33 protein-coding genes and 5 pseudogenes are annotated in these 47,100 nt (G+C 58.3%); 4 read left to right on the top strand and 34 right to left on the bottom strand.

Annotated features, from left to right (window positions below):
• Positions 1-132: pseudogene (locus EN786_RS34310) on the top strand (IS481 family transposase); the annotation flags it as partial.
• A gap of 175 nt (positions 133-307) precedes the next feature.
• Here the strand turns inward: EN786_RS34310 and EN786_RS34305 are convergent.
• The 14 genes from EN786_RS34305 to EN786_RS34245 all read right to left on the bottom strand — a co-directional run bounded on the left by EN786_RS34305 (position 308) and on the right by EN786_RS34245 (position 16,553).
• On the bottom strand, positions 308-1,045 hold the full coding sequence (locus EN786_RS34305; RefSeq protein ID WP_082826574.1) for a LuxR family transcriptional regulator: 738 nt from the start codon (positions 1,043-1,045) through the stop codon (positions 308-310).
• 870 nt (positions 1,046-1,915) lie between these two features.
• Positions 1,916-3,322: an aminotransferase gene (locus EN786_RS34300; protein WP_063169303.1), complete on the bottom strand. Its 1,407-nt coding sequence runs from the start codon at positions 3,320-3,322 to the stop codon at positions 1,916-1,918.
• A gap of 239 nt (positions 3,323-3,561) precedes the next feature.
• Positions 3,562-3,738 (bottom strand): hypothetical protein, encoded by a 177-nt coding sequence (locus EN786_RS38035; RefSeq protein WP_164781893.1) that lies wholly within the window; start codon positions 3,736-3,738, stop codon positions 3,562-3,564.
• Between the two features lie 676 nt (positions 3,739-4,414).
• Positions 4,415-4,921: a TIR domain-containing protein gene (locus tag EN786_RS34295; RefSeq protein WP_126080675.1), complete on the bottom strand. Its 507-nt coding sequence runs from the start codon at positions 4,919-4,921 to the stop codon at positions 4,415-4,417.
• Positions 4,922-4,930: 9 nt separating this feature from the next.
• A complete protein-coding gene (locus EN786_RS34290) occupies positions 4,931-5,791 on the bottom strand; it encodes a DUF4231 domain-containing protein (protein WP_126087045.1) in 861 nt (286 codons plus the stop codon).
• Between the two features lie 17 nt (positions 5,792-5,808).
• Complete coding sequence (locus EN786_RS34285; protein WP_167508689.1) at positions 5,809-6,396, bottom strand: toll-Interleukin receptor; 588 nt, start codon at positions 6,394-6,396, stop codon at positions 5,809-5,811.
• A gap of 808 nt (positions 6,397-7,204) precedes the next feature.
• The gene (locus tag EN786_RS34280; RefSeq protein WP_126080672.1) at positions 7,205-7,702 is read right to left on the bottom strand and encodes an Lrp/AsnC family transcriptional regulator; all 498 of its coding nucleotides are present in this window, start codon (positions 7,700-7,702) and stop codon (positions 7,205-7,207) included.
• A 502-nt stretch (positions 7,703-8,204) separates the two neighbouring features.
• Positions 8,205-9,749 (bottom strand): fumarate hydratase, encoded by a 1,545-nt coding sequence (locus tag EN786_RS34275; RefSeq protein ID WP_126080671.1) that lies wholly within the window; start codon positions 9,747-9,749, stop codon positions 8,205-8,207.
• Between the two features lie 6 nt (positions 9,750-9,755).
• Positions 9,756-11,189 carry an NAD-dependent succinate-semialdehyde dehydrogenase gene (locus tag EN786_RS34270; protein ID WP_135909749.1) on the bottom strand — a complete coding sequence of 478 codons (1,434 nt, stop codon included), beginning with the start codon at positions 11,187-11,189 and terminating at the stop codon, positions 9,756-9,758.
• Between the two features lie 195 nt (positions 11,190-11,384).
• On the bottom strand, positions 11,385-12,311 hold the full coding sequence (locus tag EN786_RS34265) for a LysR family transcriptional regulator (protein ID WP_126080670.1): 927 nt from the start codon (positions 12,309-12,311) through the stop codon (positions 11,385-11,387).
• 133 nt (positions 12,312-12,444) lie between these two features.
• Positions 12,445-13,356: a CoA ester lyase gene (locus tag EN786_RS34260; RefSeq protein ID WP_126080669.1), complete on the bottom strand. Its 912-nt coding sequence runs from the start codon at positions 13,354-13,356 to the stop codon at positions 12,445-12,447.
• A gap of 136 nt (positions 13,357-13,492) precedes the next feature.
• Complete coding sequence (locus tag EN786_RS34255) at positions 13,493-14,644, bottom strand: CaiB/BaiF CoA-transferase family protein (RefSeq protein WP_126080668.1); 1,152 nt, start codon at positions 14,642-14,644, stop codon at positions 13,493-13,495.
• A 15-nt stretch (positions 14,645-14,659) separates the two neighbouring features.
• A complete protein-coding gene (locus EN786_RS34250) occupies positions 14,660-15,913 on the bottom strand; it encodes a methylaspartate ammonia-lyase (RefSeq protein WP_126080667.1) in 1,254 nt (417 codons plus the stop codon).
• Between the two features lie 223 nt (positions 15,914-16,136).
• Entirely contained in the window at positions 16,137-16,553 is a 417-nt protein-coding gene (locus EN786_RS34245) for a GNAT family N-acetyltransferase (protein WP_126080666.1), read from the bottom strand.
• Between the two features lie 377 nt (positions 16,554-16,930).
• Here EN786_RS34245 and alr point away from each other — a divergent pair, with 377 nt between their 5' ends.
• Positions 16,931-18,100, top strand: a complete 1,170-nt coding sequence (alr, locus tag EN786_RS34240; protein ID WP_126080665.1) for an alanine racemase — start codon at positions 16,931-16,933, stop codon at positions 18,098-18,100.
• 102 nt (positions 18,101-18,202) lie between these two features.
• Here alr and EN786_RS34235 read toward each other — a convergent pair.
• From EN786_RS34235 to EN786_RS34205, 7 genes and pseudogenes are all read right to left on the bottom strand, one after another.
• Positions 18,203-18,939: pseudogene (locus tag EN786_RS34235) on the bottom strand (IS5 family transposase).
• A 99-nt stretch (positions 18,940-19,038) separates the two neighbouring features.
• A complete protein-coding gene (locus tag EN786_RS34230; protein WP_126080664.1) occupies positions 19,039-21,135 on the bottom strand; it encodes a S9 family peptidase in 2,097 nt (698 codons plus the stop codon).
• A gap of 187 nt (positions 21,136-21,322) precedes the next feature.
• Positions 21,323-22,384 (bottom strand): ABC transporter ATP-binding protein, encoded by a 1,062-nt coding sequence (locus EN786_RS34225; protein ID WP_126080663.1) that lies wholly within the window; start codon positions 22,382-22,384, stop codon positions 21,323-21,325.
• Entirely contained in the window at positions 22,377-23,384 is a 1,008-nt protein-coding gene (locus EN786_RS34220; protein ID WP_126080662.1) for an ABC transporter ATP-binding protein, read from the bottom strand. Before EN786_RS34220 ends, EN786_RS34225 begins: the two co-directional genes overlap by 8 nt.
• On the bottom strand, positions 23,381-24,313 hold the full coding sequence (locus EN786_RS34215; RefSeq protein ID WP_126080661.1) for an ABC transporter permease: 933 nt from the start codon (positions 24,311-24,313) through the stop codon (positions 23,381-23,383). The genes EN786_RS34220 and EN786_RS34215 overlap by 4 nt, the downstream gene beginning before the upstream one ends.
• Entirely contained in the window at positions 24,310-25,308 is a 999-nt protein-coding gene (locus EN786_RS34210) for an ABC transporter permease (protein ID WP_281013029.1), read from the bottom strand. The genes EN786_RS34215 and EN786_RS34210 overlap by 4 nt, the downstream gene beginning before the upstream one ends.
• A 1-nt stretch (position 25,309) precedes the next feature.
• On the bottom strand, positions 25,310-26,962 hold the full coding sequence (locus tag EN786_RS34205) for an ABC transporter substrate-binding protein (protein WP_246688813.1): 1,653 nt from the start codon (positions 26,960-26,962) through the stop codon (positions 25,310-25,312).
• A 391-nt stretch (positions 26,963-27,353) separates the two neighbouring features.
• Between EN786_RS34205 and EN786_RS39060 the strand changes: the two are divergent.
• Positions 27,354-27,474, top strand: a pseudogene (locus EN786_RS39060) (IS256 family transposase); the annotation flags it as partial.
• A gap of 402 nt (positions 27,475-27,876) precedes the next feature.
• Here EN786_RS39060 and EN786_RS34200 read toward each other — a convergent pair.
• Positions 27,877-28,350, bottom strand: a complete 474-nt coding sequence (locus EN786_RS34200; RefSeq protein WP_126080660.1) for a hypothetical protein — start codon at positions 28,348-28,350, stop codon at positions 27,877-27,879.
• A gap of 252 nt (positions 28,351-28,602) precedes the next feature.
• Here EN786_RS34200 and EN786_RS34195 point away from each other — a divergent pair, with 252 nt between their 5' ends.
• Positions 28,603-29,610, top strand: a complete 1,008-nt coding sequence (locus tag EN786_RS34195) for a hypothetical protein (protein ID WP_126080659.1) — start codon at positions 28,603-28,605, stop codon at positions 29,608-29,610.
• A 780-nt stretch (positions 29,611-30,390) separates the two neighbouring features.
• Here the strand turns inward: EN786_RS34195 and EN786_RS34190 are convergent.
• The 12 genes and pseudogenes from EN786_RS34190 to EN786_RS34135 all read right to left on the bottom strand — a co-directional run.
• Positions 30,391-31,290, bottom strand: a complete 900-nt coding sequence (locus tag EN786_RS34190; RefSeq protein WP_245466449.1) for a hypothetical protein — start codon at positions 31,288-31,290, stop codon at positions 30,391-30,393.
• A 565-nt stretch (positions 31,291-31,855) separates the two neighbouring features.
• Positions 31,856-33,297 (bottom strand): annotated as a pseudogene (locus EN786_RS34185) (NAD-dependent succinate-semialdehyde dehydrogenase); the annotation flags it as partial.
• 64 nt (positions 33,298-33,361) lie between these two features.
• Positions 33,362-34,147, bottom strand: coding sequence for an SDR family NAD(P)-dependent oxidoreductase (locus tag EN786_RS34180; RefSeq protein ID WP_126080658.1), 786 nt, complete (start codon positions 34,145-34,147; stop codon positions 33,362-33,364).
• Positions 34,148-34,159: 12 nt separating this feature from the next.
• Positions 34,160-35,176 carry a cyclase family protein gene (locus tag EN786_RS34175; RefSeq protein WP_126080657.1) on the bottom strand — a complete coding sequence of 339 codons (1,017 nt, stop codon included), beginning with the start codon at positions 35,174-35,176 and terminating at the stop codon, positions 34,160-34,162.
• A gap of 15 nt (positions 35,177-35,191) precedes the next feature.
• Positions 35,192-36,898 (bottom strand): acetolactate synthase catalytic subunit, encoded by a 1,707-nt coding sequence (locus tag EN786_RS34170; RefSeq protein WP_126080656.1) that lies wholly within the window; start codon positions 36,896-36,898, stop codon positions 35,192-35,194.
• A 122-nt stretch (positions 36,899-37,020) separates the two neighbouring features.
• Positions 37,021-38,793 carry an ABC transporter permease subunit gene (locus tag EN786_RS34165; RefSeq protein WP_126080655.1) on the bottom strand — a complete coding sequence of 591 codons (1,773 nt, stop codon included), beginning with the start codon at positions 38,791-38,793 and terminating at the stop codon, positions 37,021-37,023.
• A gap of 17 nt (positions 38,794-38,810) precedes the next feature.
• Complete coding sequence (locus EN786_RS34160) at positions 38,811-39,908, bottom strand: ABC transporter ATP-binding protein (RefSeq protein ID WP_126080654.1); 1,098 nt, start codon at positions 39,906-39,908, stop codon at positions 38,811-38,813.
• Between the two features lie 85 nt (positions 39,909-39,993).
• Positions 39,994-41,109 carry an ABC transporter substrate-binding protein gene (locus tag EN786_RS34155; RefSeq protein ID WP_126080653.1) on the bottom strand — a complete coding sequence of 372 codons (1,116 nt, stop codon included), beginning with the start codon at positions 41,107-41,109 and terminating at the stop codon, positions 39,994-39,996.
• A gap of 190 nt (positions 41,110-41,299) precedes the next feature.
• Positions 41,300-42,463 carry a M20 aminoacylase family protein gene (locus tag EN786_RS34150; RefSeq protein WP_126080652.1) on the bottom strand — a complete coding sequence of 388 codons (1,164 nt, stop codon included), beginning with the start codon at positions 42,461-42,463 and terminating at the stop codon, positions 41,300-41,302.
• Between the two features lie 1,197 nt (positions 42,464-43,660).
• Positions 43,661-44,030: pseudogene (locus EN786_RS39055) on the bottom strand (transposase); the annotation flags it as partial.
• Positions 44,031-44,543: 513 nt separating this feature from the next.
• Positions 44,544-45,713, bottom strand: a complete 1,170-nt coding sequence (locus EN786_RS34140) for a Xaa-Pro peptidase family protein (protein ID WP_126080651.1) — start codon at positions 45,711-45,713, stop codon at positions 44,544-44,546.
• A gap of 493 nt (positions 45,714-46,206) precedes the next feature.
• On the bottom strand, positions 46,207-47,100 hold an 894-nt coding region (locus EN786_RS34135), incomplete at its 5' end, for an ATP-grasp domain-containing protein (protein WP_127302982.1).

Here is a 47,100-nt window from a genome sequence, read left to right as displayed (position 1 = left end):
CACCGCGCCGCAGAGTTGCCGGTCTGGCTGCACAGATACAATTGGCACCGTCCCCACGGGAGCCTAAAGTCCAAAACACCTATCAGTCGCCTCGCTCTAACCGAGGACAACCTGTTGAGGCTCCACAACTAGCTCGTCAGCGACGACACACCCGCTCGAGCACCCATAGACTATGATCACCGGCGCGGACTGGAAGAATACGGCTGCATCGCCCGAGCCGGCGGAACAGAAGATCTCGGCATCCAGTCAACGCTCGATACAAAGCGCGCGATCGAATGGCCCGAGCACAAGGGGATCAAAAAGCTTCTCAGACAATTGAGGACCCTTCGGACCCCAAAAGGGCTATAGCCTGATTTTGGGTTCGCACGCCTAGCTTCTTCTTGGCATTGTCCAAATGAAAAGCGATCGTGCGTGGCTTGATACCCAAGATGCGGCCGGTCACCCAGGCTGAATTACCCCGCGCTGCCCACCTCAGGCACTCATATTCGCGGGATGTCAGCGAAACCCCATCCACTGTTCGATCGCTCGGCAATTTGCGGCGAACGCAACGATGAAAGCAGGCCGCCATCAGTTGAAGAGCTTGTTCGTACCGCTCAGCGACCCGAAGAAATACTGGACGAGGCTCATCGGCGGCAAAAGTAACCGCAGCGATGCGGCCGCGGAGATCGACAATTGGGATCGTCAAACCGCAGCAGATGCTGAATTGAGCCGCCTCATCGAATAGCTGCTGTTGAGCCGGCGACATTTTATCGCCTCCCAAATTCGATCCCCAGTGAAACGGGCAGCCGCCATTTCGAGCACGCAAGACCACAGGATCGAGTTTCTCATACTGATTTTCCAGATACTGTCTGGTCCAGCGGGGTGGATAGTTTGAAATTAACCTCGGTTTGCCGGAAGGCCGTGCTGGCAAGGAGAGGTAGGCAAAGAAGATTAGGTCAAGTCGTCCGGCCGCCTCAGCCATGGCATCCCGGAAATCTGCCTCATCGATACTCTGTGACAGTCTTTCAAGGAATGTCTCGAAAACAAGTGGCATGTGCCTCGTCATCGTCGCGCTCGATTCTTCCTCTTTCTGCACGCCTTCCGGCTGCGTCGTGTATGTCCCGACAAACGTGATTGAATTCGCGGGCGTCGCTGGGCTGACCGGGCTCCAGAATGCTGCCACACTTTCGATCTTCGTCGGTCATCCCAATCATGCTGGGCTCACCCGATGGGCGTCTGGCAGACGCCTCATGATCTCAACAGCTCAATCAGAGAATCTCCATGCATTAAATCATGACCGCCCCTGCACCGACCAAATCAGGAGAAATCATCCTGCGCTGACCAAAAGCCATCATTGACCCCAGCTTTTGCAGGAATTTGGGTCGGCATTAGCATAACAATTCGGATAGCCGCTCATCCCCCACCCGGGGCGCCGTGATCCGCAAAGAAGTGTTGCGATGCTTTCTTTTCTTTGATAGGCAAATCGTCTCAACAATATTAAAATGCCTTTCCTTGTGAACGGGGTGGCGTGTGAGTATCGTCCTTCTATATACCTGACGTGATAAAATTCACCGCAATGATTATGGCCCGCTGCAATGATGTAAAGGGCACGTCTAAGCTCAATCTGCATCGGAACGTGCAGATGACCTTTACCAGACCCTCGATCCCGCACGGGCCATAATGATACTGATTACGTGGGTCAAAAAGGGCGCCCTGCCGGCGGGGAGGTACACCCGCAGGGCGCGCCGCACAGAGGTCCTGGTCGTTGGGCAACAGGACAGCGGCGGCAGAACTGATTCGGTTACAAATCGTGACTGAAATAGCCCGGAGCATGCTCAAGATCAGATATCTGGAATTCAACAGTTTTGGGTCTGCTCGGCGCAGTAGCGCGCAGGGACATGCCTGCCTCCGGACTCGCTCCTTCGCGATCGCAAAATCATACGGCACCCTCGGCCTTCAGCGCGCGATAGGTGGTATCGACCGACTTTACCGTCGCGTCGACAATGATGTCGATCTCTTTTCGGGTAATGATCAGGGGGGGGGCATAACCGAGGATGTCGCCATGCGGCATGGCCCGTCCGATGACGCCATTCTCAAACAGAGCAGCTGCAGTGCGCACCCCGACCTGAAGGTCGGGTTCGAATGGTATCCTTTGTTTTGGGTCCCGCATCATCTCCACGGCCGACAGGATACCCACTCCGCGAACTTCACCAACGATGGGATGTCCCGCCAGCTCGGCCTTCATCCGGTCTTGCCAATACGGTCCAACATCGCGGACATGCTCCAGAATATTTTTTTCTTTAAGCAGTCGAATATTGGCGAGCGCGGCTGCGGCACAAAGCGTGTGCCCCGAATATGTCCAGCCGTGGCCGAGTGCGCCGTGCTTCTCAGTTCCTTGTTCCAAAACCGACCAGACACGGTCGCCAATGATTGACCCGGAGATGGGGAGGTAGGCGGAACTCAAACCCTTTGCGATGGTCACGAAATCCGGACGCATGTTATACAGGTGGGAACCGAACTTCTCGCCGGTTCGCGCGAAGCCACAGACCACTTCATCCGCGATTAGAAGGATATCGTATTTGTCGAGCACCGCTTGAATGGACGTCCAGTACCCTTTGGGGGGCGGCACAATACCTCCTGTCCCAAGTACCGGCTCTCCGATAAAAGCTGCAACCGTTTCCGGTCCTTCGGCCAGGATCAAGGCTTCAAGCTCATCGGCACAGCGCCGGGAGAACGCTTCCTCGCTCTCCTCGACACGCGCCTGGCGGTAATAGTGCGGCGTGGTTGTATGGCGCACCAAATCCAGAGGCAGGTCGAAGAAATTGTGAAAGAAGGGAAGGCCAGTTAGGCTACCCGTGACCAATCCAGACCCGTGATAGCCGCGATTTCGCGAGATGATCTTTTTCTTTTCGGGCCGGCCAAGAATGTTATTATAGTACCAGACCAGCTTGATGTTGGTTTCGTTGGCATCGGAACCGGAGAGGCCGAAATAGACCCTTCGCATGTTCTGACCGAAATACTCGACCACGGCCTCTGCCAACAGGGCGACCGGCTCCGTACCTTGGCTGGCATAGACGTGTGCGAACGGCAATTCGTGTGCTTGCCTGGCAATGGCCTCGGCGATCTCCGTGCATCCATATCCCATGTTGACGCAGTAGAGTCCTCCGAAACCGTCGAGGCTCCTTCGGCCTTCGGTGTCCCAGATATAGACGCCTTCCGCACCGGCCATAATCCTATTTGGCGTTTCGCCTCGGCTGTGCTTGGCCAAATGCGTAGAAGGATGGAAGACGAAGCTTCTATCCTTCTCCCGGAGTTGCTCGGTTCCCAGATTGCTCAAGCGCATGTCCCTCTCCTCGCGATAAATTGGCGGAGGGCACTCGGCCAGCCACCTGTTTAGCAAATAGCATACCGGAAACGTCCCTTGAGTTTCTCGGGAATGCAGGTTATTCGCCGTGAAATTCGCGGGATCGGCCCGAATTGCCGTGAAAACTAAGGCGTCACGTTCGCCTTAGCCGAGGGTCGGGGGCGCGTCATGCAAACACGAACAGCTTACGACGCGCATGCGCCCAGCATAGTGCCCGATTAGCGGGCGATATTGACGGATGAATAGCGCTCGGGACGCTGTTCCCGCCGGCCGCGCGAGGCACGATAGAGCGCCGGCGGCCATGTTCCGCCGAACTGCCGGTCATCCCTTACATTCTGACGGTCCGGATCGGTCTTGCCGTTCCCAAGGGTGGTAATGCAGGTGATCAGGGGCAAAGCACATTCGCCTCGATCAGCAGGCAGCGGGTTCCGTGCCGCGGCACAGGCTCCAACCTGGTTGGCCAGCGCTGAGAGGCTGAGGTCGTGCCCTCGCGCATATTGATCGCTTTGGCGGTGCGGCGGCTGGTGCTCGGCAGACTTCTCGAAGGAGCATAGCCAGAAGGTTCGGCCCGGCAAAGACGCGCGGCGAGAGCTCCTTGCCATTGACATCTTGATTCGCAGCCGACCAGCGCCGCCAAGTTCTATCGTGAGCGTGTTGCCTTTCTTGCGATCGCAAATTCGTGGTTGCTGCGCAGGGCGAGCCGAGCTGCGGCTCGCAGGAGGGGGCGAGCCGACAGAATTGCGCGGCCTGAAAAGCTGCCTCCATCAATGCTGGCCGCTCGTGCAGTCTCGAAACGCTGGATCAAGCCTCAAACATCGAACAGCCGCTCCTTTTCCTCGCGAAACCAGCGCCCTCGCGCGACATGATCTTGTCTGACGATCCGACGCTTCGAGCGGGGCTCCTCTAATAGGTTGCACATGACCTGCAGCTTTCAGCCAAACTCAGCAAATCGGACGTCTCTTCTTATCATCGCTCGGCAAGCTCGGAACACGCTGGGGGACGTTGCTAAGGCTAGTCGCCGCCAGCGGATGGCGAGGATGTTTTGGCGGCTAAGTGCTTTTAGGTGGGCGATTATAAGCCGAGATCGCGATAGGTGCTTTCGCCATAGCTCCTGGCGCCATCGCCACGCTGAGCGTTTGAAAGCCGATGAAATTCGCTGGGCCAATTGGCTAGCGCGTGCTTGATGGCCTTCATCTTGAACGGCACGTGCACAACACATTTGTCCCTGATGATAGGCGGACAGCTCGCATCTTGTTGCCGCGAGCCGTTAAGGTTTGCTGCGATTATCGGCAGACCTAGATCAAGGGCCAATTCCATTTCCCAGCGCACGAAGCGAAAAAGGTTTTTCGTTTTCTCACCGATCAGGACAAGTACCTGGCTCGATCCATTCATTCTGTTGCGAAGATTGCGTTTAACATAATCTTCGTCCTGTGCTCGGCTCGTCATATTGTCCAGATCGTGAGCGTTCGCGAATTCAAAACTCACATTCTCGCTGGCATTCCACCCTTTCATAAAGCGGTATGCCCAAGCGTCTTCATCGCCGTCAAATATTACATAGGTCGGATCGCTGTATGCCATTGTTGTCTCTTAGTTGTTTTGACGAGCAACCCACTGGGTGTGCTCCCGTGAGAAAGCCAGTTCGGCTTCGTTCACCGCGGCGGAGAATGCCTCATCCGAGTTGGCGTCCGTAATAAGGTCGGCAGTCAAGCCGATCTCGTGAGCTGTCAACGTGTAAGCCGATGCCAATTCGTTAAATTTCTTGATCTGGGTCCACCCGATAAGCGAGGCGGCGATGACAATTAGCGGCTCGGTCGGCCAGCCAGGCATCGCGGGGTCAGCGATGCGTACTACGATGAACGAGAATCCCAGAGCGTATGCAAAAATACCAAGGCCCATCCAGACTTTCGCGGACCTCTTGTTCGAGCGCGCCTTCTTCTCGTACCACTTCCGCTGGTCGCAGATTCGTCTCTGCAGATATATGTCTTTTCTTTCTTTTAGCGGGGAGTCCCTTATCGACATCATCTGGTCGGTTGTTTGGGGGGATGCTGAATCGGTGCCGCTCAACGCGCTACCAAGGTGACGATTGCTATCAAGGATACCTTCCATGAGCTTTCGAAAATCAGCTCTGGCGTCAGCGGCGCGCGCGTCATCGAACGGCTGTGCTCGCATCGCGAAGCGCCAAGTCAATGTCTTCACCGACTCTGCAAGAGCTCGAGCCTGATACCAGACCTGCTCGGGCTTTGTGACCGACCGGAAAATGAGGACTCCCATTGAGCAAAGAAATACCGCAGCATAGACACCGAAATAGGCTTTTGATGGCGACAAGTCCAAAGAGAGCACCGACGCTAAAAAAAGAAGAACGTACTCTGCCCGGATCAGGCGGAGAAACGTCGCCTGCTGCTCGTTGGATGCCACGTCGGCGCTATTATAGAGTCCAGGATATTTCATTTTTGAAGCACACCAGTCTATTTTGTGGCGGTAAATTCTTTAAGCCAGGATTTGGCAAACGTGAGGTTAGCAGTCGAGCTTACAGAGCCTATTCTTGAGCGAGGCGCGGTCCCTCTGTTCATAAACAGGAATGCAGGTCCTGTCCCATCAATGTAAGGGTATAGGCCCAAAAATTCTTGCCCGGAGAATGTTTCCGAAGAATTTTTTGCCACGGGCAGAACCGCTACCGCGGTCCGAAACCCATCGAAAAAGCCAAGCTCCCAAGGCATCCATCTGGATTCTGGAGAATTGTTTGAATGCACATAGATTAGCGTCTTTGACTGCCTCATACGGGTCCGCAGCAACTCGGCGGTGGCCGAGGAGACCTTTGTGCGGTCCAGTTGTGAATCTTCGACCCAATCTACGTAAGCAGTGAACCCAAGCTCCTCGAAAATTCGCTTCACACCGAGAATGATCTCTGCGTCCTTGAAAGAATGTGACAGAAAAACGTCGAATGAAGATCTGGCTGTAGCTGCGGCCGTCTCTTCCTTTAGAACGATCGATGCGGCTCTATGTCCTCGACTGGCATTCGCAACTCTTTTCAGCTCTGCCTCGGTCAGTAGCACTATTCAAATCCCCCATGATCTGTTCGCAATCTATGAACTTGACGCCCATTCGATTAAGCGACCCTTGTCTTGTGAAAACTGGCACCATGCTCTCCAGCCGGTAGCGCAACCTCCACCTTCTCAAAGACCACGTCGGCTGGCAGGAGTGACCGGCCTTGTCACCCACCTACGCGACCCCGGCACAGCCATGCTCCTCGCTTAGAAGGCTGCGAGACCAGCGATGTCAAACAGGACAGACGATCTCCTAATCTCGATCAGCAACGAACTTACGACGTAAAAACGCGATGGAGCGATCTCCGAATGTCCGCAGGCGTCGAGGGCCGGGTTGGTCGCCAGGGCCGAGCGGGCCAGCTTGCACTCCCGCTACCCGTCGGCTTGCCAAACCCTCGCTGTAGATTTCGCCCCCCCCACACGGATGCGCTGACCGCGACTAAGCTCAATCGCCACTGATCGCCAATCCAGGGCGAAAGTTCCCCCCTTGAAGTAGCGGTAGAGGCATTTTTTCGGCACTTCGCATCTTAGATATGGACGCCTCCTCAACCAGGCACGATCCGGTTTGGCTTCTCGCCGTAACCGTGCTGGCCAAGTGCGTCCGATGGCTGCTTCGATCCGTCTCCTGGAATGATCGGTTCCAGATTGCTCAAGCGCATCGTCCTTCCTCGCCATCAACTGGCGGATAGCGCTCGGCCACCTTTTTCCAGCAATTAGTATACCGCAAATGTCCCTTGAGTTTCGTCGGAATGGGCGCCTTTTGCCGACGAATCTACGGGATCCGTGCCAAACGCCGTTGAAACTTAAACTTTCGCTTTCACCGTTGCCTCAGGGCGGACAAAGGTATCGGTGAATTGGACTTCACTGGTTTCGTGACGACAAGGCTATAGTATTGATCAATCCCCAAGCCTGCCTGCAGCAGTCCCTCCATGAAATCCTGATAGGCGGCCATAGAACGAGATGCGACCCGCATCAAATAATCCACGCGCCCCCCAATTGCCCAGCAGTCCAGGATTTCCGGAATCTCTTGGATTGCAGTTTCGAAGACTCGTTGGTCCTCAAGACGATGGCGATCCAGCACGACTTCTACCATCACAAAGATCATGCCGCCGACGAGTGCAGGACTCAGTCGCGCATAAAATCCCTCAATAATTCCTGCGGCCTTGAGTGCTCGGAGCCGCTCCGAACAGGCCGACGCCGAAAGATGAACTCGTTTTGCAAGCTCACTTTTTGAAATCCGACCGTCTGCCTGAATCTCGGAGAGAATCCGGACGTCCCAACTGTCGAGTTGCACGGGATCGGGTTTCGACTTCATAACCTGTTGCTCTCAAGCAGCGATCGACAGCGCGCCGTGTGCCGATCAATTCTATTATCATTGAAACGACCGAATGTAGCAGTGGAAGGCATCCGTTCCAGGCCCGAGATGTGCTAGAATGGGTATGAAAATCAGCTAAGGAGAGCGATCCGCTGAGAAAAGCTGCAGAAGTAATTTGGCTATCGCCCCAGCGCCTAACGGGCAATGGTGCAGCTGGAGAGGAAGTCGGCGGCGGCAGAGACCTTCTGATAAATAAAATAGATAACCCATTTTCTTGAATCCCCGCTACCGTACTTGATAGACGCGCGACTGCATTCGAGCCTCGATCGCGTGGACGGCATACTCAATGCAGTATTCAGTGGCACATTCAGCTATTGGGGTGAATTGAAGGCCTTGCTCGTCCGGCTCGCCGAGGCGCAAGGCACCGCAAATGCCGCTCGTCGTACGGCGTGCCCAACAATTTGACGCTGGTGTCTGGCCGAAATCGCCTAACTGGGAAGATTCAAACGCCGATGTTGCGTGCGATGCTGTCGGCCGCCATACGCCTACGCCACTCGAGAGGCCCGGAATTGTGAATGGAGTTTCCCTCAACATCGACGGCCATGATAACAGGCATGTCCTGCACATCGAATTCATAGATGGCTTCCATGCCCAGGTCTTCAAAGGCAACGATCCGCGCCTTCTTAATCGATTTTGAAATCAGGTACGCAGCGCCACCCACTGCAGCAAGATAGGGCGTTTTGTGTCTTATAATCGACTCGATGGCCGCCGGTCCCCTTTCCGCTTTGCCGATCATCGCAAAAAGGCCGGTTTCGGCGAGCACCTTGTCCGTAAAATCGTCCAAGCGGCTGGAGGTTGTTGGACCGGCGGGTCCAACGACCTCATTCCTCACTGCCCGGACGGGACCGACATAGTAGATCACGCGTCCCGTCAGATCGACCGGAAGCGGCTTGCCGGCATCGATCAGCTCGACCATTCGTTTGTGGGCAGCGTCACGGCCCGTCAGCATCTTTCCAGACAGCAGGAGCGTTTCACCGCAGCGCCACGATGCCGTCTCTTCCTTCGTCAGCGTATCTAAATTGACCCGCCGGACGCCGGCTGGGTTCAATTCGTCGGCTCCGATGTCGGGCCATTCGCGCAAATCGGGCGGCTGGAGCCTGATGGGTCCAGAGCCGTCCAAAGTAAACTTCAGGTGCCGGTTGGCGGCGCATTGCGGGATGAGCGCCACAGGCTTGGACGCCGCATGAGTAGGATAGGTCGCAACCTTGACGTCAACGACTGTCGTCAGACCACCAAGCCCTTGGGCGCCGATGCCAAGCGCGTTGATCCGCTCATAAAGCTCAATCCGCAGTCCCTCTTCCGGGCTTGACGCCCCCCTTGCGATTAGTTCCGCCATATCGATGGGCTCGTTCATGGCTTCCTTGGCCAGCAGCATCGCCTTTTCAGCGCTACCACCGATACCAACAGAGATCAGCCCAGGCGGACACCATCCGCTGCCCAGGGTCGAAACGGTATTGACCACCCAGTCGGAAACGGAGGCGCTGGGATTAAGGGTGGTAAAACGTGCCTTGTTCTCGGACCCGCCGCCTTTTGCGGCGATAGTGATCTCAATCTGGTCACCTTGCACCAAGTTGACATGGACAACTGCCGGCGTGTTGTCGCGGGTGTTGACCCGTCTAGCGAGGGGATCCGCAACGATCGATGCCCGAAGGGGATTGTCCGGATCGAGATAGGCTTGACGTACGCCCTCATTCACAAGATCAGCGAAACTGGCTGTTGACTTAATGCGGGCATCCATGCCGACCTTTGCGAAGACAACCACAAGTCCGGTGTCCTGACAGATCGGGCGCCGCCCAAAGGCCGCCATGCGGGAGTTCAGCAGAATCTGACCTATGGCATTCTTCGCCGACGGGCTCTGTTCTCGCGTGTATGCGTGAGAAAGAGACCGGATATAATCTGGAGGATGATAGTACGAGATGTACTGAAGGGCGTCGGCGACGCTCCTTGTGATGTCGCGACCTGCGATGGTCCGTGTTCTGTTTCCCACCGGATTTTATCCAAACGAACCGAGGCCATTGACCATTTTCAAAATCTGGAAGCTTCGCACCCCCTGCTCGCCGCCTTCATATCCATAGCCGCTTTGCTTGACGCCCCCATAAGGCGCATCCGCGGAAACCCCTTTCAGGTAATTCACACTAACTGCGCCCGCAGAGAGACGATTGATAAGCTTCTGTTGCGTATCGGCCGCGCCAGTAAACAAGTAGGCGGCCAGACCGTACTCGGTGGCGTTGGCTTCCTCGATCGCCTCTTCGATCGTATCGAAAGGCGCCACGGTGAGAATCGGTCCGAACGGCTCTTCATGAAGCACTCTCGCTTGCTTCGGTACGCCCGTCAGGATGGTTGGCGGCCAGTAAAACCCCGGTCGGTCAAGGGGGATGCCACCGGTCTCGATGCGGGCGCCGCCTTCTACCGCATCCTTGGTCAGGCGCTGCATGGCCTCTATTCGCCGCGCGTTTGCCATTGGCCCCATTTGCGTTGCAGGGTCATCCGGTGGTCCGATCCTGATTCTTCGGACCGCCTCCGTCATCCGGAACAGGAGTTCCTCATAGCGGGACCGGGCGACAAGAATCCTGCTGGGCGCATTACAGCTCTGGCCCGCGCACTCGAATTTGTATTCCGAAATAGCCGGTATCGCCCTTGCCAGATCCGCATCTTCGCACACAATAACCGGGGAATGTCCACCGAGCTCAAGGATGCAACGCTGCAGATTATTCGCGGCCAGCGTGGCTAGCTGTTTTCCAACAGCCGTCGACCCCGTGAACGTCAAGACTTTCACAATTGGCGAACTGAGCAGATGCCGCGATATATGCACAGGAACACCGAACACCAGGTTGACCACGCCTTCTGGTATCCCTGCTTGACGCAAAGATTCCACGATATGGACAGCCACACTTGGCGTCTCCTCGGCCCCTTTGAGGATCACCGGGCAGCCTGCCGCCAGCGCGGGGGCGAGCTTGCGGGCGATAAGAACGGCCGGATAGTTCCATGGCGTAAATGCAGCGACGACACCGAGCGGCTCGGGGGCTATCATCCTGTTCGAGCCCAACGGAATCGGGGCCGACAACTCATCGGCATGCCGGCCATTCCATTCCAGCGTTTCGACTGCGCGCGCGTATTCTCCTGTCGCTTCGGCAATCGTCTTTCCCTGTTCGGACGACAGGTCCCTGGCTGCGGCGCCAGCTTTCTCTGCCAGAATGCTGGCGGCAGAGACGAGGATCTCGCCACGCTCTTTGGCGGGTCGTGAGGACCACGCCTTGCGGCTGCGTTCTGCCGAGGCAAGAGCTTCATCCAAGTCTGAAACCGTAGCCGAGGCCACTGAGGCAAATACCTTCTCCGTCGCCGGGTTGATCACCGGCAAAGTGGCTCGGCTACCACCGGCTCGCCATTTGCCATTAATGAAGAGCTCGTAGCTCTTGGCGTCGGACATCACGGGCTCCACTTGACTGAATTCTTGCATACGAGCGCAGTTTCGATATCGAAACTGCTGAACTCGCTTGAGCCAGTTTCATCGCGATGGTCGCGGCGGGTCAAATATCGAATATTGCCGAAATCCATCTGGAATCCAGATCGGGCTGGTCCTTATGGCCGCAAAAGATCATGCCCAGCTTTACAGGTTAGTTTGTCAGGTCGCCTCAGGCGCCACCGCCGCCCAGTCCCGGATTTCAATCAATTTTCTGGCGACCTTCGGAATGAGCTTGCAGACCGCAGAAACGGCCGCAGAACGCTCATCTTTGGGATTTACAGCGAGCACCACGGACCGAGTAATCACCGGATCGACGATCTTGACAGTCCGGACCAGCCCTTGGGAGGCTTCTTTCTGAACCGCAGACGGGGCGAGAATAGAATGCGCTTTTCCCTCTACGACCATGTTGATGATCGTTGAGAGGGAGTCCACTTCAAACCTGACGTCCAGCGCGCAACCGTGTTGTGCGACGACATCAGCCACCGAACGCCTGACATTGTTGTTGCGCATGGGAACCGCCAGGGGGAATTCATGCAGGTCGACCAGCGATATCGCATCTTCAAACGGTGGCTCGCCGGACGGAACCACCAGACAAAGGTCTTCGCGCGCTAGCACCGTCATTCGCCCCACACTGTCTGCTGTGCGGTACAGAACCGCCAGATTGAAGCGTCCAGCCGCCATCCATTCCTCTAGCGGTCCCGTCATACCCTCGACCATCTTGAGGGACACCTTGGGCAGTTCGTGTCTCACCGCCTCAAGCAGCGGACCGCTCAGGACGCGAGCAGCTCCAGACGGAATCCCAATAGTCACCTCCCCGGCAGGGGAAGCGGCTGTGTTGGTCAATTCCACCTCGGTAAGTCGAATTTCTTTGAGAATTGCCCGCGCCCGCTCGAGCAGTTTGGCTCCTGACGCCGTCACGCTCACGCCGGTTCTGTCGCGTATCAGCAGCTGAGTGCCGAAGCCTTCCTCCAATTGGCGTACATGCAGACTCAGCGCACTCTGGGCGACATTCAGAAAGCCAGCGGCCTTCGTGAAACTGCCTGCTTCGACCACGCCGACGAAGTATCTTAACTGCCTGATTTCCACGGGTACTCTTCCGAGGGCGGACTGCAATTGACGCAATCTATCTTAAAATGTGATGGCACGACAGCAATAATTGTGCCGAGCTGCTGACGCTTGCTGTCGTCGTCCCAGTCTTGTTGATCAACCCGCTGAGGACTCAAACGGCCAACTCGGCGCCCGGATCCGTCGCGATGATTTCTCGGGCCCTTCGAATAACCGGTGGATCGACCATCTTTCCGTCCAATGCGAACGCGCCTCTGCCTTGCGCCGTCGCATCTTTTTCCGCCGCGAGGACACGACGGGCCCACTCGAGTTCCTGTGGGCTTGGTGAGAAAGCCTCATTGAATATGGCAACCTGATTTGGATGGATCGCCAAAGCCCCGGTAAAGCCAAGCCGCCGCGCATGGGCCGCGGCCTCACGAAGTCTATCATTGTCTGAGAACTCGCTGATACTTCCTATGAAACCAAGCGGTAGCAAGCCAGCGGCGCGAGCGGCAAACAGAACAGAAAGGTTCGGTGTCAAAAGAAGGTCGAGTTCCGGGGCACCGCCAACGGAGGCACTGAAGTCTTCAGGACCCAGCGCCATTGCAACCATCCTGGGATGGGCCGACGCAATGGCTGAGAGACTTTGTAATGCTGCCGGGGTCTCGATCAAGGCAAGGAACCGGATTCGACCCACCGCAAGATTTCTTTCTCGTTCAAGTTCCGATACCGCATTTGCGATCTCTATTACCCACGCTGCCGAATCCGTCTTCGGAAGGACAAGTGCATCAACACCCGCTACTACGGCTGCATCGAGATCGGCCGCCAAGGCACGCAAACCGCGATTCACGCGAACTAAAACATAAGCGCCCCTGCGGCCCACCTTTGCCACGGATGCAGAAAGCTGGCGCCGTGACTCACCTTTTTGATCCTGGGGAACGGAGTCCTCAAGGTCGAGTATGACGCCATCTGCCCCGCGCTCATGAGCCGCCTCCACAAAGCGCGGAACATGAGCGGGAACAAAGAGCAGAGATCTCCAGCGGGGAACAGACATCGGGCTTTCAACGGCCTGAACGGCGTCATTCATGAAGTCGCCTCTGCGGTCGATTCTAGCGTGGGCGCTGTCAGTGAGTTTGCTGGGCGGCCGTGGCACCCAGAGGGGCCAGGACTAGGCATGCACTCTGTGAATCGCGATCGCGCTTCCTTCCCGACAACAGGCACGCTCATGCTGACGCGGCTCTTGCGCGCAAACCTGCTCGAACCTCCTCGCGGACAGCCTCCGTATGCGCACCAAGGCCCGGAACTGGGCGCAGCGAGGGGCGCTCAGAGTTGAAGATCGCCGCCGGGGCGATCGTCTCTACTGTTCCTTCAGGTGTGCCAATCTCAACCCTGCGAACGTGTGGATGCTTTGAAATGTCCGCCACTTCGTTCAGTCGCCCATATGCCAAACCGGCCGCCTCAAGCTCCTGCATCGCTTCGTGGCAGGACAGCTCGGAAAACCGCAGCTCAATTATCTCATCAAGTTGAGGACGGTGGCCGAGGCGCTCCATGTTGTCGGCGAAACCAAGTGCACGCGTGAGCTCAGGCCGCTTCAGGAATTTCTCGCAGAAATTCACCCATTCCCGGTCATTCTGCACGGAAAAGATGACGTCCTTGCCATCGGCGCAGCGATAGGCGCCATAAGGCGCCAGCGAGGGGTGTTTCACGCCCGCGCGTACCGTGTGGTAGCTGCTGTAGTCGTGTTGCAGGACCGGCACGTTCATCCAATCGGCGACGGCATCGAACAGGGACACCTGAATGCTAGCCCCTTCGCCAGTGACCTCGCGATGATACAGCGCCTGAAGTATGGCGCTATGTGCCGTCATGCCTGCCGAGATGTCGCAAACCGACACACCCACACGGGCGGGTCCCTGTTGCGTCCCGGTGATCGCACACAGACCGGTTTCGGCTTGGACGATGAGATCATAGGCCTTGAGGTGAGAAAATGGCCCCCCCTCCCCAAATCCCGAAATGTCGCAGGTGATTAGCCGCGGAAAACGGCGACGCAGATCCGCAGATCCGAAGCCGAGTTTTTCGATGCTGCCTGGCTTCAGATTCTGGATAAAGACGTCAGCAGCAGCAACAAGCGTGTCCAGCACAGCACGGTCCGCCTCCAACCTCAAATCCAAGCATACTGACTCCTTACCCCGGTTGAGCCAAACGAAATAGGCGCTTTGCCCCCGCACCAACTTATCGTATTTCCGGGCAAAGTCTCCCTCAGGCCTCTCAACCTTGATCACCCGGGCGCCTGCATCGGCAAGACGAGACGATGCATACGGTGCAGCAACGGCCTGCTCCACAGCTACGACAGTGATCCCCTCAAGAGAGTTCTGCATGCAACACCGCGCTCTTCATCCAACATTTTCGTTTTGAGCCCGACGACGATTCAGCATCGCAAGCAACCGATTCTGTTCATTGCCCACGATCGAGAATGCCTCGTCGACTCCCATTCCAGGCTTCGCAAGCATCATGTCTGCCTGGGTCGCCATCGATATGTGGACGGAAGCCTGGGCAGAGAGATCTGTCTCGGTACAGCTTCCTCCAACGTACGCGCCTACCTTGTTCTCCTTACACAGGAGCACTGCACGTGCCGTGTCAGCCAATGAGCCGACATCAGGCGTCTTGATTTGAATGAGATGCGCGGCCTTCGCTTCGGCAAAGAGCCGAATATCCTCGAGCGTGTTGCACCTTTCGTCCACGACAATGCGAGCGGTGGAACCCCGGTTGTCCAAAATTGATACGATCTTGGCGTAGTTCTCAATTTGAGCTTGCGTCGAACCAAAATCCGCCGGGGACTCGACATTGAGGGTGAAACCCGGAACAGCGTCGGCGACCCTGCAGATAAAGTCGGCGATGAGTTGCGGCTCCAGGCTGATTTCCTGGCCGATCCAGCCATACACATCGAAATGCAGCACCGGATGATACCCCGGGCGGCCAATTTCGCGCGTCCGCGCCGCAACCCACTTCACGAACTCCATGAAGGCCTGGCCCTCGACGCCGAATTTCTGCCGTGAGTTGATCAGGCCGTGGGGAAGTATATCTACCGCTTTCAAGATCATTTTGTCGACGTTGATTTCGCGAGCATCGCCGCTTTGGCAGTAGATCGGAACCCTGCGAATTGGCAGCGGCAGGTTAAATTCACTGCAAACGACTTCCGCCATCGTGGTACTTTGAAGATGGGCCGAGGCGCGAAGGAGCGCCTGGCTAACGCCATACTCAATCGCGAGAGGTAACCGCTGGTGCTGGAGAGGCTCAAAAACCTTTGCACAGGCATCGAGATAACGAGATACGTCGACATTGAGAAGCCGGGGCACGACTATACGCGAGGTTAACTCCGAGATTTGAGCACTCTCAAACAAAGGATCTCGTCCTCCAGCACCAGAATATTGAACGCTCATCATGTCACCCCAAACCACGGCCCCGTCGGTGAGAGCAAGCCCGATGCTGAGCGAAGATGCCGGAACGCGGATGGACGTGAACCCAATCGCTGTCGCCTCGCCGCTATAGACGAAACCGTCCTGGGGCGCGCCGGCCCTGATGGCACCCTGATCGTCATAGAAAAAAGCGCCATTGCCAGGCGCAAGGAGGACGTCTTTGATCTGCATTTCACTTCGCTCGATTTTCGGACATCGTTGATGGCAGTTGGATTTGCTGCGCCGACTATGCACCACTTGATCTTGAGTTCGCCAACATAATGTCCCGGACGGTCCCATCGCGTTTTCAGATGGCCGGCGTCAGACACATGCACCCCGTATTCCGGCAAGCATTCGACGAACGTCGAATTATTGTATAGGTGGACATTGCAACGTCGTACTCACCTCATTTGGGTTAGCATTCGCGCATTAACCAGAATGCGTCTGAAATGCGCGTCAATCCAATCCCTTCATAGAAGCCGACAGAGTTGGGTGTAGAGATCAAAGCTATGGCCACAGCAGGCCCGAGTTGCCGGCGGGCTTCATACAGGAGGCCCTTGCCGATGCCGAGGCCTTGCGCCGACGCCGATACGGCAAGCTCGGAGACGTAGCAGATCCAGGAAAAGTCAGTAACGCATCGAAGTACTCCGACCAGCTTCCGCCCCGGCCGATGGAGCCGGGCCGTCAGCACCAAGTCGGCTTGGCGGAGCATCGCATGCAGCCGAAGCTCGCCATGGGTCGCCCCGAAGCCGGATTCGGCCAACACGCGGCAGAATTCGGCCGGGTCAAGGTTCGGCTCACTAACGTAAAGGATCTCAGATTGTTCGCTCATGCCAACCCCTTAACAAAAATTGATTGATCTAAGCTTACGCAATACCTTGTATTCGCAGCCGGTGCCGAGATTTTCGCCCTGACTGCGTGAAACCAGCAGTAGCTTGTGGCGGATTTTGGCACGAAGAGCTGCGCAGCAACTGCCCTATCCAGAACACAGCTTACTAGTCAGTTGAACGACTATGCTTTGTCATCTGCGTGCAAGTGCCCTGCCGAAGCGACTGCTTGCGTCTCAGTCCGCTTTAACCAGTGTCTAATCCGTGCTTCGACGGCGCCCCTTTTTAAACGGCAATCTCAGCTCGCGCGCCTACCTAGGATAGTAGGCTGCATCGCGGGGCGGCGAGGTTTATAAAAAACGGGACTGTTGGAGAGCAAAAGATGTTGCCGTTAGTTCGCCCCAGAAATGCTATATTTGAAATCAATCTTGGGGCTATTCAGGCGAACTTCCGGGCCATCACGGCCCTCGTTGGGTTAGGCGTAAGGGTCGCCGCTGTCGTCAAGAGCGACGCCTATGGACTTGGTGTTGTAGAGATTGCAAGGGCGCTTATTCATGTCGGCTGCGATCTGCTCTTCGTCGGCAATCTTGAGGAAGCGCTGCTTCTAAGATCGTCCCATGTAGACGAGGCAATCGCGGTTTTTTGCGATGATTTCGCGAAATTTGGTAGATTCTACCAATCCAATAACCTCATACCGGTTGTGAACAATTGCGCCGAATTGGAAGCCGTTATTGCAACAGGAACGAAGACATATTTTCTTAACGTGGAAACGGGATTTTCCCGCTTTGGGCTCGCCATTGCGGACGTGCGTCGCGCGTATTTTTCTGGTACGTTCGACATGTATCCCCCTTCGGTCGTACTCAGCCATCTAGCGTGCAGCGAAACCGTTGCGGACCCAACTAATGTGTTGCAACGGAACCGCTTCCGGGCGATCTACGATCTGATTAAGCCCACCTGCGGCAGTCTCGCAGCGTCCGCCGGTATCTGGCTAGGTAAATCCTATCATTTCGACATGGTACGGGTGGGCTCAGCCCTGTACGGGCTCAACGATGCTGGCATTCGACCAAATCCGCTGCAAGCGGTTGCAAGGCTCCGAGCGAAAATACTCGACGTGCGCAATGTCGCTAGGCGGGAGGCTGTTGGCTACGGTGCGACATTTCGTACGGGTCGAGCTACCCGCGTAGCGACCGTCGGGATCGGCTACACACATGGCCTTCCATGGGCCTGCGCGAACAAGATATCAGCTCGGTTCGCAGGTTATTCGGCCCCTCTAATCGGAACAATATGCATGGAGAACATGACAATTGATATAACAGATGTTCCAGAAGCGCTTTGTGGGCCAGGTAACTTTGTGGAATTACTGGGAAATGATTTTACCTTAGATGACCTTGCAGAAGCTGTGGGCCTCAGCCCACACGAAGTCTTAACCCGCCTAGGTGCTGGTTGCACAAGACGGTATCTGAATTCTTCCTTGTTACCTACGACCCCTAGGAATAAGGCGTTAGACTTTGATGGCAGCAGCGAGATGAATGATGGCAAGGCACGCCTTTGATTTCGTTATGGCGCTCCCATGGAGAACTTGGTCCATAGGGCATCCTTTGATTCGAAAGATAAGGATGCCCCATCAAAGCCCCGGATCAAACATGTAGCTAGGTCAGGACTCATTGATCCAGAAGATGAAGGCTGCAGCGAAGGCGATAGCCGACAGGAAGGTGTGAGCACATCGGTCGTATCTGGTGTGGATGCGTCGCCAGTCTTTGAGGCGTGCGAACATGTTCTCGATCCTGTGACGTTGCCGGTATCGGACAGGATCATAGCTGTGCTGAACACGATGCTTGGCATGGGGTGGGATGCATGGCCTGATACCGCGCTCGACGAGCGCCTGGCGGAAGGCCGCTGAACTGTAGGCCCGATCGGCCAGCAGGGCGTTGGCGGCGGGCAAATCCTCGATCACGGCCGCAGCAGTCTTGTGATCATTGGTCTGCCCTTCGCTCAGATGCAGCAGCCGCGGACGTCCCTTGGTGGTCAGTCCGCCTCGGCTGCGTCCGATACATCGGGATAGAGTTTTTTAAGGAGGCTGGCGGCAGTGCGGTGCGCTTTGAGATGGGTGGCATCGATCATCAGATTGTCCGTTTCGCCGCCCTGCGCGGCCAGTTCCGCTAGGATGCGGTTGAACACACCCAGCCGACTCCAGCGGATGAAGCGGTTGTAGATGGTCTTGTACGGACCGTAGTCGGAAGGGACATCTCGCCAGCGAAGGCCATTTCGGATCACGAACAGGATGCCGCTCAGCACCCGGCGGTCATCCACACGCGGAACACCATGCGACAAAGGAAAATAGGACTCGATCCGGCGCATCTGCTCCGGCGTCAACATCAGCAAATCACTCAAGGCAGCACCTCCTGCCACCCTGAATCACCAAACAGATATCAACTCAATAGATTATGGGTCCTGACCCTAGCTTTGATTCCGATTGTAACATAGAAATGCCTAATTGCCCGAGCATCGGACCTGGTCTAGAATCCAAGCCATACGAAGTGCTGCTTCTTCGGCTACACTAGGCCCATGTGAAGCGCCGCCGTGGCCACCGACCATACGCATGTGGAAAACAAGACCTGGGTCTCGACCGGCCGTAAAGGAACGTCGCTGGGCAACGTACCGAGCAGGCTGGTAGTAGAGCACCTGGCTGTCGTCGAGCGCGGCGTCGACGTAAGTTGGCGGGCGCGGGCGATCGGCACTGAGGTTGTAGTAAGGATCGTAGCTGCGCAGGTGCCGATATTCGTCGGCTATGTGGGGATCGCCGTACTCCGCTATTTCCGGCAGCGCGTACGGCATCGTGAAGTCCAGCTCGGTATCTATGATGTCGGCGAGCGGAACCTCGGCGAGTACGGCGCGGAACAAGTCGGGCCGCAAGTCGGCCGTGGCAAGCACGGTACCCCCGCCAGCGCTCGCTCCCTCAATGACGATGCCGTCGCCGGTGGCGACCCCCTGCCTAACAAGCGCCTCGACAGCGACGATCAGATCTGTGTGGGTGATACGTTTTCGATCGCGGGTAGCCGCCTCGTGCCACGGACGTCCAAGCTCCCCGCCTCCCCGTACGTGCACGATGCCGAAAGCAACTCCGCGATCGAGCAGGCTCAAACGTTTGGTCATGGATGAGGGCCAAGTGAAAAACGAGGGCCATCTCGGTTTTCCATAACAGCCGTAGACATTCAATAACACCGGCCCTGGGGTGGTTCGATCGCGCCGCGCGACGAGCGAAATTGGTATATCCACCCCGTCTTCCGCCTGCGCCATGACGACCGTCGCCACGTATTGAGCCGGGTCATATCCGGGAACGCGGGCCTGGTACAGGACTGCCGATCGGTCGTCGGCGAGATCATGCTCTACAAACGTGTCGGGCGTCACGAATGAGCTAACCGAGTAGACCAACTTCGAGCTTCGGAACGGATGCCGTGCGACCGAATAGCTACCCCCTGCAGACAAGCCGACCTTAAGAGTGCAGCTCGGCTCGTCGGGAACGATCGTGGCGGCGACCCCCCCGCTTCGGTTATGCGAGACGAGGCGAGGACGAAGGCCCTCTCGTTCCAGGACAACCAGGTGCTGGTCGAGCACGTGGACCTCCTCAAGCGTCACGCCCGCTCGATGCGGGATGACCTCCTCCCAGCACGATGGTGACGGGTCACCTATCGGCGCACACACGAGCCGCCAGTAGGGTCCAGCGTCGTTTACCCGAAACAAGAACCTGTCGCCCCAGTGCTCGGCAAAGACATGGTGGCCAAGATCACGCGCCACAATCCGGCGCCACCCAACGCCCGGCTGGTCGGCAGGAAGGCACCACACCTCCACCGCCCCGGCGTTGTCCATAACGTCCAAAAGCAGCCAGGCGCCGCTATCAGAGCGCCAAATCCGCAAGTTCAGTCGCTCGTCCGCCTCCTCGAACACTACCTCAGAGTGCGAATCGTTGACGTCCAGGCGTATAAGCTCATGGCGTTGCCGCCGCCGGTCCGCCCGCTCCCGCGTGAAAAAGAGCGTGTTGCCGTCCGCGGTCCAAGTAACCATCCCAGCCCGCCTCGAGCCCGTCCAGACGTCATGGCCGGTCTCTATGTCCCGCACCCTAAGCTCGAAGTTCTCGTCCCCGATGACATCGAAGCTGAACGCCACGTAACGCCCGTCGTCACTCGGCTCGAAGACACCGAGCGAATAGAAGATCTCGGCCCCCGGGATCGCGTTCGGGTCGAGAACAAGCTCGGCCGAGCCTCCGGTCACCGGCCGGCGCCACCACGCAGGATGAGACAGGCCCCGCCCGTGTCTTTCGAAGTACTCGAAAGGCCCAACCTGGAAGGTTGGTGGGGCGCCCTCGCAGGTGTGACGCCCTTCGATCTCGGCGATAAGTTCCGCCTTGAGCCCTTCCAGGTGGGCTGTCGCTTGCTGCGCGTAGCTGTTCTCGGCTTCAAGATACGCGCGGACGTCGGGATTCTCCCAGTCCCTGAGCCAGCCATACGAGTCTATCGTGACGTCGCCATGAAGGACCCGGATCCGTGCCTCGGAACGAGGAAGCGGTGGCTGCAGGTGCTTGTCTACCATCACAAGGCCCTCAGGAAAAAAGAGCAAGGAATTGGCGCGGCAGTCCGCGAGCAGACAGTTTGTGCATCAATGTTGCTCCTAGGCGATATAGTGTAAACCGTTTAACGAGCCACGGTGCGTTATTACCAACATCCGTTAATTCCGTTCTGGCAGAATAGCGCTTCGAGTGCCCTATTATTACTTACTGTCAGACGGAACCATGGTCGGCACTTTTCAGGTTGGGTGTCGACAATTCTGCTTTCGCACCTGACGTCGGCAGCCAGCATGCGGACATATGCTGCGGCCCGACTTCGATGGCCGGCGGCTCCTCCTCCTTGCACCGGTCGAAAGCAAGCGGGCAGCGAGGATGGAAACGACAGCCCTTCGGCACGCGTGCGGCGCTTGGAACCTCTCCTTGCAACGCCGGCAGCTCGAAGCGACTTGCGTCGCTGCGAATCTGCGGCGTGGCGTTGCGCAACGCGACCGTATAGGGATGCCGGGGGTTGAATGTGATGTCATCGGCGCTGCCGATCTCGACCAATCTCCCAAGATATAAGACTGCAATCCGGTCGGCGATCAGCCAGGCGAGCGGCAGGTCGTGGGTGATGAACAGTAGCGCCATGTTGTGCTTGGCGCGCAGGTCAACCAGGACCTGAAGAATTTGTGCGCGTATCGATACATCGAGCATCGACACGGGCTCGTCGGCAACGATGAGCTCCGGCTTCACGGCAAGCGCTCCGGCAATCACGACGCGCTGGCGCTGGCCGCCGGAGAGTTCGTGTGGGAAGCGGGCGAAGAAATCACCGGGAGGATTGAGCCCGGCCGCCGAAAGCGCTTCGCTGACCCTTTCTGTGAGTTGAGCATGGTTCTTGACCAGCCGCAGGGAGCGCAACGGCTCTGCCACACTGTCGAACACGGTGTGTCGCGGGTTGAGCGCCTGATAAGCATCCTGAAAGATCATTTGCACGCGTCGCCGGTAGGGACGCAGAGCCGAGAAGCCCTTTGCAGACGTCATATCGCGGCCCTCAAACAGCAACCTGCCTCCTGTGGGCTGGGCTAGCTTGGTGATGACGCGGCCCACTGTCGTCTTGCCGCTTCCGGATTCTCCAACCAGGGCGACGATTTCACCTCGTCCAATGTTGAGGTCGACTCCATCCGCCGCACGCACCGCCCCGGCAGATCGCCCCAGGACCCGGTCGAACAGTCCGCCCTGGATAGGAAAATGGACCTTCAGGCTCTCGAGACTCAGGATGTCGGAGGTGTCAGGCATGAACTGCAACCCTGCCTTCTTGCGAGGAACGGTGAAGGTGACAGGCGACGCGTCCCCACCCGAACTTTTCGAGGCTGGGAACTTCGGTCGTGCAGACCCCCGTTGCTGACGGGCAACGTGGATGGAAGGCGCAGCCTGACGGTCGATTCATTAAGTTGGGAGGATCACCGGGGATAGGGCGAATTATCCGTATGCCGCTCGCCGGGTTGGGGATCGATTCGATCAGCAGGCGAGTGTAGGGATGTTTGGGCTTAGCGAAGATCTCCGCGACGGTTCCATCCTCGACTATCCGGCCGGCGTACATGATCATCACGCGATCACACGACTCAGCGACGACAGACAGGTCGTGGGTGATTAAAATGAGCGCTAGGTTAAGCTGCGATCGCAACTTCCCCAACAGCTTGAGGATCTGAGCCTGTGTGATGACGTCGAGCGCCGTGGTCGGCTCGTCACCGATGATGATCGAGGGGCGACATGCGAGCGCCATGGCAATCATCACTCTTTGACGCATACCGCCCGACAACTCGTGGGGATAGGCAGTGCCGCGATCCGTCGGAATGCCGACGAGTTCTAGAACCTCCCGTGCCCGCGCGGTCGCCTCGGCACGCGACATGCCGAGCTTCAGGATGCATGGCTCGGCGATTTGCTTGATAATGCGGTGAACGGGATTGAGCGCATTCATCGCGCCCTGGAAAACGACGGACGTCTCGGTCCAGCGATGTGGCCGCATCGCCGCATCATTGTCGATCGACAGCAGGTTACCACGATAGCGCACTTGGCCGCCGCTGACCCGTGCATTGGGCGATAGTAGACCAGCGATCGCCATGGCGGTGGTAGTCTTGCCACTGCCCGATTCACCGACGAGGCCAACGGCCTCTCCAGCCTGGAGCGCGAAGCTCACGCGGTCGATCGCTCGCAATGAAACGCCCTTGAGCCGATACTCAACAGAAAGCCCGTCGACTTCCAAAAGCGATGCCTTGTCTTGGGAGAGGTTTGTCATGGGATCACCCTCTGCCGTGGATTGAACGTGTCGTCGAGGGCATTGCCGACCAGGACGAAGCTAAGGGAAACCGCGAGGGCGCACAGCCCGGGGGCGCCGAGGTACCACCAAGCTCCGGTACTGGCCGCACCGGCGCGCTGAGCGAGCGAAAGCAAAGTGCCCCATGAAGGCTGCAATGGGTCGCCAAGCCCGAGGAACGAGAGCGACGTCTCGACATAGATTGCGCCAGCGACGACCAGCGCACCATTCGCTGCGATTTGCGGAACGAGATTGGGGAGGATATGCCGCACCATGATGCTCAAATTGCTGCTGCCCACAACTCGTGCGCGATCAATGAATGTTCGCTCCTTAAGCGATAGTGTCTGACTGCGAACGATACGGGCGACAAACGCCCAGCTTGTTATGCCGATGACGACAAGGATCACGAAGAGGGAAGGACGGAAGCCGAGGATTTCTCTGCCCCGCCCCATTACTTCGAGCACCACGGGTGTGATGACCAGCGCAAGGACGAAGGACGGCATGACGAAAAAGAAATCCGTCAGCCGCATCAGCCAGACGTCAACTCTGCCACCGTAGTAGCCAGCAATGATACCAACCGTAGTGCCGACGACGAGGCTGATGACGGTCGCCAGCAGCGCGATCGTGAGCGATATCCGGGCACCATGGACGACCAGATTGAGCACGTCACGCCCCACCTCATCGGTCCCCAGCAGATGCTGGCTTGATGGTGGAACGAGGAAATCACCAGTTGCGGTGGCTACGGTCTCAAGTGGACCTACGAGGATATTGGGCACAGCAGAGAGGACAAGGAAAAACACCAGACACAACAGGCCGAGCTGAGCCCCGGCGTGACCAAGAAGATTGGATAGAAAGCTCTTGATCGCTCTCGCCCGGCTACGCGAGGAATATCGCACGATACTTTCACTCATTGCCGGATTCGCGGATCAAGAATGCCGTAGGCAAGATCGGCTAGGAGGTTCGCGACAACGATCGATACACCAAGCAACAGGAATATCCCTTGAAGAACTGGGTAGTCCCGCGCGTTGAGCGCTTCGACCGTGAGACCACCAATTCCCGGCCAGGCGAAGACGGCTTCGACGGTGATCGCACCAGCGACCACGTAGCCAAGATTGAGAGTAATCAAGGTCACGAGCGGCAGCATTGCGTTACGAAATGCATGGCGCATCAGCATCTGACCGTTGGTAAGTCCCTTGGCGCGTGCGGTCACCATGTAGTCCTCAGTAACGACGTCACTCATCGCTGCACGCGCGACCACAACGTATTGCCCGATCAGCCCAAGGGCTACCGCGGCGACCGGAAGTGCGAGATGTCGCAAGTAGTCTAGGATCTTATCAGTTGAACCTATGCTAGCGCCGGGTGAATAGATGCCATAACCCGGAAACCACCCCAATGCCGTGCTAAAAATGACTACTAGTACCATAGCAAGCCAGAAAGACGGCGTAGAATAGAGCGCTAGAGATGCTCCCATGGCGATACGGTCGACAGCTCCTCCTCTGCGCCAACCCGCATAGAGCCCAAGCATGACACCGCATAGCATGGCGATTAATTGGGCCAAGCCAACCAGGGCGATGGTGGCCGGCAAGCGCTCCCAAATAAGGTCAGAGACAAGTCTACCCCTGAACTTGAAGCTGTAGCCGAGATCGCCATGTAGAGTTGCCGACAGGTAGTCAAGTATCTGGTCCGGGAAAAGCGGCCGGTCGAGTCCCCAGTTCTGGCGCTGCGCCTCGATCCGTTCAGCGGACACGCTCATCCGAGCACCGCCAAGCAGAAGCGCTGCAGGGTCACCGGGAATGACCCTGAACAGGACGAAGTTCAGTGTGGCCACCATCGAAAGAGTTATGGCCGCCCTGATCAGGACATTCCCAATGCGGCTTGTTCGCCCTTCCTGTGCGTTGCCAGCCACGTTAGATCGGCCTCAACCGATCGAACGGGAAATAGCTCCAATCCGATATCGCGTCCTCCGGTCCCCAGCCCTGGAAGCAGTCCTTACGATAGGCACCGAGCGTTAAGGGGTGACTCAGAATGATATACGGCGCCTCAGCATAGATGAGGCGCGCTGCCTGATCGACCAGCTCCTGGCTCCTCTTCAGGTCGACGGTACGGTCGACCTCAGTCAGGAGCGCGTCGAACTTCTCATTTGTCCAGTACGATCTGTTAGTGAGGCCGATGGACTTGCTACTGCCCAAGACGAGCAGGTCGTGAGGCGAGGAAGACAGCCAGTTGCTGGCGATTAGCAGATCCCAGCTTCCGCCGCCGTCCGTCGGCGCTGTCGTGCGGGCTGTGAGCGCACCGGAATCGAGCTGGGTCACCGACACGGGAATGCCAATTTGTCCCAGCCAGCCCGCAACAAGCTGCACGGCTGCAATCGGAATCTCGCTCACACCCGAAGCCTTTCCTGTGATTAGCTCAAGCTGTAAGCTCTTTCCCTCCTTGTCCTCCCGGACACCATCGCCGTTCGTGTCCCGATATCCGGCCGCGTCTAGCCGACGACCCGCCTCGGCTAGATCGAAGCGGCGCCTGATGTCGCTTAGGTCTGAGTAATAGTCGGCGGCTACCGGCATCACAATTCCGACACCAGGGTCTGCGTGCCCGCGGTAGGCGCGATCCACGATCGCTTTCTGATCGATCGCATAGCCGATCGCGTCGCGAAACGCTGGATCCTGCAGGGCCTTGGTGCTGCCCGCCCCCTTCCCGGAGGCCGTATTAAATGCCAGATAGTCCCGCTGCTCCACGCGAGATTCATAGACCCCGATATCGCTCTCCTTCGAGAAGGCAGCCCACTGTGCGGTTGTCACGCCCCCACAATCGAAGCTCCCACTCTTCAGACCCTGGGCAATTGGATCCTGCGTGGTGAAGAAGTGGATAATCATCCCGGCCGTCTTCGGCTGCTCAGTGCGAAAATACGCGTTTGGCGTAAGGCGCACAAATTGGCCTTGCTGAAACTCCGCAACGATCATAGGCCCAGTTCCCACCAGCGGCGGGTCGTTGCGAAAAGTGCTGCGCGCATCCGCGTAGCCGATGTCCTTCCAAACGTGCTCAGGGACCATTAGAACGAAGTTGTCAATTGGCCAGCGCGTAGGAGCCTTGGTCACGATCCGCAGAGTTTCGTCATCAATGGCCGTAACGGATGCGACTTGTTCCATGCCGTCTGTGCTGTTTTGGCCAATATTCAGCTCGTCTGGCTTGCCCACGGAGCCAAGCAGATAATTATAGGTGAACGCGGCGTCTCTGGCGGTGGCGGGTTGGCCGTCCGACCACTTCATGCCGGGCCATACCTTGATTGTCCAAGTGAGCCCGTCATCAGCAACGGCCCACGCCTTCGCAAACCCCCTCCGGTCAGGGTGTCGCTGGGCGTCAACGCCGACCAGCGAATCGTAGGACAAGACAAGCGGCCAGAACGAACTCCAGGTGGCGAATGGATTCATGGAATCGGGAGCACCCATCGAGCCGACACGCACAATATGGTCGCTACAAGACGAAGCGAACGCCCTTGAGTTAATGACCCACGGGGCAACCGATCCCACCAGCATTGCTTTGACGACCGCACGGCGATTCATAGACCACATCATTCTGGTCCTCCTTTAAGCCTCGCCACGCCGCATTCCCGCACCTCGTCGCGCCCATTTGGAACTGATGGCCAGCGCGTGCACAAGGTAATTGGTGTGGCGGTTCCCCTTTATAGTCTTAAGTTAGATTTCTTCGACAGCTGCTGAATTGGCAAATAGAGACTCGATATAATCGCCATCTAATAAGTAGATGGCTAACGACTCTCCCCGCCCAGATGGACGCTTTCTGTCGACGGTGCAGCTCTGAAAATCGCACCTGTTGATTCCCCGGTAATCGACCAGCGCTGCCGCCAAAGACATTCTGCTTCCAGCCCCGCAGGTCCGCACGAAGTGATCCGTGCGGATGCAGGAGGTGCTCGAGGCCGAGATGGACGAGGGCGGCCTCAACGAGGAAATCCGCCGGCGCACCTGTGTCGTGCTCATCTTTCCAAAACATAGAGATGCCGCCCCCGTCAGGACATTGGCTGTCGAAACCAACGAAAACGGATGGCGCCAACCGCTAGATCAACATGGACGATCTGCGTGAGCACAAGAAACATGCTCTGCGCCAAGCCGCGCGACCAGCACCATGGCTGTCCCATTTTACTGATGGGGTGGATGCCAGCCTTCTCCGACGGCATCGCAATGTGCCAAGTTGGTGGTGTTAGCGCCACGCAAAGGAGAGGCAGGCATCGATGGAAAAGTTACTATCATTGGGGTCGATCTGGGAAAGAACGGCATTCAGCTGCAGGGGGCGGCAGCTGATGGATCGGTTGTATTCCGCAAGAAGCTGTCGCGCCTGCAGTTTTGCAAGTTCATGGCGAGTCAACCGGCATGTGTCGTGGCAATGGAAGCGTGCGGCAGCTCCCACTACAGACCTGTCAGATGGCTCGGCTTGGCCATGAGCCAAGACTGATTGTCCCGGCCTATGTCCCAAACCGTCCGTCAAGCGGCAGAAGAACGACGTCGCCGAAGCGGAGGCGATCGTCGAAGCAGCGCAACGACCGACAACGCGCTTTGTCGAACCGAAGACCAAGGAGTAGCAGTCCCGGGCTATCGTGTTTCGCACCAGAGAGCAGTTCGTGAATCAGAGAACCGAATGGGTGAATGCGTTGCGCGCGCACCTCTAGGAGTTCGGTTATGTTGTTCCGCAAGGCATCGGCCACCTGCCACGTCTGGCAGAGATCGTCGAGGACGAGAGTGCAGACCTGCCGGATCTGGTCCGCGACATCTGCAGCGCTCTTGACCAAATCAAACAGTTGAGCAGCCGTTTCGCGGCATTGAAGAAGACGATCGACATGCTGTCCAAGCAAGCTGCAACATCTCGGCGCTTGCAAACCATGCCCGGTGTCGGCCCTATTGCTGCCCTTGGCATTTTCGCCACCGATGGAACCCTTCAAGTGCGGTCGCGATTTCGCCGCCTGGCTCGGGCTGGGTCCCTCGGCAGAAGTCAAGCGGCGGCATAGGCACAAGTGTCCCGCGCGGGCGCGCCGCGAGACACATAGCGCTTGCCCCTTTATTCGCACCGTCTCTTGGTGGCACGCGGATTGCATAGGACTCCGTGAAGGCGAGCGCGGATAAAGCGGGCTGTTCCCTCGAGAAAACAAATCCGAGCGAATGAAGTGCAGAACCGAACCATCAAGGAGTACGTCATGCGAGTAGCCGTCGTCCGGAATCGTGATTTTACAGGCGTGATCAACCGATTCGGTCAGCCTTATCCACAGCCCCCGCAGCCTTGGCCGCCCGGCGAGACAGTCGAAAGGGCGGTGGCGGCACTGCAAGATGGCGGCCATGAAACGCTTTTGTGTGAAGGCGACAAAGGACTGCTCAATACGCTCGAGCGCTTCATGCCACCCGATCCGCAAGCCCGCCCTTCAGGATTTGTTTTCAACCTGGCGGAGGGGATTCAAGGAGATTACCGTTTCACGCACGTTCCGGGCATGCTTGAGATGGCCGGCGTTCCATACACCGGATCGAGCCCACTCGGGCATGGACTGACGGACGACAAAGTTATCAGCAAGACGCTCATGCGCAGTTGCGGCGTGCCGACGCCGAACTTTCGCATCATGCGCTGCGGCACCGACAGCACCGGCGATTTGCGATTCCCACTTGTGGTGAAGCCGCGCCGTGAAGACAACAGCTTCGGTTTGCAACTCGTGCATGAGCCCTCTCAGCTGGCGCAAGCCGTCGAAATGATCATTGGGCAATATGGGCAGGATGCGCTAGTGGAAGAATACATCGATGGGCGGGAAATCCATGTCGCGCTGCTGGGAAACGGAAAACCCGAGGTGTTGCCCTTCGCAGAGATCGACTTCGGCGAACGCGAAATTGGCCTTTTGACTTGGGAAGCGAAGTACCTGCCTGCCGAGCAGGCGTCGACGATTTGCCCGGCGCGAGTCGGGAGCAGTCTTGCGACTTTGCTGCGGGATATTTCGATTGCAACCTTCCGTGCCTGCGAGTGCCGGGACTATGCACGCCTCGACGTCCGGATCGACCGCTCCGGCCAACCCTTTGTGCTGGAGATCAACACGATGCCTGGGCTCAGTATGCAATCCGAATATGTCCTAGCCGCAATCGCCGCTGGGCACAGCTATTCGAGCTTGATCAATCGCATCCTTGATGTGGCCCACAAGCGGTATTTCGGGATCGGCATCCCGTAGCCGGTCACGCGTCGAGTCGGCGCCCACTCGGTGCCCCATCAGCGTGGCAGCCGAGACGTCGCCAACCGATTTCGGTGCTGCGCCGAGTGCGAGGCGGCGGTGATGACGGCGGTCGACATGAGATGTTGGTCGCAATGCTCGACTGCAGAAACTGACCGCGATCTGGAGTGCGCTCTAGGGTTACACCGATCGGGCTGCGGTTTTGCTCGTCTGCCGGATGTGTTAATCCTCGATCGTTGCGGGCCGGGAGCCGCTGGACGCGGCCTGGCGGCGGCTTTCTGCGCTCGATTGCGGCGCAACGGCGACCGTCGGGGGGCATCGATCGCGCGGGCGATGGCGTAGCCGACGATCATGCGCGACCAGACGTCGAGAATGACGGCGACGTAGACGAAGCGGGCCGGTAGCGCGGCATAGGTGATATCGCCGACCTAGAGTTGGTTGGCAGGTCGGGACAATGTCCTTTTGCCAGATTGGAGTAGATCGGACTGCTATGAATGCTGTCGGTCGCGGCGACGAACCGGCGTCTGACCTTCGGTTGCAGGCCGTGATCGCCCTAGAAATTCCAGCTCCTGAGCCTGCTTGCCGATCAGCTGCGGCGATTCGCGCCTCATTTCCGTGATCAGAGCGGCCGAAGCCGTATGTTCATCGAACCACTCCACCTGCCTCTGCCAATCCAGACAAGGATCAGGGTGCGGGTGATGTCATGCCGTTCCCCCAAATGTGCAGCGTCTCGCCCGACAGATTTTCCTGCACGGCCAACGCTTAAAGGTGACGCTATAACTACGATGTCTTGCCATCGCTCATGGTCGACGTCGACTGACAGGCGTCGCTTGAGGGAGCTGGCGACCCGGCCGCTGGTGCCCATCGCGACGCCGTGAAGACTTTCACTCGCCTATCCAGATAAGCGCCTTCATCCCGGTCCTTCACTATTTCTGCGAGGGTCCGCTGATTGGTTTCGAATGATTCGGTCCACGCCGCGCTGGTGAATAACATTCGGCTCAGCATCACCGTGTCGAAAACAGGCAGCCCAGTCAACCGGCGTATGATCGGGGACACCAGAGGGAATGCGGTACATTCACACAGAAAAGCCGCGATGTGCGGATATCTCCTTCTCAGTCGCGTGACGCACGCCGTGACATCGTCCTCGATTTCAGACACTAGCGTGCGCCGCGGCGGGCGCTGCATTTCGTTATCCAGGAGCTTTCCACCTTCGATACCGCCGACCACTATCCGCGCACGCTCGGCCGGGTCGTCGATCCCGAATAGGCCTTCGCTGCAATGCGTGGAATCGGCAGTCAGTACCGCGAGCTTGGCGCCGGGTGGAAGCTGACGTAGCAGGGTCGGTATAAGCAGGAGACTTGACAGCGCCACGGGTACGTTCACCGACGCGGCCACCGCTGCCTGATGTCGGATGGCGAACCCACAGTTGGCGATCACGGCAACGGCGCCCCGTTCGACCAAGCGTTGCGCTGACGTGACGTAGGCCGGTTCAAGCGACGGATCGCCTCGGATGACGCGATCCGCCCAAGCACCCTCCACTGTCTCGATGATGATCGGAAAGTCGTAAGTATCTGGATTGAGCAGGGAACCGGGATACGTTTGCGGAGGTTTCTCGCCCGGCGCGAGCCCGCGCTCAAGCTCGAGAAAGCCTAAGGAGGCAGGAGGTCTATGTGATGTCACGCGGGGAACCTCGAGCAGTATTCTATATCATCATCATCGGAGGCAGCGCCGCCCTTGCGGGTGGTCACGTGCCCATGTGATCGCACTTGTGCCGGCCGGTCAAATATCGAATGCAGGCGGCACCATCGTGAGGCCAGATGGCTTTCCCGGCGACGTCGCGGCTGTCTCCCCGCAGCAAACCAGCCGCATATCTGCATAGCGACCGTTTCCCGGCATCTGCGGAGCGTCATGCGCGTTGGCGGCATCCGGCCGAAATAACGTCTGTATGTCCGGACGTGAGCTCTTACGGAATCGATTCTGTAATTCTGTGATTCAATCCGGACATGCAGATCGGCTACGCGCACGTTTCGACGGCCAGAACTTGGACCTGCAATGCTCTGATGCTCTGATGCGCGCCGGCTGCGAGTAGATCTTCGAGGAGACGCAATCCGGCCGGACCGGCAACAAGCGTCCCGCGCTCGAGGTCGACAGCTTGGGATCATCCAGACCGCTCATGACCTGCAGCAACGCGGTCCCTACCCGGCTTAGTGCAGGAGATAACTCTCTGCCCGGGATCCTGGAGGGACAGGCATAGATACTTCAACTCGGTGTAGTCCTCGAGGCCGTACTCGAACCTTCGCGGCCGATGCCGGACTGCTTGATGCCACCGAACGGCGCAACCTCGGTGGAGATGAGCCCCGTGTTGATGACGACCATGCCCTATTCCAGCGCCTCGGAGACACGGAAGATCCGGGATGCATCGCGGGTGTAGATGTAGGACGCGAGACCGAACTCGGTAGCGTTTGCGCGCTTGATGACCTCTTCTTCCGTATCAAATCGGAAGAGAGGCGCGACCGGCCCAAATGTCTCTTCGCGCGCGACCTTCATCTCCTGCGTTACATCGGTCAGGATCGTCGGCGTGAAGAACAGCCCACCTCTTTCGTGCGGTTCGCCGCCGGCGACGACTTGAGCACCCATTGCACATGCGTCGGCAATGTGCTCCTTCACTTGGCGGCGGCCTTCTCCTCGATGAGCGGTCCGATCGCCACGCCTTTCTCGAAGCCGTCGCCGACCTTGAGGCTCCTGACGCGCTTCGTCAACGCCGCCGCGGCGGCATCATTGATCCCGGACTGCACGTAGAGGCGGTTGGCGCACACACAGGTCTGCCCGGCATTGCGGAGTTTCGACAGGATCGCGCCTTCGACGGCAGCATCCAGGTCCGCGTCGTTGAAGACGATGAAAGGGGCGTTGCCGCCGAGTTCGAGGCCAAGGTTCTTGATCCGGCCGGAAGCCTGCCGCATCAGCGTGCGGCCAACCTGCATAGAGCCTGTGAACGTGATCTTGCGAACCTTGGTGTTCTCGCAGAACGCCTTGCCCACCATGACCGCGTCCTTCGAAGTGATCACCGAGAACAGTCCGCCCGGCAGTCCCGCGCGCTCGGCGAGCAGCGCCAGTGCCAGCGCCGAGAGCGGTGTCTGGGCGGCGGGCTTGGAGACGATGGCGCAGCCGCAGCAAGCGCTGGCGCCACCTTCCTCGCTAGCATCTCATCCGGGGAGTTCCACGGGGTGATCGCACCGACCACGCCGACCGGCTGGCGTATTACCATAATGCGCTTGTCGTCCTGATGTCCGGGAATGACGTCGCCGTAGGACGCTTGCTTCCTCGGCGAACCACTCGACGTAGGACGCGCCGTACAGGATCTCGCTGCGCGCTTCGGCGAACGGTTTGCCCATCTCGGCGGTGAGGACGGCCGCGAGATCGTTGGCATTCGCGACCATGAGGTCATGGAGGGCGCGCAGGACCCCAGCTCTCTCCTTGCCTGTGCGTCGGGTCCATTCCCGTTACGCGCGGTGCGCGGGGTCGATGGCCTGCTCCACCGTATCCCTTCCGACATCGGGGACCGACGAAACGACCGCGCCGGTCGAGGGGATTGGTCATGTCAAAGCGACGTCCGCCCGAAATCCATTCGCCGGCGACATAGGCGCGTTCGATCAGAAGAGAAGGAACGGCCAGTCCCTCCGGCATCATGGTAAGTACACCCATACCCAGAGCTCCACTTTCAAGTCTTGTAAGTATTCAGCCGCCAGGCGGATCAGATCATGAATGAGCCGCCGTTAACGTCGAGCGTGACACCCGTGAGGAAGGCAGCGTCTTCAGATGCCAGGTAGGCGACCGCAGCGGCGATGTCGTCACCGGTGCCCAGTCGGCCGACAGGAATGCTGGCGACGTAGGCCTGGTTAAGTTCGGCACCAGCCGCGGCAGCCATCGGAGTTTCGATGCGACCCGGCGCAATGGAATTCACCGTGATGTTCGCTGAGCCGACTTCAACCGCAAGGGTGCGGGCAAGGGCCATCATGCCGGCCTTTGACGCGGCATAGTGTGCTCCTGCAATCTCGGTTTTCGTTCGGCCGGCCACCGATGCGATGTTGATGATCCGGCCCCATTTCGCCGCCCGCATGTGGGGAAGACAAGCCCGGCAGCAGAGGAAGGCGCCTGTCAGATTTACTTCGAGAACCTGACGCCACTCCACGGCGAGCATCTCCTCAACCGTTGCCTTCCGTCCGCCGTGTTTCGGAGAGATTCCCGCGTTGTTGACCAGGATGTCGACCCGCCCGAATCGAGCCGATGTAGCCTGGACCATTCGCGTGACATCAGCGTCTGTGGACACATCAACGCGCACCGCCAAGGCCCGCCCAGTACAGTCCGAAGACAGGGTCGAAATGCTGGCGTTCAGGTCACTCTCGGAGAGGTCCGCCAGCACAACATTGGCGCCGGCGTTGAGAAACCGGGTGGCGATCGAAAGTCCGATGCCCCGCGCGGCGCCTGTCACCAGAGCCACCTTGCCGGCGAATGCGGTCGCGTGCGAAACCTGGTCCACGACCTACTTCTCCTACACTGTGGCGACGGGTGTCAGCGGCAAGCCGAACGAGCCGGGCAGGCGCAGAGGCGGAGCGGTAAGGAAAAACCGGCTAAGGTTATGATCTCTTAGCCACGCAGCCAAGTCCGATAGATACCAGAGCTCGTCAAGGCCAAGCTTGAATAGACAATGCTGGTGCAGCGGCAGGCCGGCGCAGTGGTCGCAGCCGTCCGGTACGCGATTCGGATACGCCTCCACCGCGAAGTTGTCGGCAACCAGCGCGGCGATACCGCAGTCGTCGATCCACCGGAGCAGCCTGTCGTCCCGCCCCTCTAGTACGGCGCAGGCATTGTGCAGAACACGCGGATCCGGGCTGCCGTCCATGTCGACAACAAGTTTGGCGAATCCGGTGTGAACGCACAGTATGTCGCCCGCCTCGACTTTAACGGACTGAGTCTGCATAGCACGCACTAGGGCATCGTAGCCGACCAGGGTTCGGTCCCGTCCATAGATCCTGCCTAGGTCAAGCAGCACGCCCCAACCTTGGACGCAGGTCTCGGCGAACTTGTCGATGCCTAATCGGCGCGCGCGAGCTCCGCCTTCGGCATCGGGTCCAAGAACATCCGTGCCGCCCCTGAAGCCATTATAATAGACGATCTCAGCGGTGCCGTCATCGTCGGTGTTGAAATGCTGCCCGATGTGGCTAAGGGCGTCCCACTGCGTCGAATATTGTGTGAATAGTGTCACGCTGTCATCGCAGGACGCGTCAATGTAATGAGTGTTCTCCAGATATAGGGGATAGTTCACCGCCGGCAGTCCCTGCTTGCGTATCGCCACATGACGACGCGGCGGCTTGCGGTTCGGATTGAGCGCAGTCCCGCCGGGGAGATCCAGTGGCAAGCTGAGGCAGAAAGCCCGGCCGGTCCTGATCTCGGCGGCCGCTTTCAGTCGGATGTCATCCGTGATCAGGTTGAGGCGCCCGACTTCGTCGTCGGCGCCGAACAGGCCCCGGTTTGCGCCTTCCGGCTTATTGTTCCATCGGTTGCCCACGTAACGCCATTCCGCTCAGTGATCCAGGGTCCCGGCAAACAGCGAAATCGGAGGATGCGCATCGGGATCCGTCATCACCTCGATGAGTGTCGGCCGCTCGGCGACGAGGGCTCGCTTGAGGACCTCCGGCAGAGCCGCAGCGTCCTCGACTCTTATCCCTTCGCAGCCACAGGCGCGCGCAATCGCCGCGTGATCAACCGCTGCAAAATGGCAGGCTGTGGTATAGGCCCCAAACTTCACGGTTTCTGCGTCCTTCTGGAAGCCGAGGATGCCGTTGTTCAGGACGACGACCGTCACCGGAATTCCCATGCGGACCATCGTCTCCAATTCGGCCCAGGAATGGGCAAAGCCGCCGTCCCCGACAAGCGCCACAACAGGTGCCGAAGGCCGCGCGACTTTTGCTCCAATGGCGAGCGGAAGGCCCCATCCGAGCCCGGCGAGCCCACGGGGTGTGAGGAAGCGCGTCCCTTCCCGTGGCGCTCGCAGATGACCGACGACCCACATCGATGAGTAGCTTGCATCAGCAGTGATGATCATCTCTGGCTGGAGCAGATTCTGCAGTTCCGCCATCACGCGTTCTGGCCTGATCCCTGCGGTTGCCTGCTTTAGAAGGGGTGCCCTGACCGTCTCGAACTGGCGCCAGGCATCGGCAATCCGCTCGGCCAGACCGGGGCGCGCCTGTGACCTTGCCTTGAGATCTTGGGTCTTGAGGGCCTGCGTGAGTGCTTTGAGGGTTTCTGCTGCATCCCCGACGAGGCGGACTGCCTCGTAGTTGCGCCCGATCTCCTGCGGGTCAAGGTCGATCTGGATGATCCTTGTACCCGGACGAATGAGGCGCCAGCTGTCGGTGCCGTTCTGGTTGTTTCGTGTTCCAACTTGCAGGATCAGGTCGGCATCCTCGACCAAGCTCCGCGTGAAGCGGCCAAGCGATGTTGGCCCTACGAGGGATCCGAGCACGCCGAATGAAAGGGGGTGGAATTCATTGACGGCACCCTTCCCCATGTTCGTCGTGAATACAGGGAGCGAGGCAAATTCCTGAAGGTTCGCCAGAGCCGATGGCGCGCCGGTGGAAAGGGCGCCCCCACCCGCCATGACCACCGGGCAATGGGCTTTCGCGATTAGGAAAGCCGCTTCGGCAATGCTGGCATCCGACGGCCGGGTCCGGTCGAGGGGCCAGGCGCTGAGGCATGCCTCGCGCTTGTGGGCGCTGGGCTGGGCTGTCTCGCGGAGCAGGTCAGCCGGCAGTAAAAGGACGGCAGGCCCCGGCCGGCCACTCGCCGCAGCCACGAACGCGGCGTCCACGTAGTCGTCAACCCGATCCGCGGTGCCAATACGGCGCGTCCACTTGGCGCAGGATGCGAAAAGCGCCAGGTGATCGAGTTCCTGAAAGGCATTCTTATCCACCTGCAGTCGCTCTACCTCCTGAATGAGAGCCACCACGGGGATGCTGGCCTTCAGGGCCTCGGCCAGCGGTGCAACGAGCAGTGCCGCTGCTGGACCGTTCTGGGCGGTGACCACCGCGACCTGTCCCGAGGCCCTCGCGAAACCATCGGCCATCGCACCACCCATATTCTCCTGGCGGTAGGCGATTTGACGGATTCCGATTTCCTCCGCAGCGAGGATCACGGCGGAAGGAAGGCTCTGACCGAATATGAACTTCACGCCGTGGCGCGACAACGCACGAGCGATTGTTACGGCAACGGTAGGTTCGATTTCTGTCATCGTGTTTCTTCCTATAGAGTTCTGAATGGTCAGGCGCAGAGTGACCGCGGCCCCAAGGCGCGTAACATGCCGTGCGGTTGACACGCTGGCACTGCCCGGGAGCCCTAACGAGTAGTGCGGATTCAGACCGCGGCGAGCATGCGGGCTGAGGCAGCTTGCATTCTGGATCTTGACCGCCACCAGATGAAGTACATGGCGACGAGCCAGAGCACGGGCAGAAGCATCAGCAGCGACGCCACCGCGGCGACGGTGGGGTCGATTTCATGCCGGATGTTTTCCCACATCTTTAAGGGAAGCGTGCGTATGGATAGACCGCTGACGAGCAAGGATATGACCACTTCGTCGAACGAATGGAGGAACGCAAAAACCGCCCCGCCGAGGATGCCTGGCCGGATCAAAGGCAGAGTCACCCTCATGAATGTCCGGAACGGCCCGGCCCGCATGCTCTTAGCGGCTTGCTCAAGACTAATGTCAAAGTTGGCCAGCGTTGCCGCGACGACAACTACGACATAGCTCATAGCGCCAATGCTGTGCGCCAAGACGATGCCTGTCTTCGATCCGACTAGGCCGAAGGATACCAGACCAAGGTAGGCTGCGATGCCGACCACGATCACCGGAAAGGTGATCGGTGCTAGGAGGACCAACGTGAGCACGTTGCGCAGCATTGGCGCGCTGCGACTGAGTCCATAGGCGGCCAGCGTGCCGAGTATGGTCGAGATTATGGTTACCGAGATTGCAATTTCGAAACTGCTCAGCGCGGCCCCGTTCCACGACGGATCGGCAAAAAACGAACGATACCATTGCACGGAAAAGCCGGATGGAGGGAATTCCAACTGCGTTCCGGCGCTAAAAGACACGATGATCACCACCACGCCCGGGAAGAGGAGAAAGAGTAGGGTGAATATGACTACCGTGATCCCTATGAACCTCCACACATGGGTGGCGTCGCCAGCGCGGTAAAGATGCATGTTCCAGCGACGCGCCCGCCGAAGCGTGCCGAGCTCAGTGAGATGTCGCACCAAGGCCCCCGCTGCGGGAAAACGGTTTCGCCGATCCGACGCAGCATTGCCTTTGGGGCCGGCCGGATTGAGTCTGAGGACGGCGAGCACCGTCATCGCGATCGCGAGGAGAATAAATGACGCTGCCCCTATCCGGCCGAGATTGAATGAGCTTTGCACCTCAGCCGCGATGAAAGTCGAGAGCATGGCATCGCGCAGGCCACCAAGGGCTGCGGGCGTGATGTAGAATCCGAGGCTCAGGATGAAGACGAGCAACGCACCACTGCGTAAGCCGGGCAGACTGAGCGGTAAGAACACGCGCCAGAAGGCCGAGAACGGACGCGCGCCCATGCTGCGCGCGGCTGCCACTTGCGACTTATCGATGCCGAGCATCACGCTCACTAGCGGCAGGATCATGATCGGCAACATGATGTGGACCATGCCGATATACATGGCCATACGGTTGTAAATCAGAGGCAGAGGACTGGTGATGACGCGCAGATCGAGCAGCAGGTTATTGATAAGGCCGCGGTCACCTAGGATCATGACCCAGGCGTAGGTTCGGGCCAGCGAACTCGTGAGATACGGGATCAGGACGAGGATGACCAAGACAGACCGGACCTGCTTCGAAGCAGCCGTGATCAGGTAGGCCGTCGGGTAGCCGATGATAGCGCAGATGACCGTGGCTACGATGCTTACCTCGATGGTCTGGATGAGGACGCGAACGTTCGCAGGATGCACGAAGAACGTCACGTAATTGACGAGGGAGAGCGCGGGGGCGTTGATGCTGTTTAAGAAGAGCTGGACGATCGGTATGGCAAAGACGAGTAGCAGGAGGCAGAGCGCCGGAAAGGTCAGCACAACAGAGGCCCGCGTAAGCTTTTGTAAAGTCAACATCTGCGAGTCCCCTGAGATCACGTCGTGACGAAGCGGATGTCCGATCTCAACCAGTCGAGCTGAATGGTGTCCCCGATCTGGAAGATCTGACGCCCCGCGGCGACGTGTTCGCGTATGACCACGTCGTTATCGCCGACAGCCACATGGTATCTTCGCAGCGGGCCGGCATAGATCATATCGGTCACGGTGCCGGCGACATGCTGGCGCTGATCGGCGTCGGCACTCTTCGTGGCGCCAGGGGCGGAGATCCGTATACGTTCCGGCCGGATCATCGCGACGGTGCCGTCCGGTTGCGGCGTATCCGACTCAACAGCGAATGACGGATCATCGAGGATGTTGGCGTCCCCAAGGAAATTCGCGACAAACCGGGAGACAGGACGGTCATATAGCGCCTCAGGCGTGTCAGTTTGCTCAATTCGTCCAGCGTTCATCACCACGATCCGATCGGAAAGCGTGAGCGCCTCCTCCTGGTCGTGTGTGACACACACCGTAGTGATTCCGAACTCTTTGTGAAGCCCCTTGATCTCACCCTGCATTTGCTCACGCAAGTTACGGTCTAGTGCTCCCAACGGCTCGTCTAGCAACAAGATTGGAGGGTCGGCTATGAGGGCCCGGGCGAGCGCCACGCGCTGCTGCTGCCCACCGCTGAGCTGTGATGGCATGCGGTCACCCAAGCCGTCCAAATGGACACGTGACAGGATGCGTTCGGCTCTCGCGGCCCGCTCAGCCGACCTGATGCCGCGCATCTCGAGCGGAAATTCAAGGTTGCGGCGAACGGTGAGGTGCGGGAAGAGCGCATAGCTTTGGAAGACGACGCCCTGATCGCGCCGATAGGAAGGTACCGAGGCGACGGACTTCCCAGCGATGCGGATATCACCTTCGGTAGGCGCCTCGAACCCCGCCAGCAGCATGAGTGTCGTCGTCTTGCCAGAACCGCTCGGACCAAGGATCGTGAGGAACTCGCCGCGCCCAACGGTCAACGACAGGCTCCTGACCGCAATGACCTGACCGTATAATTTGGTGACGTTCCGAAATTCGATTTGCTCGGAAAGAGCGAGTTTCTCCAATGGTCTATCCTTAGCTAGCGGATGCAGCGTTCTGACTGGTGCATTCATGTTCGTCACTCCAAGCCGAACGATGACGTGCTGGTTCGGTGCGGCACGTCATCGGTAAATGCCGTCGCAAAAGGCCGACAGGGGCTTAAAGCAGGATCCACTCGTTCCAGCGCTGGACCAGCTTTTCGGTGTTCGTGAGCCCGTCCGATCCCTTCTCGGCGTACCATTTCGAGTCGATTAGCACACTTGACCTCAGGTAGTCGGGGTGGCTGGCCAGCGAGCGCCCAATATCTTCCGGTAGAACCTTGAACGCGTTGAGGTTGCTCGGGCCGAACGGCATGAGTTGTGAAAATGCTGCCTGACGGTCGGCGCGCGCGGTAAATGCGACAAACTGTTGCGCAGCGTGCGCGTTAGGAGACCCCTTCACAATCTGCCAGTAGTCCCAAGTTATTTTCGCCTGGTTACGATTAATTTCAAGCGGTGCTCCCTGCTTGATCAACGTGCCGGCCCTACCATCATAGGCATTTACAAGATCTACTGCCTTGTCATGCATCATCTGCTGGATTTCGGACCCTGTTCCCCACCATTTGCGAATATCGGGCTTTATTCTGTCCAAACTTTTGAAAACACGATCTAGGTCCATAGGATATATATCCTTTGGATTTACGCCATCGGCGAGAAGGGCTTCCTCCCAAGGGCCTTCTGAACCATATTGGCCGCTGACAAGACTGCGGACACCCGGGAAACTGTTCACGTCCCAGAATTCCGCCCATGTGGTCGGCCGCAGCTTACCCGCTGGGAATTTTTCGGTATTGTAGACCATGACGAACGCATAAACTACGTTAGCTACGCCAAACGGCTGCTTTGCGAAGTCGGCGAGCCCGTCTAGGTCTTCATTCCTGTAAATAGAATAATCGATCGGCTCAAAAAGACCCTTTTGGGACAACTCGAACGAAGATCCCTGGTTAGCGGTGACAACATCGACGGTGACGTTATTCTGCGCAACCATCATCTCGATCGATGCCCGGTCGCCCTGATCGGTAATCGGGGTCATCTTAATGCCTGTTTCGGCTTCAAATGGTTTTACATAGGCCTCAATCATCGCCTTTCCGGTATCGCCACCGTAGACAAGGACGCGCAGTTCGCCAGGAGTCTGCGCCGATGCCTTGTTACTGGCAATGGAAGGAAGTGCGCCGGCAGCCAAGGCGGTTGATGCTGCCTGCAGGAAACGCCTGCGGTTAATGATAATAGAGAAGCTCATGGCCATTCCCCTTTTTTAATGTTGAGCATAATTGAATATGCAATTTTCGCCGACCCAGCGGACGGCCGCAATCGAGACTTCGCGAAGTGATCTACGTGGCGGTGCCGACGCGGTCCTGTCCTGCGCGTTTCACGGTCAACTGAAGCATCTCTCGCCGTTCAGCCCGGTTCACGAGCCGTAACCCGACAAGTCAGGCCGCCAGAATCTTCTCGACGAGGGTTACCCAATAGCCCACGCCATACGGGATCGCCTCGTCGTCGAAATCGTAAGCGGGATTGTGCAAGCCCGGCGTCGAGCCGTTCCCCAAGAGGATGATCGCGCCCGGCCGCGCTTCCAGCATGTAGGCAAAGTCTTCGGATCCCATCGAAGGCTTGACGTTGTCGTTTACGGCGTCATGGCCCACGAGGCCGCGGGCTGCGGTGATCGCGAAATGTGTTCCGGCCGTGTGATTGAATGTAAGGGGTTCGAGCCGCCGATGCCTGAACTCAATTTCCGCGCCCATCCCGTGGGCCACGCCCTCGGCGCATAACCTGATCTGCCGCTGCGCCAGATCGCGCACGGCGGAGGTCAGACTCCTGACAGTCCCACCCATTTCGACCTGGTCCGCGATGACGTTGTAGGCTTGGCTCGCCGTGAACTTCGTGACAGAAACGACGAGGGCGTCAGTGGGGTCGGTGTTGCGGGACACCACGGTCTGGAGGGCAACGATGATTTGTGCGGCGGTGACCACAGGGTCGACAGTCCTGTGGGGCGAAGCTGCATGCCCGCCCCTCCCCTTGACGATGATGTCAAACTCGTCAAGCGCCGCCATCATACCGCCCTCCCGGATGGCGAACTGGCCAATGTCAGTGCCGGGTGAGTTGTGCAGGCCGTAGACCTGGGAGATGTTGAAGCGCTCCATGATTCCTTCCTGGACCATCTTCAAAGCACCTCGTCCATCTTCCTCGGCGGGCTGGAAGATCAAAGCCGCTGAGCCTTTGAAGTTGCGCGTCGCGGCGAGGTGTTTTGCAGCCGCCAATAGCATCGCGGTGTGGCCGTCATGGCCGCACGCGTGCATCTTGCCGGGTATCCGCGAGGACCAGGCCTTGTTCGACGCTTCCAGGATCGGCAGGGCATCCATATCGGCGCGCAGTCCGATCGTCGGCCCCTCCCCGCCCTCACCCTGGATCAGGGCAACCACGCCGGTCTCGGCGATGCCCGTCTCGATGTGATTGATACCGAAGGAGGCCAGCTTCTCAGCAACGAACTTCGCCGTATTGTGCACCTCGTATCCCAGTTCCGGATTCTGGTGCAGGTAGCGGCGCCATTGCGTGGCTTCTTCCTGGAGATGTCGGAAAGTGTCGACGCTGTACATCTATTAGTTCCCAGCTTTTTCTGTCCTAGTGCCTTATTTAAGCGAGCATCATTCCGCAGCACGATTTCGTCAAATGCCTTTTGTGTATCATCGACATCTAGTAACGAGATGGACCCGAGGCTCGCTTTTCAGCACAGAGGTCGGTCCCGGCCAGCACATGCTAGGTCGCCGTGGGGCAAGTCGGTTACGGAACTGACCCTTGGATGTCTGCGTCCTCGCGCGTCGGCCCGGCCCACCGAATTAAGATCGTGAGGCCCTCTCTGACCAGATCATCCATGACAGCGTGGACCGCGGCCTCGGCGATGGCACTAGTCACGGGGCGGCGGAAGCTAGGATTTCCCTCCGACATCGAGCATAATCAGGCTGCGATCGAAAAAGGGTCCGGGAAGCAGCGTCATTGTCGCAAATCACAGCATCGATGATCGCCGTCAGGTGGCTAGGGCAATTGTTTGGTCGTGATCGATCTTGTTTCGTAGGCGACCGGGGTTGTCCCTCCGGAGATAATGAAGTCGGCCATGACCGGGTAATTTCAGCAGGGAGAAAGGGAGCGCGTTGAATGCATGTCCCCCTGCGGGCCTAGGCATGAAGAGGTCGTTGCCTTCGAGGCCGCCCAGTCCCGCTGACGCGTTGGCAAATTGGTCGTGGTTTAAGGCCGGGGCGAAGAACGTCGCCAATCGGCGAGGGACGCAAAAAGCCATTGTCGCGCTTGCCAGAAGACTGGCGGTGATCATGCCTCGCACGTGGCTGGACGCCACCGAACTTCGCTGGAAACGGCAAGACACCATGCTTGCGGCCACCTGACCCAATTGTATGGACCGGCTGCTGATCGCAAGTGAGGCGTGGAGGATAGCGGAAGTCGCTCATATGTATCCGGCCCTTTTGGTCGGCTCGCGTGTCATGGCCTTGATGGGGAATTCGCACGCACCGTTAATCTCATTAGCGGATAGGTTGCCAGGCAACCATTTGGGTCAAACAGATTCCGGGTGCGTTCATATTCGCTCCATGCTTCTCGCGCACTGGGGGGTGGCGGTTTAGATGGCCGTCACCTCGTTTCGGTGCTGCCGAATGTCCAGCCATTGCGCAGCACGGTATTGCCGTGCTGCCCGGCGCGAGAGCACTTCGCAACTCGCAGTTCGCAATCCTGGAGAACCGTGCCGACGAGATATCGCCGCGCATGAGCGATCCGATCGTTGGACTCTACGAGGACTGGCTGTGGCTCGACGAGCTCATCGAAACGGTCAGCCAGGAGATCGAGGAGATCAGCCAGAACGAGGCGAACTGCCGTCGCCTGATGAGCGTGCCGGCGTCGCGCCGATGATCTCCTGGTCGCGGCGATCGGCACAGCGAAGCCTTCGATCGCTGTCGGGACTTTGGCGCTTCAGCGATAGCCAGTGCCGTGGCGAGCTTGCTGCGATGAAGCCGCGGCGCGGCATTCTGCAGCCATGCGCCGAAGCTGGCCGCCTGGATTAACAGAATTCGCAGATAAGCGGCTTCCTGGTTTTGAGATGCGGCGGACAGTCGGCTTCCCTCCGGTACTGTATTGCCGTGGCACGAGGCCAAGCCATGCGCCTGTTCGATGAGGAAGGCACGGATCTGGAAATCGTCGCGGTGCGCCGCGAGACCAGCCGCGATCGCAGCCATCGGGCTCGTAGCTCCATCAAAGCCACGTCGCGCACGCGATGACCTGCCGGCCAACACGACCGGCCAGTCCCCCGCGGCACAGCCGAAGCCAAGTCAGGACGAGGAGATGGTCGCCAACCGATCGAACAATCGAATAGGACATGAAGCACTAACAAGCTTGACCGCAATCGCTCCAGAAGCCATCGCAACTAGTGTCACCTCAAATCCGCCAACTGGCGGACAGAAGTCCTTCGGAGGGAGTTCGCTACGGTCCACGTGCTGATCGCATCATTGAATCAGACGCCGAACAGATCTTTCCGCCATTCTTCTAATCCCAAGAGCCAATCCGGAGAGAAGCAAGACCCTCCGGAGGACATCAAAACGCCGGCGATTCGGACAACTTAGAAGCGCCTGACATCAACACGATCGAATAGATAGGCGACCGGACACGATTGCCCGTTCAGATTTCGAAGATCTTCCGCGGCGTGTTTGTGATTACCTCAGCGCCGGTGCCGGCGACCCGGAATGTCTCGCTGATCACGTAACCGAAGTCGTCCTCAATCCAGTTGCCCAGCATCAAATGAAAGGTCATGTTCGGCTTCAGCTCAGTCGTGTCGCCATCCCGGAGGCTTGCAGTCGGTTCGAGCCAGCCAATGCCGTGCGCGTAGCCGCAGCGCGTTTCCTTTTCGAAACCGTGTTTGCGGAGCGTCTTGTAGAACGCGTTGGCCACTTCGCTGCACGTTGATCCCGGCCGGACTGCGGCGAGTGCCGCCTCAAGGCCTTCGACCTGGGCCTCATGAATGCGGCGCAGGCGTTCGGACGGGGCGCCGATCGAGAAAGTACGCATGAGGCCCGCGGAATATCCATGGCGAGTGCCGCCGAGTTCGAGATTGATCTGGGACCCGTCGCGGAACACGTCCCCCGTCCACGGAATGTGACAGGTACCTATCCGAGGCGAGGCGCAGAGATAGAAGGCCTTCAGCGCCGTTCCCGGCTTTCCATTCGCTCCCCGGATTAACGCCGCCGCGATCTCTGCCGCCGCGTCGGCTTCCGCTACACCGGCACGTATGACTTCGCTGGCGCGCTTCATCGCGGCGTCGGAAATGGCGGCGGCTTCCCGCATGACTTCTATTTCGAGATCGGATTTGACTAGGCGGAGCCAGCTGACAAGCTTGGTGCAGTCTACAACGCGAGCCTCAGGCAGCCGTGACTTGAACTTTTCCGATGTCGCTGCAGGCAGGCTCGACATCTCGATACCCAGCCCCCGTTTCGCGAGACCAGCTTCATTCAGGAAGTCGATGACGGCATCGTATCCGTCGTTGGCTAGATTGCCAATGAGCGCTTCCGGGTAGCCGATGATCTTATCCTGTTCCATGAAACATTCGTACATGGCCGCCGGCGCATCGCAACGACGAAGGATGAATGTCGGCTCCTCAGCCACCCCGTCAATCACAAGCGCCTGAGGAACATATCCGGACGGCGTGGTATAGCCTGAAAGATAAGTGATATTGGAAGCGTCCAAAACGAGCAGTACGTCCACGTCGCGTCCCTCCATTTCAGCCTTCACGGCGGACAGCCGGCGCAGGTATTCAGTGCGTGGAAATGCCTGTACACCCTTTGGGATCGTCATGAGTCTACTCCATTGATTTTTGAGGTTTGCATTCGCGCAACAATGACACAGCCTCCGCTAAGACTGGCCAGCACAATCCGGTCGCTGAGGCTTGATCGTCCTGTGCTTGTTGTTCAACTCGCGGCTAGAGAAGTCAGACGATTGAACGCCCAGCGGCCATGGTCAAATGCAGTTTCCATATCGACGTCATCTGGCTGCAAGATGTCTCCGAGAGACTTGTTCAGCAGGTGGCGGCCGCCTGATCAAGCGAAGCCTAGCTCGCGCAAAGCCCCTTTGGAGCGCAGGTAATCAGTCGCCACTCACGATCGTGTCGCGGAAAGCAAAGCACGAGGCTTCTGTGAATCAGCAAAAATCAACCGATCGCGATTCGCCACGGATCGCAAAGTATAGCTATGGCTCCGCATCTCTTTCGTGCTCTCAATCGCACCAATGTTCGGCAACGATCACTCTTTGGCTGGGACATCTGCGCTGGTGCGGAGAGACGAGGAACCGATTATTGTTCCTGTTCAGTCGGAAATGGTGTGATCGACCAGTCGATTAGGTCGATGGCTTGCTGGAGTATCGACTTTGTCCGAGAACGGTTGGATGAAACGGCGATAATGTACCCCATGGAGTCTCGGTAATCGCCCTTCCTGATGATCGGCGTCTTGGGCTCAACATAAAATTTGACTTCGGCGACACCCGGTACAGCAGCAGCCTGACTGCCGCCATGGATCCAATCGAGGATGCCATCGCGATCAGGAAACAATGAGCGCCAGGCCGCGATATGTGAATGGCTTTTGCGCAGGTTACATTCGCGACCGATGACAAGCTTGATGTGTTCGGTGACGAGGTCGACTCCGTAAGCCAGATGAACCGGTTGAGGACCACCACCAAGCCGCGGGTTGACTTCAATAACGACTGGACCACGTGTCGTCCATCGGAATTGGATACTGGTTGGCCCCCAGCCAAGGCCGAGAGATCGCAAGCAACTCAGCGAAACATCGGCCATAAGTTTGTACTCGTCATCAATGAGCGGGGCTGGGAAGGTTCCTTCACTACAGACGAAATGCGGCTGGCCGCCATATACAGCAGCCTCTATCCCAACGATTTCATTTCCCATTGCGTAAGCGCCGTAGTCTGGACCATTCGCGTATTCTTCAACAAGTATCCTCGGTGAAGATCGCCAAATATGCTTCCCACCCAATAGGTAGGTGGTATGTTCGGCTAACTCATCGACGGTGCTGCATAATCGCACACCGATGCTGCCGCTGCCTATGACTGGCTTCAGAATCACCGGCAGGCCGATCTCGGCGGCAGAGATTTCAACCTCCGCTGCATTCGCTGCTAAGCGATAAGCAGGTATTGGAATGCCGGCCTCCGCGAGGAGCTGACGTTGAGTAAATTT

The organism is Mesorhizobium sp. M4B.F.Ca.ET.143.01.1.1 (assembly GCF_004792275.1).
Classification (GTDB): Bacteria; Pseudomonadota; Alphaproteobacteria; order Rhizobiales; family Rhizobiaceae; genus Mesorhizobium; species Mesorhizobium abyssinicae.
Note: the sequence above shows the minus strand (reverse complement) of the source record. Positions and strands in the feature narration are given on the sequence as shown.

Excerpts from the sequence above, each read along its gene's own strand:
- EN786_RS34305 (WP_082826574.1), bottom strand. The coding sequence starts at position 1,045 with ATGACGAGGCACATGCCACTTGTTTTCGAGACATTCCTTGAAAGACTG.
- EN786_RS34300 (WP_063169303.1), bottom strand. The coding sequence starts at position 3,322 with ATGCGCTTGAGCAATCTGGGAACCGAGCAACTCCGGGAGAAGGATAGA.
- EN786_RS34295 (WP_126080675.1), bottom strand. The coding sequence starts at position 4,921 with ATGGCATACAGCGATCCGACCTATGTAATATTTGACGGCGATGAAGAC.
- EN786_RS34290 (WP_126087045.1), bottom strand. The coding sequence starts at position 5,791 with ATGAAATATCCTGGACTCTATAATAGCGCCGACGTGGCATCCAACGAG.
- EN786_RS34280 (WP_126080672.1), bottom strand. The coding sequence starts at position 7,702 with ATGAAGTCGAAACCCGATCCCGTGCAACTCGACAGTTGGGACGTCCGG.
- EN786_RS34270 (WP_135909749.1), bottom strand. The coding sequence starts at position 11,189 with ATGTCCGACGCCAAGAGCTACGAGCTCTTCATTAATGGCAAATGGCGA.
- EN786_RS34260 (WP_126080669.1), bottom strand. The coding sequence starts at position 13,356 with ATGAATGACGCCGTTCAGGCCGTTGAAAGCCCGATGTCTGTTCCCCGC.
- EN786_RS34255 (WP_126080668.1), bottom strand. The coding sequence starts at position 14,644 with ATGCAGAACTCTCTTGAGGGGATCACTGTCGTAGCTGTGGAGCAGGCC.
- EN786_RS34250 (WP_126080667.1), bottom strand. The coding sequence starts at position 15,913 with ATGCAGATCAAAGACGTCCTCCTTGCGCCTGGCAATGGCGCTTTTTTC.
- EN786_RS34245 (WP_126080666.1), bottom strand. The coding sequence starts at position 16,553 with ATGAGCGAACAATCTGAGATCCTTTACGTTAGTGAGCCGAACCTTGAC.
- alr (WP_126080665.1), top strand. The coding sequence starts at position 16,931 with ATGTTGCCGTTAGTTCGCCCCAGAAATGCTATATTTGAAATCAATCTT.
- EN786_RS34230 (WP_126080664.1), bottom strand. The coding sequence starts at position 21,135 with ATGGTAGACAAGCACCTGCAGCCACCGCTTCCTCGTTCCGAGGCACGG.
- EN786_RS34225 (WP_126080663.1), bottom strand. The coding sequence starts at position 22,384 with ATGCCTGACACCTCCGACATCCTGAGTCTCGAGAGCCTGAAGGTCCAT.
- EN786_RS34220 (WP_126080662.1), bottom strand. The coding sequence starts at position 23,384 with ATGACAAACCTCTCCCAAGACAAGGCATCGCTTTTGGAAGTCGACGGG.
- EN786_RS34215 (WP_126080661.1), bottom strand. The coding sequence starts at position 24,313 with ATGAGTGAAAGTATCGTGCGATATTCCTCGCGTAGCCGGGCGAGAGCG.
- EN786_RS34205 (WP_246688813.1), bottom strand. The coding sequence starts at position 26,962 with ATGAATCGCCGTGCGGTCGTCAAAGCAATGCTGGTGGGATCGGTTGCC.
- EN786_RS34195 (WP_126080659.1), top strand. The coding sequence starts at position 28,603 with ATGCGAGTAGCCGTCGTCCGGAATCGTGATTTTACAGGCGTGATCAAC.
- EN786_RS34170 (WP_126080656.1), bottom strand. The coding sequence starts at position 36,898 with ATGACAGAAATCGAACCTACCGTTGCCGTAACAATCGCTCGTGCGTTG.
- EN786_RS34165 (WP_126080655.1), bottom strand. The coding sequence starts at position 38,793 with ATGTTGACTTTACAAAAGCTTACGCGGGCCTCTGTTGTGCTGACCTTT.
- EN786_RS34160 (WP_126080654.1), bottom strand. The coding sequence starts at position 39,908 with ATGAATGCACCAGTCAGAACGCTGCATCCGCTAGCTAAGGATAGACCA.
- EN786_RS34155 (WP_126080653.1), bottom strand. The coding sequence starts at position 41,109 with ATGAGCTTCTCTATTATCATTAACCGCAGGCGTTTCCTGCAGGCAGCA.
- EN786_RS34150 (WP_126080652.1), bottom strand. The coding sequence starts at position 42,463 with ATGTACAGCGTCGACACTTTCCGACATCTCCAGGAAGAAGCCACGCAA.
- EN786_RS34140 (WP_126080651.1), bottom strand. The coding sequence starts at position 45,713 with ATGACGATCCCAAAGGGTGTACAGGCATTTCCACGCACTGAATACCTG.